This window comes from Roseovarius sp. TE539 (assembly GCF_003298505.1).
In the GTDB taxonomy this organism is placed as follows: domain Bacteria; phylum Pseudomonadota; class Alphaproteobacteria; order Rhodobacterales; family Rhodobacteraceae; genus Roseovarius.
Genome location: NZ_QNGB01000024.1, coordinates 1 through 53,198, shown reverse-complemented (window position 1 = coordinate 53,198; position 53,198 = coordinate 1). Strand labels below are relative to the sequence as shown.

The 53,198-nt window shown below is 62.6% G+C and carries 41 protein-coding genes, 1 pseudogene and 1 riboswitch; of the genes and pseudogenes, 23 read left to right on the top strand and 19 right to left on the bottom strand.

Features of this window, described 5'->3' with window-relative positions; genetic code table 11:
• Positions 1 to 104 precede the first annotated feature (104 nt).
• Both DQW77_RS13995 and DQW77_RS13990 read right to left on the bottom strand, forming a co-directional pair.
• The gene (locus tag DQW77_RS13995; protein ID WP_147094978.1) at positions 105 to 1,079 is read right to left on the bottom strand and encodes a hypothetical protein; all 975 of its coding nucleotides are present in this window, start codon (positions 1,077 to 1,079) and stop codon (positions 105 to 107) included.
• A gap of 987 nt (positions 1,080 to 2,066) precedes the next feature.
• Positions 2,067 to 3,086: a phosphotransferase gene (locus DQW77_RS13990; RefSeq protein WP_113258852.1), complete on the bottom strand. Its 1,020-nt coding sequence runs from the start codon at positions 3,084 to 3,086 to the stop codon at positions 2,067 to 2,069.
• A 263-nt stretch (positions 3,087 to 3,349) separates the two neighbouring features.
• Between DQW77_RS13990 and DQW77_RS13985 the strand changes: the two genes are divergently transcribed.
• Both DQW77_RS13985 and DQW77_RS18760 read left to right on the top strand, forming a co-directional pair.
• Entirely contained in the window at positions 3,350 to 6,058 is a 2,709-nt protein-coding gene (locus tag DQW77_RS13985) for a Hint domain-containing protein (RefSeq protein WP_113258851.1), read from the top strand.
• Between the two features lie 295 nt (positions 6,059 to 6,353).
• Positions 6,354 to 8,666 carry a Hint domain-containing protein gene (locus tag DQW77_RS18760; RefSeq protein ID WP_113258850.1) on the top strand — a complete coding sequence of 771 codons (2,313 nt, stop codon included), beginning with the start codon at positions 6,354 to 6,356 and terminating at the stop codon, positions 8,664 to 8,666.
• A 19-nt stretch (positions 8,667 to 8,685) separates the two neighbouring features.
• On the opposite strand, the gene DQW77_RS13975 is transcribed toward DQW77_RS18760, so the two are convergent.
• The 4 genes from DQW77_RS13975 to irrA all read right to left on the bottom strand — a co-directional run bounded on the left by DQW77_RS13975 (position 8,686) and on the right by irrA (position 13,574).
• Complete coding sequence (locus DQW77_RS13975) at positions 8,686 to 9,285, bottom strand: NTP transferase domain-containing protein (RefSeq protein WP_113258849.1); 600 nt, start codon at positions 9,283 to 9,285, stop codon at positions 8,686 to 8,688.
• Positions 9,286 to 9,459: 174 nt separating this feature from the next.
• On the bottom strand, positions 9,460 to 11,877 hold the full coding sequence (locus DQW77_RS13970; RefSeq protein ID WP_113258848.1) for an FAD-dependent oxidoreductase: 2,418 nt from the start codon (positions 11,875 to 11,877) through the stop codon (positions 9,460 to 9,462).
• 249 nt (positions 11,878 to 12,126) lie between these two features.
• Positions 12,127 to 13,116 carry an NADPH:quinone reductase gene (locus DQW77_RS13965; protein ID WP_113258847.1) on the bottom strand — a complete coding sequence of 330 codons (990 nt, stop codon included), beginning with the start codon at positions 13,114 to 13,116 and terminating at the stop codon, positions 12,127 to 12,129.
• A 41-nt stretch (positions 13,117 to 13,157) separates the two neighbouring features.
• A complete protein-coding gene (irrA, locus tag DQW77_RS13960) occupies positions 13,158 to 13,574 on the bottom strand; it encodes an iron response transcriptional regulator IrrA (RefSeq protein WP_113258846.1) in 417 nt (138 codons plus the stop codon).
• A gap of 173 nt (positions 13,575 to 13,747) precedes the next feature.
• Between irrA and fabA the strand changes: the two genes are divergently transcribed.
• From fabA to DQW77_RS13940, 4 genes are all read left to right on the top strand, one after another.
• Positions 13,748 to 14,257: a bifunctional 3-hydroxydecanoyl-ACP dehydratase/trans-2-decenoyl-ACP isomerase gene (fabA, locus tag DQW77_RS13955; protein WP_113258845.1), complete on the top strand. Its 510-nt coding sequence runs from the start codon at positions 13,748 to 13,750 to the stop codon at positions 14,255 to 14,257.
• A 25-nt stretch (positions 14,258 to 14,282) separates the two neighbouring features.
• Positions 14,283 to 15,512, top strand: coding sequence for a beta-ketoacyl-ACP synthase I (fabB, locus tag DQW77_RS13950; protein ID WP_113258844.1), 1,230 nt, complete (start codon positions 14,283 to 14,285; stop codon positions 15,510 to 15,512).
• Between the two features lie 6 nt (positions 15,513 to 15,518).
• Positions 15,519 to 16,310, top strand: coding sequence for an enoyl-ACP reductase (locus DQW77_RS13945; protein ID WP_113258843.1), 792 nt, complete (start codon positions 15,519 to 15,521; stop codon positions 16,308 to 16,310).
• 155 nt (positions 16,311 to 16,465) lie between these two features.
• A complete protein-coding gene (locus DQW77_RS13940; RefSeq protein ID WP_113258842.1) occupies positions 16,466 to 17,806 on the top strand; it encodes a glycine cleavage T C-terminal barrel domain-containing protein in 1,341 nt (446 codons plus the stop codon).
• A gap of 118 nt (positions 17,807 to 17,924) precedes the next feature.
• Here DQW77_RS13940 and DQW77_RS13935 read toward each other — a convergent pair whose 3' ends face one another.
• Positions 17,925 to 18,791: a hypothetical protein gene (locus tag DQW77_RS13935; RefSeq protein ID WP_113258841.1), complete on the bottom strand. Its 867-nt coding sequence runs from the start codon at positions 18,789 to 18,791 to the stop codon at positions 17,925 to 17,927.
• Positions 18,792 to 18,897: 106 nt separating this feature from the next.
• Between DQW77_RS13935 and miaB the strand changes: the two genes are divergently transcribed.
• The 9 genes from miaB (at position 18,898) to DQW77_RS13890 (ending at position 27,466) form a co-directional block, all read left to right on the top strand.
• Entirely contained in the window at positions 18,898 to 20,226 is a 1,329-nt protein-coding gene (miaB, locus tag DQW77_RS13930; RefSeq protein ID WP_113258840.1) for a tRNA (N6-isopentenyl adenosine(37)-C2)-methylthiotransferase MiaB, read from the top strand.
• Positions 20,227 to 20,478: 252 nt separating this feature from the next.
• The gene (locus DQW77_RS13925; RefSeq protein WP_258523866.1) at positions 20,479 to 21,000 is read left to right on the top strand and encodes an OmpA family protein; all 522 of its coding nucleotides are present in this window, start codon (positions 20,479 to 20,481) and stop codon (positions 20,998 to 21,000) included.
• 15 nt (positions 21,001 to 21,015) lie between these two features.
• Positions 21,016 to 21,315 carry a hypothetical protein gene (locus DQW77_RS13920; RefSeq protein ID WP_113258838.1) on the top strand — a complete coding sequence of 100 codons (300 nt, stop codon included), beginning with the start codon at positions 21,016 to 21,018 and terminating at the stop codon, positions 21,313 to 21,315.
• Positions 21,316 to 21,519: 204 nt separating this feature from the next.
• On the top strand, positions 21,520 to 22,482 hold the full coding sequence (locus DQW77_RS13915; protein WP_113258856.1) for a PhoH family protein: 963 nt from the start codon (positions 21,520 to 21,522) through the stop codon (positions 22,480 to 22,482).
• Between the two features lie 38 nt (positions 22,483 to 22,520).
• A complete protein-coding gene (ybeY, locus tag DQW77_RS13910; RefSeq protein ID WP_113258837.1) occupies positions 22,521 to 23,024 on the top strand; it encodes an rRNA maturation RNase YbeY in 504 nt (167 codons plus the stop codon).
• A gap of 23 nt (positions 23,025 to 23,047) precedes the next feature.
• Positions 23,048 to 23,938, top strand: a complete 891-nt coding sequence (locus DQW77_RS13905) for a hemolysin family protein (RefSeq protein WP_113258836.1) — start codon at positions 23,048 to 23,050, stop codon at positions 23,936 to 23,938.
• Positions 23,931 to 25,439, top strand: a complete 1,509-nt coding sequence (lnt, locus tag DQW77_RS13900; protein WP_113258835.1) for an apolipoprotein N-acyltransferase — start codon at positions 23,931 to 23,933, stop codon at positions 25,437 to 25,439. The genes DQW77_RS13905 and lnt overlap by 8 nt, the downstream gene beginning before the upstream one ends.
• Before the next feature lie 31 nt (positions 25,440 to 25,470).
• Positions 25,471 to 25,519, top strand: a riboswitch (SAM-SAH riboswitch).
• Positions 25,520 to 25,523: 4 nt separating this feature from the next.
• Complete coding sequence (gene metK, locus DQW77_RS13895) at positions 25,524 to 26,690, top strand: methionine adenosyltransferase (RefSeq protein ID WP_113258834.1); 1,167 nt, start codon at positions 25,524 to 25,526, stop codon at positions 26,688 to 26,690.
• A gap of 62 nt (positions 26,691 to 26,752) precedes the next feature.
• Positions 26,753 to 27,466, top strand: coding sequence for a tRNA (guanosine(46)-N(7))-methyltransferase TrmB (locus DQW77_RS13890; RefSeq protein ID WP_113258833.1), 714 nt, complete (start codon positions 26,753 to 26,755; stop codon positions 27,464 to 27,466).
• Positions 27,467 to 27,777: 311 nt separating this feature from the next.
• Here the strand turns inward: DQW77_RS13890 and argE are convergent, their stop codons facing one another.
• Positions 27,778 to 28,959 carry an acetylornithine deacetylase gene (gene argE, locus DQW77_RS13885; protein WP_113258855.1) on the bottom strand — a complete coding sequence of 394 codons (1,182 nt, stop codon included), beginning with the start codon at positions 28,957 to 28,959 and terminating at the stop codon, positions 27,778 to 27,780.
• A gap of 322 nt (positions 28,960 to 29,281) precedes the next feature.
• Between argE and DQW77_RS13880 the strand changes: the two genes are divergently transcribed.
• From DQW77_RS13880 to DQW77_RS13865, 4 genes are all read left to right on the top strand, one after another.
• A complete protein-coding gene (locus DQW77_RS13880) occupies positions 29,282 to 32,473 on the top strand; it encodes an Ig-like domain-containing protein (protein WP_113258832.1) in 3,192 nt (1,063 codons plus the stop codon).
• A gap of 82 nt (positions 32,474 to 32,555) precedes the next feature.
• Positions 32,556 to 33,845 (top strand): TolC family protein, encoded by a 1,290-nt coding sequence (locus tag DQW77_RS13875; RefSeq protein WP_113258831.1) that lies wholly within the window; start codon positions 32,556 to 32,558, stop codon positions 33,843 to 33,845.
• Entirely contained in the window at positions 33,842 to 36,073 is a 2,232-nt protein-coding gene (locus DQW77_RS13870; RefSeq protein ID WP_258523864.1) for an ATP-binding cassette domain-containing protein, read from the top strand. The genes DQW77_RS13875 and DQW77_RS13870 overlap by 4 nt, the downstream gene beginning before the upstream one ends.
• A gap of 1 nt (position 36,074) precedes the next feature.
• Positions 36,075 to 37,262: an HlyD family type I secretion periplasmic adaptor subunit gene (locus tag DQW77_RS13865; RefSeq protein WP_113258830.1), complete on the top strand. Its 1,188-nt coding sequence runs from the start codon at positions 36,075 to 36,077 to the stop codon at positions 37,260 to 37,262.
• Positions 37,263 to 37,342: 80 nt separating this feature from the next.
• Here the strand turns inward: DQW77_RS13865 and dtd are convergent, their stop codons facing one another.
• Positions 37,343 to 37,780 carry a D-aminoacyl-tRNA deacylase gene (dtd, locus tag DQW77_RS13860; RefSeq protein WP_113258829.1) on the bottom strand — a complete coding sequence of 146 codons (438 nt, stop codon included), beginning with the start codon at positions 37,778 to 37,780 and terminating at the stop codon, positions 37,343 to 37,345.
• A gap of 198 nt (positions 37,781 to 37,978) precedes the next feature.
• Between dtd and DQW77_RS13855 the strand changes: the two genes are divergently transcribed.
• A complete protein-coding gene (locus DQW77_RS13855; RefSeq protein ID WP_113258828.1) occupies positions 37,979 to 38,395 on the top strand; it encodes an Hsp20/alpha crystallin family protein in 417 nt (138 codons plus the stop codon).
• Positions 38,396 to 38,452: 57 nt separating this feature from the next.
• Here the strand turns inward: DQW77_RS13855 and DQW77_RS13850 are convergent, their stop codons facing one another.
• From DQW77_RS13850 to DQW77_RS13820, 7 genes are all read right to left on the bottom strand, one after another.
• Positions 38,453 to 39,580, bottom strand: coding sequence for a TFIIB-type zinc finger domain-containing protein (locus tag DQW77_RS13850; RefSeq protein ID WP_113258827.1), 1,128 nt, complete (start codon positions 39,578 to 39,580; stop codon positions 38,453 to 38,455).
• A 13-nt stretch (positions 39,581 to 39,593) separates the two neighbouring features.
• Positions 39,594 to 40,715: an SPFH domain-containing protein gene (locus DQW77_RS13845; protein ID WP_113258826.1), complete on the bottom strand. Its 1,122-nt coding sequence runs from the start codon at positions 40,713 to 40,715 to the stop codon at positions 39,594 to 39,596.
• Between the two features lie 21 nt (positions 40,716 to 40,736).
• Positions 40,737 to 41,690: a DUF2927 domain-containing protein gene (locus DQW77_RS13840; RefSeq protein ID WP_113258825.1), complete on the bottom strand. Its 954-nt coding sequence runs from the start codon at positions 41,688 to 41,690 to the stop codon at positions 40,737 to 40,739.
• A gap of 6 nt (positions 41,691 to 41,696) precedes the next feature.
• A complete protein-coding gene (locus DQW77_RS13835; protein WP_113258824.1) occupies positions 41,697 to 42,896 on the bottom strand; it encodes a toxic anion resistance protein in 1,200 nt (399 codons plus the stop codon).
• Positions 42,897 to 42,916: 20 nt separating this feature from the next.
• Entirely contained in the window at positions 42,917 to 43,804 is an 888-nt protein-coding gene (locus DQW77_RS13830) for a 5-bromo-4-chloroindolyl phosphate hydrolysis family protein (RefSeq protein ID WP_113258823.1), read from the bottom strand.
• A 200-nt stretch (positions 43,805 to 44,004) separates the two neighbouring features.
• On the bottom strand, positions 44,005 to 44,823 hold the full coding sequence (locus DQW77_RS13825; protein WP_113258822.1) for a TerC family protein: 819 nt from the start codon (positions 44,821 to 44,823) through the stop codon (positions 44,005 to 44,007).
• 93 nt (positions 44,824 to 44,916) lie between these two features.
• Positions 44,917 to 45,714 (bottom strand): pseudouridine synthase, encoded by a 798-nt coding sequence (locus tag DQW77_RS13820; protein ID WP_113258821.1) that lies wholly within the window; start codon positions 45,712 to 45,714, stop codon positions 44,917 to 44,919.
• Between the two features lie 51 nt (positions 45,715 to 45,765).
• Between DQW77_RS13820 and DQW77_RS13815 the strand changes: the two genes are divergently transcribed.
• Together DQW77_RS13815 and DQW77_RS13810 are read left to right on the top strand one after the other, a co-directional pair.
• Positions 45,766 to 46,218: a nucleoside deaminase gene (locus DQW77_RS13815; protein ID WP_113258820.1), complete on the top strand. Its 453-nt coding sequence runs from the start codon at positions 45,766 to 45,768 to the stop codon at positions 46,216 to 46,218.
• 334 nt (positions 46,219 to 46,552) lie between these two features.
• Positions 46,553 to 47,377 carry a response regulator transcription factor gene (locus DQW77_RS13810; protein WP_113258819.1) on the top strand — a complete coding sequence of 275 codons (825 nt, stop codon included), beginning with the start codon at positions 46,553 to 46,555 and terminating at the stop codon, positions 47,375 to 47,377.
• Positions 47,378 to 47,508: 131 nt separating this feature from the next.
• On the opposite strand, the gene DQW77_RS13805 is transcribed toward DQW77_RS13810, so the two are convergent.
• From DQW77_RS13805 to DQW77_RS13795, 3 genes are all read right to left on the bottom strand, one after another.
• The gene (locus DQW77_RS13805; RefSeq protein ID WP_113258818.1) at positions 47,509 to 50,514 is read right to left on the bottom strand and encodes a PAS domain S-box protein; all 3,006 of its coding nucleotides are present in this window, start codon (positions 50,512 to 50,514) and stop codon (positions 47,509 to 47,511) included.
• On the bottom strand, positions 50,511 to 51,602 hold the full coding sequence (locus DQW77_RS13800; protein ID WP_181711276.1) for an ABC transporter substrate-binding protein: 1,092 nt from the start codon (positions 51,600 to 51,602) through the stop codon (positions 50,511 to 50,513). The genes DQW77_RS13805 and DQW77_RS13800 overlap by 4 nt, the downstream gene beginning before the upstream one ends.
• A gap of 196 nt (positions 51,603 to 51,798) precedes the next feature.
• Positions 51,799 to 52,560: a winged helix-turn-helix domain-containing protein gene (locus DQW77_RS13795; protein ID WP_113258816.1), complete on the bottom strand. Its 762-nt coding sequence runs from the start codon at positions 52,558 to 52,560 to the stop codon at positions 51,799 to 51,801.
• 390 nt (positions 52,561 to 52,950) lie between these two features.
• On the opposite strand from DQW77_RS13795, the pseudogene DQW77_RS13790 reads away from it, so the two are divergent.
• A pseudogene (locus DQW77_RS13790) lies at positions 52,951 to 53,198 on the top strand (hypothetical protein); the annotation flags it as partial.

Genomic DNA, 53,198 nt, shown 5'->3' with positions numbered 1-53,198 from the left:
CAAAGGTTCGATGATCGCCCACTGCCTGTCTGTCAAAGTCCGTCTGCTCAAGATCGCCTCCCGTTTTTGATCTTGAATCAAACGAGAACCGATTTGGGAATCCCCTAAATGCAGACGCCGCCTAGTCTGCAGCTTGCTAAAATTGCGGCGCTAAAGTCACCACGTGCGAAGTTGGCGAAACTCAGGTCGGTGCCTCTGAGGTCCAATCGGTACCTTTTTGCCCTTTCTACAGATTTTTGGCTCTCGTATCTACGACCTATCACGTCGATAGCTGCTTGAAGGTCGACACGAAGCGATCCACGCTCAAAAGGTAGTTCTTTAGGCGTTAGATCACTTGTTTTGGCATTTTCCCGGATATAGGCGCAGAGGATTTCCATGATCTGCACATGGTCGCGGTCGCTGTCCTGCGTGATCCTCTCCAGCGCGTAGATCGCCCCGATGCGGACTTCGAGGTTGGGTATTGTGACAGCAATGTTTTCCCATTTTTCGTTTTTGCCACGCGTTGCACCGGGCGGAAGCTGTAATGGCTCGTCCTTCCATTCAAACTCGATAGAAACAGCCTCGGCTTCTTTAAATAGCAACGTCACTTGTCGACCGAGCCGGTTCACCTCCTTCTCCGCGCCCAGCCCCTGCACGGCGGTGTTGATCCGGTCGTTGATGTGGCCCTGTTCGGCGGTCTCGGTCTGGCGGCGGTTGAGCGCCATGCGGATCAGCGTGAAGGGCAGGGAGATCACCGCGCCCAGTGCGGCCGTGAGGGCCGTGAGGGTCAGCAGTGACCAGCGCAGGTCCAGGCCCTCCGCCTGCGTCGGTGCGGCGGTTCTGTCCATGATCCCGAAGATCACCCAGAAGACACCCCAGAGCAGGGTCAGCAGGAGCGCCGCCCATATGACCGTCAGGATCAGCACGACAAAATGGGGCAGGCCCTCCAGCCCCATCCGTTCGCGCCCGAGATCGAGCCGGCCCTTGCCCGTGGCAAGCAAGACGAAGGCGGACAGAACCACGACTGCGAGCACCGTCATCGCGGTTCCGAACACCTGCCATGTCAGTGTCAATGTGATGGTGTTGCCGCCGTCGCCCAATGCCCCGTCCCTTCACCGCGTCGCGCCACCCTAACCGGGCGAGGGCCGGGCGGGCAATGCGGGGCAAGGCCAGGGTGCGTGGCGATTCGAGCCGGGGACGTTTCCGGATGATCGTGAAAAGGCCGCGTGCGCGTGGATTGACCTTGAAGCGGAAACAAAACGTTCCGCGGACGCTTGGCCCGTGCGGCAATGCCGGGTGATGGCGCGGACTCGGGGTGCTCGTCGCGAAGATGGAAACAGTTCCCCGAAGCGATCCCGGTTGATCCGGCCGCCGCACCGTCCCGGGCCCTTTGTTTCAAGGCTCTGGACGGGTGGACCGTCAATGCGGGGCTGGAAACAATCGCTGCCCGTCAGGGCTGTTCCGTGTCCGGTTTCGTCATGTTGAGGACCCAATTGTGGCGGATTGCGGTCACGTTGCCGTCAGATTTGCCTTTGTGGTCGCGCCGGTACGGGGTAAGAATGCGTTTGCCTAGCTGGGGGGCGAGGTCTGTTGGTCGTGGGGGCGACTGCGCGTGAAATGCATCGACGGGATGTTGTTCGTGCGTTCGCCGTGCTGAGGCAAAGCATGGTCTGGAAACCGGGACGCAGGCGCCAGCGCGGCGCGGCGCCCGGCTGCCGGTGGCGAACCCGAACATCCCGCCCGGTGCCGGGCACGCGGCGGTCGCGCCGGCCTGTCGGGGGGGCAGGAGTTTTGTTCGCCACGAGGCGGAAGGCCGGGCACCCGCCCGCGGTAAGGAGAAGACGATGGCAAAGCTACCGACCACGACTGTGATGCCGGGCCATCGCATCTCATGCTTGCGGTTACGACGGTCGCCTCGAAGCCCGTGGAATCATCATCGGTCCCGGGCAGATGAGTCGAATGTCCGAGAAGCGGTTGAGACGACCGTATCGCACAATGGGAGTGGAAAGATGTCAGTGAGGGGGATCGATGGCGACATCGATAACAGTCTGCTCGATGACTCGTTCCTCGGCATTCCCGCGCGATCGTCACCGCTGCCAGACGGCGCGCACGGCGTGCGCGGCGGCGGTGAACACGGTTTCCGCGCCATGACAGAGCGGACAGTCCGCAGCCAGTCGCGCCGCCCGGTCGGCGAGAGCGGCAGCCATCGCCGGATGCGCGCCCAGCCGGTCGCGTCGCAGGATTTCCGCGCGGATCTGCCAACCCTCGCGATGGGCGCGGCGCAGGATCCGTCCCAGGCGACCGCCCGCATGCAAGACGGCGCGGGCGCGCAGATCGGCCAGATACGCCTCCGGGTCGTCAGTGTCCCGCGGGTCGAGACGCGCGCCGATGATCTCCAGCATCGCCTCGGGCGACAGCGGCCATGTCTCGTCGTTCATAAGGCGGACAAAATCCTCGGCGCCCGGTCCGCGGCCGGCATCCTCGAAATCGAACCAGCGCACCATGCCCGCAGAGTCCAGCACGGCATTGCCCGCACGGCAGTCGCCCCGCACGAAGCCGACGGGCGCAACAGCCATCGCGTCGGTCACGAGGGCGCGGTCAAGGGTCGGCGGTTCCGCCCCGAGCGCCTGTGCCAGCGCCGTGATCGCGTCCAGACGGCGGCTGGTGATCCCGGCATCGCGACCAACCGCAGGCAGCGTCGGCTCCTCGGCCAGCCCGGCTGTGACCGCCGCGCGCTGTATCGCCAGGATCGAGTCAACGGTGTCCCGCGCCAGCTTGTGGCGCTGCCCGGCGTCGGCGCGATTTGCCGCAACGCTCAGGCGGTCGCGGCCAAGATCGGACTGGATTGTCAGTTCTTCCTCGGCGGCCAGAAGGCGCGGAACCGCGTCGGTCAGCGGGGCCAGCCGGGACAGAACCATCCGTTCGCGCGCAGCTCGCTCAGGGTCCGTGCGGCGGGTGACGATCATCGTGTCGTCGGACAGATGTATTCGCCAGCTCGCCTGTTCGCGCCCGGCCGGTGCGGTGATGCGCTCCACCCGCCGACCCAGAAGCGCGGCGGCCCGCCGGGCGATCTCGCCAGCCTCGGCTGCGGCTTCGCTGTCAGTCATGGCACTCTCCCTCAGCTAGTATCGTGCCCGTCCGGCCGGGCGGACTCACGTCGCCGCTCATGGCGTGGCCGAAACGCGTCGCGCGCACATGCCCCGGCCTTGTCCGGAAGCCTTAGTCGCTTTTCGCATCGTCCGGAAGGGATGTGTCGGGAACAGGTATTGCCGGGGAAAAGGGATGCGCGCAACCGAAAGTTGTCGGCACGCATGACGTTACACGGGTCGCAGGACGACCTTGGGGAATTGAAAACAGAAGGATTGTGCAAATGAGTGGATCAAGCTCAGGCTCCGGATCGGGGATAGGCCCGAACGGAATTGTCGACGGAACGACCGGCAGTGATCTGATCCTGCCGTTCTTCATCGATGCCGATGGTGACCAGGTCGACGGCTTCGACGGCGATGATGATACCATCTTCGCCTTCGAGGGCGACGATACCGTCGTTGCCGGGGCTGGCAACGACAGCGTCAAGGGTGGAACCGGCGACGACCTGATTTACGGCGACAGCGATCTTTCCGACGAACAGTTCGACGGCATCGTGCGCGAGAGCTTCGAATGGGACAAGGCGCCCGATCCAAATGGACCGAACCCGATCGAAGACGAAGATCCGTTGTCCCACTTTACCCAGAACACGGGCAACGTCGATGTGACCTTCACGGTTACCGACCAATCCAGCTCGCGTGTCGACCATGAATTCTCGGACGAGCACCAGTTCGTCGGGGGAATCGATGACGGCAGCGAGTCGATCGACGCCGGGAGCGGTCTGGTAAGTGATCTGACGGGCGACGGGGACGGCAGCGCCAATTTCGAACTCGGGTTTTCGACGCCGGTCGAGAATGCGGATTTCCGTATCAACGATATCGACGGGTCCGGCATGGTGACCGTCACCGCCGAGCTGGATGGCGTGCCGGTCACGGTTAACCTGACGGGTGGCAGCAAACTCGATGTTTCCGGGAACACAGCGCGCACCGACAACCCCGGTCCGGATGAATACGCGCAGCCAAACGAGGATGATTTCTCGGCGCGAGTGCAAATCGACGGCCCGTTCGACAAGATCAAGATCGAGCACAGCGAAGGCGACTTCAACTCGGGTATCTGGGTCACGGACGTCTATTACGACGCGCCGGTGGCGGATCCCGGCACGGGGGGGGACGACACCCTGCTGGGCGGCGCGGGCGCCGACGAGATCTACGGCGAAGGCGGCGATGACAGCATTGAGGGCGGTGCCGGGGCAGACCTGCTTTCGGGCGGCGACGGCACCAATATCCTGCGCGGCGGGGACGAGGACGACACCTTTGTCGGCGGCGACGGCGCCGACAGCTTCGACGGCGGTCGTGACGAGGACGTGATCGACTACTCCACCTCTGGCGCGGCCGTGACTGTCAACCTCTCAACCTCCAGCCTCTCGGGCGGTGACGCCGATAACGACACGATCATCAATGGCATCGACGGTGCGATCGGCTCGAATCATGACGATCTTCTCGTCGGCTTCAACCAGCAGGGCACCTCGGACCCGAATGTGTTCAGCAACTTCTTCGACGGGGGCGCCGGCAACGACACGATCGACGGGCGCGGTGGCGATGACGTGCTGATCGGCGGAGACGGCAGCGATTCCGTGATCGGCGGCTCGGGCGACGATACCATCGACACGTCGGGAAGTGACCCGCTTCCCGATGACGGCTTCGGAAGTGTCGTGGATGAAGACCCCAACCAATTGAACGACCGCGATACGGTTGATGGCGGCGGCGGTGACGACTCGATCAACACCGGCGACGATGCCGACTGGATCAGTGGCGGCGCCGGTGATGATACCATCGACGGCGGGCTGGACGACGACGAAATCTACGGCGCTGACGGCGATGATGAAATCACTGCCGGTGAAGGCAGCGACACCGTATTCGGTGGTCGTGGCGACGACACGATCTATGGTGGCATCGACGATCCCGCCGTCAACATTCCCGATCCCATCGACCCCGAGTTGGACAATGGCGACGATTCGCTTCTCGGCGGGGGTGGCGATGACCTCATCTTCGGTGAGGACGACAACGACACGCTGGAAGGCGGTGCCGGTGAAGATACCCTGCACGGCGGGGTCGATGATGACACGATCATAGGCGGGGCCGGCGCCGACACCATGACCGGCGGTGCTGATCGCGACACGTTCATCATCACCTCTGTCTCTGACGCGGATGGCGACGACGTCGATGGCGGCACCCTTGGCGATGATTTCGACACGCTGGACCTGACTGGCCTTGGACCGTTCGAAAGGGTCGGTGAGACCACCGATCCCGATGGCGACTCCACCAGCGGCACGATCAACTTCCTCGACAGCCCGGGTGGCAGCGTCACCGGTTCGATGACCTATTCCGAGATCGAGCGGATCGTGCCCTGCTTCACGCCGGGGACGGTTATCGCCACACCTTACGGCGAACGCCCGGTCGAGGATCTGAGGCCCGGGGACCGTGTGATCACCCGCGACAATGGCCTGCAGGAAATCCGCTGGGCCGGCCGTCGCGATCTTGGCACCGCGGAACTTGGTGCCGCGCCGCACATGCGCCCGGTGCTCATCCGTGCCGGCGCCCTCGGCCGCGGCCTGCCCGAGCGTGACATGCTGGTCAGTCCGCAGCACAGGGTGCTGATGAACAACGACAAGACCGCGCTCTATTTCGAGGATCGCGAGGTGCTTGCCGCGGCTAAGCACCTGACCGGACTCGAAGGCGTGGACGAGGTCCGCGAGGCAAGTGGCGTCAGCTATATTCACTTCATGTTCGACCAGCACGAGGTGGTTCTGTCGAACGGGGCCTGGACCGAGAGCTTCCAGCCCGGTGAACAGACCCTTGACGGCATGGGAGAGGAAAGCAGGGCGGAAATCCTCGAACTCTTCCCGGAACTGGCCGAGGCCGAGGGGATCAGGGCCTACCAATCCGCCCGCCGGTCGCTCAAAAAGCACGAGGCGGGCCTGCTGGTCGCGGAATAAGGCATTTGCAGCCGACCGGCGCGGGAAACTGCGCCGGTGCCGGGCGCGATTCCGGGGGCGTTTCGGGTCCGAAAGGGACAATCCCGGCTTTTGTCCGGGATTGTTTCGTTGGTGACGTACAATCACACGGTTTCTGTTGCGGTCGCGCATCTCCCATGGGTGGCTTTTTCGCCGTCCATGGCAATTTTTGCGCCCTGCGCCATACTTGCGCCATGAGTAAACGGTAAGCCGCGGAAGCGGGGGCGCCCTTCGTGAAGGGTCAACCGCGGCGTGATACAGGCAAGGAGACCTCCGCATGGCCGATATCGACGGCACGGGCAGCAACGACACGATTCCCGGAACCAACGAAGATGACACCATCGAGGCTCTTGCAGGGGCCGACCGGGTGTCCGGAGAGGGTGGAAGCGACAGCATCCTCGGCGGTGATGGCGACGACACGATCTTCGGTGATGCCGGCGATGGCACCTCGCTTGGCAACGACGCGACTCCGCTTGAGCTGAGCATTTCGAACCTCGTGTCGGACACCTCTCACGGAAACAACAATGCGGATGTCGGCGATACGGCGGTCTATTCCGATGTCGCTCAGCTTGAAGATGGCACTTCGATCTCCGCACGCATCGTCCTGACCGGCACCAGCGATGATCATCTGGACGTTGACCTGAGCGGCGGCGACGGATTCGAAATCCTGCTCAACGGCAGCTCGGACGAGTCCATGGGCGGCAAAACGGCCAGCTTCCGGATGGAATTCTTCGATCCGGCCACCGGTGATCCGGTGGCCCTCAACTCCACCGCCACCATAAACGACCTCGACCGCAACAGCCCCGGCGACCGTGAGTCCGTGACCATCGACGCGGACAGCTTCATCAGTTTCTCGACCACATCGGAGACGTCTCTCGAAACCACCACCGGCTCCGGCACCGTGACCGCCTCGGGCACCGAACAGAATGATCCGTCCGATCCGGATGCATGGTTCTCGGCGGAATTCGAAAACCGGGAGTTCATCGAGTTCACGCTCGAAACACGGTCCACGAATTCCGGGTTCAGCTTCAGCGGTGACCTGATCGAGGATCCCGTGGTCACGCCCTTCGAGGATGGCGACGACACGATCCTCGGAGGCGCCGGCAACGACGAAGCCTTCGGGCAAGGCGGCGATGACAGCCTCGATGGCGGCCTTGGCGACGACACGCTCTCGGGCGGTGAAGGATCCGATACCCTGGCGGGCGGTGGCGCCGGTGATCAGGCCACGACGCTGGATTTCGAGGGTCTCGCGACCGGCGACATCGTTTCGGGACAGTTTCAAGGCCACGGAGTCACGATTGCCAGTGAGGATTCCGACCACCCGCCGATGATCTTCGACACCGAAAACCCGACCGGTGGCGATGGCGATCTCGGCTCGGCGACCCTCGGCAAGGTTCTGATCCTGTCACAGGATGGTGACACGTCCGATCCCGATGACAATGGCAGCGGCGGCACCTTCCAGTTCACTTTCGACGATCCGGTGACGATGAACTCGATGACCTTCAAGGACATCGAGGAAGGGGCAAAGATCGACCTGCTTGACGACGAGGGCGCGCTGATCCAGTCCATCCCGGTTTCCGCAACCGGCGATGGCGGTGAACGGCTGGAAACGATCGACAACGACAACGTGGCGCGCATGGATGTCACCCTCCACGGCAGCGGTGCGATCGACAACGTGTCCTTCACCCGTTTCGAACCCGGTGATGACCTCCTCAAGGGGGGCGCGGGCGGTGACACGCTCTTCGCCGGTGCCGGCGACGACACGTTGGAGGGTGATACAGGGTCCGATACCTTTTCGGTCACGGAGGCCGGAGATCACAGGATCGTCGGTGGCGAAGACAGTGATGACTCGGATATCGACGTGCTCGACCTGTCGGGACTCTCGACCTCGGTCACCCATACGGGACCCGAATCCGGCACCGTGGATTTCCTCGACGGGTCGGGCGGAGTGACGCACACGGCCCACTTCTCCGAGATCGAGCGCGTGATTTGCTTTACCCCGGGCACGGGCATCGCCACGCCGCGCGGCATCAAGATGATCACGGATCTGCGCCCCGGCGATCGCGTCATCACCCGGGACAACGGCCTTCGCGAAATCTGCTGGACCGGCCGCCGGAGGCTCGATGCCGCCCGTCTGATGGTCGCGCCGCATCTCTGTCCGGTCCTGATCCGGCGCGATGCGCTCGGTACCGGGATGCCGGATCGTGACATGCTGGTAAGCCCCAATCACCGGATGCTGATCGCCAATGAACTGGCGGAAATGCTCTTCGGGGAACGCGAGGTTCTCGTCGCCGCCAAACACCTGACCGGCCTGCCCGGCATCGAGCAGGCCGGCGCGGCGAAAGGCGTGAGCTACATTCACGTGATGTGTGAACACCATGAGGTCCTGCTGGCCGATTCCGCCTGGTCCGAGAGTTTCCAGCCCGGTGATGACGCGCTACGTGGTATCGAGGCGGAGCAACGCGACGAAATCCTGACGCTGTTTCCGGATCTCGCCAGTGCCCGCGGTCTCGGCGCCTACAGGGCGGCACGGCCGTCTCTCAAGGCGCATGAGGCCAAGGCACTGGTCGCGCGCGGCCGGCCACAGTAGAGGGCGCGCGCCGACGGGGTCAGCGCCCGGTCCGTTGCCGCCACGCCGCCCAGTCCGCCGGCGTGTCCAGATCCGTGGTGGCCCGATGCCCGGGCAGGGGCACCTTCACCACGGTTTCGCCTGTGAACACCTGCTGCGCGCCGGCATCGCCCTCAAGCGCGCCGAGCATCGGGAAAAGGCGCCTCGGCAGAACAACGGGATGGCCTTTGCGGCCCGCGCTATCCATCCCGCGATGAACCAGCCGCGGCCGGGCAATGAAACTCCGCGCCACCGCGGCGATATCGTCCGTCCCGAGTTCGGGAAGATCGGCCAACAGCACCAGCAATCCATCGGCTTCCCGGGCTTCGGCCCACAGGGCACCGGCCCGGATCGACGCCGCCATGCCTTGTGCCGCATCCGTCACATCCCGCAGGCAGGCGCCGCCGATCCCGTCGAGGGCGGTGCGTCGCGCCGCCGCTCCGGGCGGCAGCGTGATCAGAACCTCCCACCCCGTGGCCAGCGCCGCCCGGGCCTGCCGCGCCAAAAGCGGCTCGCCGTCCACCGGCTCCAGAAGCTTGTCGCGCCCGTCCATGCGTTCCGAGCGACCCGCGGCGGGAATCAGGATCGCAAGCCCGGTCATGCCTCGGCCCCCTCTCGAAGACGGGGGCGGCGCCCCTTCTGCTTCCGGGCCAGCCGGCAAGGTTCCCTCCGCAGTATTCCCGCCGGGAAACAGTCACCTGATGCCACTGTGTTCATCTTTCCCCAAATACTCCCGCCGGAGGCGCCGGACATCGCCCCGACACCCCGGAAGGCGTCAGCAGCGTAACCGTACCCCCTCGGGATCGAACAGCGGTTCCGTGATCAGCCGCGCCGGGCGCATCTCGCCCAGGATCTCGATTTCCGCCGCCAGACCCGGCACCGCCCTCGCCGCCGGCACCAACGCCAGGGCCACGGATTTCTCGGCATGGTGCGAGTACCCGCCCGAGGTGCAGAATCCCTCAACCGCGCCTTCGATCCAGACCGGCTCGTAGGCGTTCACGTCCGCGTCCAGCGCCTCCACTTCGAACGCCACCAGTTTGCGTCCGGGCCCGGCTGCGCGCTCGGCCTCCGCCGCGGCGCGGCCGACGAAATCGACGTTTTTCGTGAAGCTGATGAAGCGGTCGAGCCCGGTTTCAGCGGCGGTGTAATCGGGTGAGAATTCGCGCATCCAGCCACCGAAGAACCGATCGAGCCTGAGCGACATCATCGCGCGCATCCCGAAGGGCTTCATTCCGTGCCTTTGCCCTTCCGACCACAGAACCGCCCAGAGCGCGCGTTGTGCCATCGGATCGCAGTAGATCTCGTAGCCGAGATCGCCGGTGAAACTGACCCGCTGGATCAGCGCATCCACCATCCCGACGGTGGCGTGGCGCAGATCCATGAACTTCATGTCCGCCACCCGGTCGCGGGTGCAGGCGACCAGAACGTCGCGCGCGCTGGGGCCCGCGATCTGGAACCCGTTGAGCCGGTCCGAGATGTTCTCGACATGCACGCCCACCGTCTCGTTCTGGCCGAACCAGCGCATGTGCCATGCCTGCGCCCCGTAGGACGCGGTCAGCTGGAATGTCTCGTCATTGAGGCACGAGACGGTGAAATCGCCCCAAAGCCGACCCGCCGGGCTCAACATCGGCGTCAGCGAGACGCGCCCGGGCTTGGGAATGCGCCCGGCCATGATCCGGTCGAGCCAGGCGCGCGCCTTCTCTCCGGTCACAAGGTACTTGCCGAAATTGTGCACCTCGTTGATGCCCACGCCCTCGCGCACCGCCTGCACTTCGCGTTTCGTGGCCTCCCAGGCATTCGAGCGCCGGAAGGAGGGTGTTTCGAAGCGCGGTTCGCCCTCTTGTGCAAAGTAATTCACCACCTCGAGCCCGTATTGGTGGCCCCAGACGGCGCCCATGCTCTCGAAGATGTCGTACATCGGCGTGGTCATGAAGGGGCGCGCGGCGGGAAGTTCCTCGTTCGGATAGGCAACGCTGAACCGTTTCTGGTAGTTCTCGATCACCTTGGGCCGGGTATAGCCGGGCGTGATCCAGTCGCCGTACCGGGCCACGTCCATCGCCGAGACATCGCGCTCGCACTCGCCGTCAACCATCCACTGCGCCAGCATCAGCCCCACGCCGCCGCCCTGGCTGAATCCGGCCATCACGCCGCAGGCGGACCAGTAGCCGGCGATGCCCGGCACCGGCCCGACCAGAGGATTGCCGTCCGGTGCGAAGGTGAAGGGCCCATGTATCACCGATTTCACGCCCGCCCGCTCCAGTGCCGGAAAGCGGCGGTAGGCGAAATCGATCGACTCCTCGATCTTGTCGAAATCGTCGGGCAGCAATTCATGCCCGAAGCTCCAGGGGGTGCCATCCACGGCCCAGGGCCGGCAGGTCTGTTCGTAGAACCCGATGCACAGGCCGCGCCCCTCCTGCCGCAGGTAGCTTTCACCGGCCGGATCCATGACATGCGGATGCTCGCCACCCGTGTCGAGTATCTCGACGATTTCGGGAACCTCTCCTGTCACGAGATACTGGTGTTCCATCGGGTGCAGCGGAAGGTAGACCCCGGCCATCGCCCCCACCTCGCGCGCCCAGAGGCCGGCCGCGTTGACCACGTGCTCGGCATGGATGGTGCCCTTTTCGGTCACCACGTCCCAGGTCCCGTCGGGCCGCGGATTGGTCTCGCGCACATGGCAATGGGTTTCGATTATGGCCCCGCCCATCCGTGCCGCCTTGGCATAGGCATGGGTGGTGCCCGAGGGATCGAGATGCCCGTCAAGCGGATCGTAAAGCGCCCCGAGTACGCCCTCGGTATCGGTCACCGGCGCGATCTTGCGGATCTCCTCCGGACCTACGATATGCGTGTCCAGTCCCATGTAACGGTGCTTGGCGCGTTCGGCCAGCAGCATGTCGAACCGGTCGCGGTTGTCGGCAAGCGTCACGCCCCCCACATGATGCAGCCCGCAGGAGAGGCCGGTGATTTCTTCCAGTTCACGGTAAAGCTTGATGGTGTAGCCCTGCAGTGCGGCCATGTTCGTGTCACCGTTGAGGGTGTGAAACCCCCCCGCCGCGTGCCAGGTGCTGCCGCTTGTCAGATCGGAACGTTCGATGAGCATCACGTCCGACCAGCCCAGCTTGGTGAGATGGTAAAGAACGCTGCATCCGACGACACCGCCGCCGATCACGACCACGCGGGTGGTGGTTTGCATGGAGCCCTCCCTGTTCTGTTGCCGCAACACTGCCTGGCCTGACCCGGCCCGCATGCCAATCCGCGACAATTCCTGTCGCAAGCGATCATCCCGAAAGGCGGGGGGTGACGACGCCTCCGCTCATGTCATCGGTTTGCGCCCGTTTCCCGCGGCGCCTCCGGCGGGAGTATTTGGGGAAAGATGAAGAGTTTCGACCGTCTTCATCTTTCCTGAAATACTCATTTGAACAGGTCGGGAGAAGGCCCGGCTTCAGACGATTTCGAGCAGGACCGCGCCGGCACGTCCCGACGCCAGCACGGCATCCTGTGCGGCGGCACAGTTCACGAGCGGGAAACGTGCGTGGATTTCAGGCCGCAGCTCCCCGGCCGAGAGCGCGCTGTGCAATCGCTCGATGGCGGCGCGGCGCGGGGTGCCGGGCAGAATGTAGACGAGCGGCATCTCAAGCGTGATGGACTTGAAAAGAAAGGCCCCGAACGGCAGTCGCGGTGACATGTCCCGGCCCGAGCCATAGGCGATGACGCGGCCCAGCGGCGCCATGACCTCGGCCAGTAGCGCGGCGTTCTGCCCGAATTCGACCTCGATGGCCCGGTCGATGCCGCCCGCCGGTGCCGCGTCGCGGATCCGGGCGGCGAGATCGGGATCGTCATAGGCAAGAACGTGGTCGGCCCCTGCCGCCGCCACCCGGTCCGCAGCGGACTCTGCGCAGGTGGCGATCACCGTCGCGCCGCCCCATCGCGCCAGTTGCACAGCGTCGTGGCCCACCGCGCCCGCGCCTCCACTGACCAGCACGGTTTGCCCGCTCACCTCGCCGTCGCCGAAGACCGCATGCGCCGCCGTCAGGCCGGGGATCCCGAGGGTGGCCCCGACTTCCGCGGGAATGTCCTCGGGGAGGGGCACCGCCTGCGCTGCCGGCAGGGCGATGTATTCGGCCGCGGTTCCGAAGGGGCGTTGCCATTGACCGTTCCAGATCCAGACCTTTTCGCCGATGCGTGCGCTGTCGATGCCCTTGCCGACCGCTTCGATCTCGCCTGCGCCGTCCGAATGCGGCACGATCCTGTCGAACGCGGGCCTGGTAACGCCGGGGCGCGCCCCGGCCCGCGCCTTGGCGTCGGAGGGGTTGACCCCGGAATGACTGAGCCGGACCAGAACCTCGCCCGGACCGGGGAGGGGTTTGGCGATCTCCACGAGGTCAAGGACCTCGGCGGCCGGTCCGAAACGTGAATAGCTGATGGCACGCATGCGGCTCTCCGTGGGGTGTCGGGGGAGGGTGGACGGGGTGGTCAGGTCCGGCGCAGCCGGATCACCACATCGACCGAGGTTATGGCAGCTCCGTCCGGGGCATCGGGCAGACGCGCGATCTCCAGCTCTTCGGCGGGCGCGTCGCTGAGCCGGTTCTCGTCTTCCCAGAAGAAATGAGGATGGTCATGGGTGTTGGTGTCGAAATAGCTCTTTGATCCGTCGACCATGATTTCCTGAATCAGCCCGGCGTCACAGAAGGCGCGAAGCGTGTTGTAGACAGTGGCCAGGGACACGCTTTCCCCCAGCCTCCGGACTTCGGAAAACAGGCTTTCGGCAGTCACATGCCGGTGCTGCCCGTCACCCACCAGCAGCGCGGCCAGCGCCACGCGCTGACGGGTGGGCCGCACGCCTCCGCGCTCGAGCCACTCGTTTCCGGTTTTCGTCGCCTGCGGTGTCATGCCGGCCTTCTTTGCATTTCAACCCTATATAGGGGCGCGGGGCGGCGGATTTCAAACAAATTTCATCGCCTTCGCGGCAGTTGCCACTGTCTCCCACAGGCTTGCAAGCGCCGCTGGCAGGGTGATAGAGGGTTCGGGCACAGTTTAGTCTTATCGCGAAAGGGCCGCCTCACATGGCCGAGTATCCGAGCAGCTTCGACAAGGAAGACCTGCTGAAATGTGCCCGTGGCGAGCTTTTCGGCCCCGGCAACGCGCAGCTGCCCGAACCGCCGATGCTGATGATGGACCGCATTACCGAGGTCAGTGCCGATGGTGGCTCGCATGGCAAGGGGCATGTGGTGGCCGAGTTCGACATTCACCCTGACCTGTGGTTCTTCAAGTGCCATTTCCCCGGCAACCCGATCATGCCGGGCTGTCTCGGGCTCGATGGTCTCTGGCAGTTGACCGGCTTCAACCTTGGCTGGCGCGGCTGGCAGGGGCGCGGCTATGCTCTGGGCGTCGGCGAAGTGAAGCTGACGGGCATGGTGCGCCCCGATCGCGGGATGCTCACGTATCATGTCGATTTCACAAAGGCGGTGCAGACCCGCCGCCTGACAATGGGCGTGGCCGACGGCATCGTGAAGGCCGACGGCGACGTCATCTACGAGGTCAGGGACATGAAGGTCGCCCTTTCCGAAAGCTGAGGCCCCGTTGCATAGGAGTGCTCGAATGCGCCGCGTCGTCGTCACAGGACTTGGTATCGTCTCGTCCATCGGAAACAATGCCGCCGAGGTTCTGGCGTCCCTGCGGGACGGCCGTTCGGGGATAACCGCCAACCCGGTCATGGCGGAACACGGCTTCCGCAGTCAGATCGCGGGAGCCGTGGATATAGACGTGGCCGAGCATGTGGACAAGCGCACCCTGCGTTTCATGGGACCGGGTGCGGCCTATGCCCATATAGCGATGAGCCAGGCAATCGCGGATGCGGGACTGGAGGAGGATGACATCGTCAATCCCCGAACCGGTCTTGTCGCCGGGTCGGGCGGGCCGTCCACCTCGGCCATGCTGTCGGCGCATCAGACCGTCCTCGAAAAGGGCAGCCCCAAGCGGATCGGCCCTTTTGCGGTTCCGAAATGCATGTCTTCGACCATATCAGCCAACTTATCCACAGCATTTGCCATCAAGGGTATCAATTACTCGATCACCTCGGCCTGTTCCACTTCGTTGCACTGTATCGGCAACGCGGCCGAGCAGATCATGATGGGCAAGCAGGACGTGATGTTTGCCGGCGGCGGCGAGGAGCTGGACTGGACCCTTTCGTGCCTCTTTGACGCCATGGGTGCGATGTCTTCGCGGTTCAACGACGCGCCCCAGAAGGCCAGCCGCGCCTTTGACGCCGACCGGGACGGGTTCGTGATTTCCGGCGGTGGCGGCATGCTGGTTCTGGAAGAACTCGAGCATGCCCTGGCGCGCGGGGCACGCATCCATGCCGAGATCACCGGCTACGCCGCCACCTCCGACGGGCACGACATGGTCGCTCCCTCGGGCGAGGGCGGCGAGCGGGCTATGCGCCTGGCCCTCGAAACCCTGCCCGCGGGACGCAAGGTCAGCTACATCAATGCGCATGGCACCTCGACCCCGGTGGGCGACGTGGGCGAGGTGGAGGCGGTGCGCCGCGTCTTCGGCGAGGGCGCCACCCCGCCGATCAGTTCCACCAAGTCCATGACCGGGCACAGCCAGGGTGCCACCGGCGCGCAGGAGGCGATTTATTGCCTGCTGGCCCTGCGCGAGGATTTCATCATTCCGTCGATCAACGTGGAAACGCTCGATCCGGCGCTCGACCCGTCCGAGATCGCGACAAGCCGCGTCGACAAAGCCGGGCTCGACACGGTGATGACCAATTCCTTCGGCTTCGGCGGCACCAACGGCTCCATGCTTATGAGCAGATATGAGGGATGACATGACATGAGGAATTCGATGGAGGGCAAGCGTGGCCTTGTCATGGGCGTGGCCAACGACCGCTCGATCGCGTGGGGCATCGCACGGGCGATGCACGGCGCCGGGGCCGAGCTTGCCTTCACCTACCAGGGCGAGGCTTTCGGTAAACGTGTGGCGCCGCTGGCCGCGGAGGTGGGATCGGACTTCCTGGTCGACGTGGATGTGACGGATGACGCGTCTCTTGATGCCGCCTTCGCCGCGTTGGCCGAGCGCTGGCCGAGCATCGACTTTCTTGTTCACGCCATTGCCTATTCCGACAAGTCCGAGTTGACGGGGCGGTTTCTCAACACAAGCCGGGACAATTTCCGCGCGTCGCTGGAAATTTCGGCTTATTCCTTCATCGAAGTGGCGCGCCGCGCCTACCCGCTCATGAAGGACGGTGGCGGCACTCTGTTGACGCTGACCTATCAGGGCTCCAACCGCGTGGTCCCGAATTACAACGTGATGGGCGTGGCCAAGGCCGCGCTTGAATCGACCACCCGCTACCTCGCCAACGATCTGGGGCCGGACGGAATCAGGGTGAACGCCATCTCGCCCGGCCCGATGAAGACACTGGCCGGCGCCGCCATCGGGGGCGCGCGCCGCACCTTCAAGCATACCGACGAGAATGCCCCGCTCCGGGCCAATGCCACGCTCGATGCCGTGGGCGGAACCGCCGTCTACCTTGCTTCGGATGCCGGCGCCTTCACCACCGGCGAGATCGTCCGCGTGGATGGCGGGTTTCATGTCCTCGGAATGCCACAGGCGGAAAACCTGTGAATAATCCCATCACAATATCAATATAATATCGTGCATATATCATGTAAAACATGAGGTGACCCGCGGCAAATTTGCGCGCCCTCGCGTGAATGCGTGAATGGTCGTGACCGTCGCGGGGGTTGAAAGCCGCCGGTCGCAATGCCCATTTTCTAGGCATGGAACAGGTCACCAAACTCAGCCAGCAACAAAAACGCGAGCACCCCAATGTGCCCGGCGTGGATCAATCCGACCGTACGGTGCCCGTCAACCTGCGGCAATCCGGCCCCACGCCCGTCGAGATGCTGATCTCGACACGGGTGCGCAAATCCCCCTTCTGGCATCTGTCGGTCGAGGCGGGGATGTGGCGCGCGACCGTCTACAACCGCATGTATCACCCGCGTGGCTACATCCGGCCAGAGGATGGCGGCGCGATGGCCGAATACCGGGCGTTGCGCAACGGGGTGACGTTATGGAACGTTGCCGTGGAACGGCAGATCAGGGTGAAGGGTCCGGACGCCGAAGCGTTCGTGAACACGATCATCACCCGCGATGCCACCCGGATCGAGCCGATGCACGGCAAGTACTGCATCTTGTGCAACCAGGCAGGGGGTATCCTGAACGATCCCGTGCTCTTGCGCCCGGCCGCGGATGAATTCTGGTTCTCGCTGTCCGACAGCGACCTGATGCTGTGGATGCAGGGGGTGAACACGCCGCGCCGCTGGGATGTCGATATCCGCGAGATCGACGTGGCGCCGGTTCAGGTTCAGGGGCCGCTTTCAGAGGATATGATGGCGGACGTTGTCGGCGATTCGGTGCGCGGGATTCCCTATTACGGCCTCATGGAGGCCGAGATCGAGGGGTGTCCGGTTCTGATCAGCCAGACCGGCTTTTCCGGTGAGAAGGGCTACGAGGTCTATGTTCGCAATGCCTCCGAAACCGCGGAACAGGTCTGGTACGCGCTGCGGGGCGTCGGCGCCCGCTATGGCCTGCGTGTCATCGCGCCAGCACATCACCGTCGTATCGCCGCGGGCATCCTGTCCTGGGGTCAGGACATGGACGCCGAGACGTCGCCCTTTCAGGTCAACCTGTCCTATCAGGTGCCGCGCTCGAAAGCCGCGGATTACATCGGCCGTGAGGCCCTCGAGGCACAACGCGCGCGAATCGAAGCAGGTGAATACCCCTTTGCGCTGAAACTCGTCGGGCTGAAAATGGGCGGCAAGCCGATCACGGATTACGCACCGGATTTCTGGCTGATCACCGATTCGGAAGGGACACGCTGCGGCTACGTGACCTCGCCCTGGTGGTCGCCGGAACTTGAAACCAATATCGCCCTCGGGTTCGTGCCCTGGACGCAGAGCGGGATCGGCACCCGCCTCGGTGTGGAACTGCCCGAGACGTATGCCGAAACCAGCGGCGCGCCCGTGAATGCGATTGTCTCCGAGGTTCCGTTCGTGCCGTCAGAACATCCCAGTGCCCGCGAACAGGCCCGCGACCGCGGCCGCGACAGCGCCGAGTGAGACGCGCCGCGGCCGCGGTGCGTTCACCACGGACACGACGTCGCGAAAGTCGCCTGAAGACCGTTCAACAACCCCCTGCAAGGTCTTCAGAATGTTGATGTAAACCGGGCCTGCCGGATCAGAACCACTGTCCGGGCTCCATCAGCCCCAGATCCAGAAACTGCCGCGAATGCCACTCGAAGCGCACCGAATTGTGCCACCTGAAACTGTCGATCTCGTAGCGTGATCCGGGGTTGCGCCTGAGCGCCTTGGCGGTGCGGAACGACGCGATCGCGGCAGTCAGGTTGTTGTGCCAGGGGCAGGCGTAGGTGTTGTATTCCTCATCGTTGAAGAGATGACGGAAATCCACCTTCAGTCCTTGTTTTGCCTTGAAAATCGCGATCCTGTCGATCTTTCGTCGGGCCTCGGGAATATGCTCTTCGTAGCGCCATCTGAGCCCGCCGTGGAAATCCAGCTGCCGATCCATGGGATGATCGTGCGCGCCGCCCGTCCGCGCCAGCGCATAGTACCCCGAGCGATCCAGATGCGCGTCCTCCAGCGCCACGGCATCGGGATGACGGTTCAGATCCCCCGCATAGAGATCAACCACGTAGGCCAGCATGGCGTCCCGGCGCTCTTCGGTATGAAAGGCCAGCATCTCCCCGACTGTCCGAGTTTCGCAAAACGGGTAAAAAAGATACTCCGTGTTGAAGCAGTAAAACATCCACAGTCCCGGCGCGGCGGCGATGATCTTGTTCACAGTGTCTTGAAATTGCTGGGTTTCCGGCAAGGTGTGGCCGATCCTTTCGACCCGCGGGGCCACGTCTTCGGCCAGACTGAATGCATCCGGCATGAGGGCCAGAACGGATTTGAACCCGCAGTCGAGATGGTGCCGCAATGTCGAATCGACCTCTGTTTCGTCCTCGACGAAGATCATCGCGATCGGCCCTTTCGCCAGTGCCGAACTGCCCCTTGCCAGAAAATCGTCCAGATCCGAATACTGCATTCGCGCCCTCTTTTTACGGGCAGGGTCCGTCAATTCGCGGTCCATTGCAAGTCGCCCCCGGAATGATGTAATCAGGCCCCTCGTGACCGCGACGGGAGCCCCGGGAATGGCGCAGCAAAAGAAGCTCTACATAAAGACTTACGGCTGTCAGATGAACGTCTACGACAGTGAGCGAATGGCCGAGGCCATGGGTGGATCCGGCTATGTGCAGACCGACACACCCGAGGATGCGGACATGATCCTGCTCAACACTTGTCACATCCGTGAAAAGGCGGCTGAAAAGGTCTACTCGGAACTTGGCCGCCTGCGCCCGCTCAAGGAGGAGAACCCGGAACTGAAAATCGGCGTGGCCGGCTGTGTGGCGCAGGCCGAGGGCGAGGAAATCATGCGTCGTCAGCCACTTGTGGACCTTGTCGTGGGTCCGCAAAGCTATCACCGGTTGCCGGGCATGGAATCGCGCGCGCGTAACGGGAGCAAGGTTCTTGATACCGATTTTCCCGCCGATGACAAGTTCGACGCTCTCAAGCAACGCCCGCGGGCGCAACGCGGCCCGACGGCCTTTCTCACGGTGCAGGAGGGGTGTGACAAGTTCTGTGCCTTCTGCGTCGTCCCCTATACGCGCGGCGCCGAGGTCAGCCGCCCCGCAGGCCGTATCCTCGAAGAGGCGCGCGACCTGGTGTCGCGCGGCGTGCGCGAAATCACACTGCTGGGCCAGAACGTGAACGCCTATCACGGAGAGGGGCCGGACGGGTCGGACTGGTCACTGGCGCGTTTGATCCGGGCGCTTGACGGAATCGACGGTCTGGCGCGCATCCGCTTCACCACCTCGCATCCGAATGACATGACCGACGATCTGATCGCGGCACACGCAGAGTGCGAGAAACTGATGCCATATCTGCACTTGCCGGTGCAGTCGGGCAGTGATCGCATCCTCAAGAGGATGAACCGCAGTCACACGGCCGAAAGTTACCTGCGGCTCATTGACCGCATTCGCGCGGCCCGTCCGGACATTCTGATGTCGGGTGATTTCATTGTCGGCTTTCCCGAGGAAACCGAGGAGGATTTCCGCGCCACGCTGGATCTCGTCGAGGCGGTAGAATACGGTTACGCGTTTTCCTTCAAGTACTCCACTCGCCCCGGAACGCCGGCCGCGGAACGTCCGCAGGTTCCCGAGGACATCAAGTCCGAGCGGCTGCAGCGCCTTCAGGCGCTGATCTCGCGTCAACAGAATGAGGTGCAGCGCGCGATGGTCGGCAAGCGGGTGAACGTTCTTTTCGAAAAGCCGGGCCGCGAAGCGGGGCAGATGGTTGGCAAGTCCGAGTATCTGCATGCCGTCCATGTTGGCGGGGCGCAGCTGGAGCGGGGAACCATCGCACCTGTGCGTATCGTGGACGCGCTGCCGAATTCGTTGGCCGGTGAACTGCTGCCTGCCTGACTGCATCCGCCTGTTGGGCGCCGGGTTTTCCACAGCGCGACGTTGCATTGTTTCCTCATACCAAACAATCACATGTGAATAATGCTTCACATATCAGGTAAAGCTGTTACGCTCGACCGTGGTTTATAGCCGCGGCACCGGCGCTACTGCGTGTCAGTGCCGCCTGGGGGAACAGAAAAAAGGAACAGGATTGTGACGGGGGGACTCTCAAAATTCGCTCGTGCGCTTCCCGGTCGGATGGCTGCCGCCGTAATGGGACTTGCACTCGCCATTTCCGCAGCAGGGGCCGCGGCCGCACAGCAGACAACCGTTATCGGAGAACGCTATGCACCCACGATCTGGGTTGATCCCGACGGGTGTGAACATTGGGTTATGGATGATGGCTGGGAAGGCTACATGTCTCCCCATGTGAATCGTCAGGGCATTCCGGTCTGTCGTCGTGGCAATGTTTGCGGTGTCATGAACACCGATCAGCTTTTCCGGACCGACAGCGCCCATATCAGCAGCGCCGGACGCGCCCGGCTGGTGAATTTCTTCCATCAAGCCAACGCCGTCTCGTATATCATCACGGGGCACACGGACAGCCGGGCATCGGACCAGTACAACATGGGACTGTCGCTGCGGCGGGCCAATGCCGTGGCGCGTGTCGCGGCCGGGGCCGGGGCCCGCATCGCCGACGTCCGCGGTTACGGCGAACGGATGCCCAAGGCATCCAACAACACAGCTGCAGGCATGGCGCAGAACCGCCGTGTCGAGATTATCTGCATTCGCTAAAGGGGGCGTCGGCAAATGAAATTCCTCAAACCCGCACTCGTTCTCTGCGCGGCCTCGCTGGTTGCCGGATGCGTGGACAACAAACGCAACAAGACCGTCGACAGAGGGATCGATTCCAAACATCTCAGCCAGCTGCAGGCCGGGATCTGGATCGACCCGAACGGCTGTGATCACTGGATCATCGACGATGGTGCCGAGGGATATCTGTCCCAGCGGCTGGACAAGTATGGCAAGCCCGTATGTTCGGGAACGGCCCCGCCCAACACGGCGACGGGCGCCTTCAAGTCCGGTTCGACGGTTTCCGACCCGATCTGATCTTTCCGTCTCTGTCCGAAGTGAGACGCCGAGGGCGATGACCGTCCTCGGGCAGGGCCATCGGTGTTTCATGTCACAAGCGTGATATTTGTCGTGATTTGCTTGCACAGGCCAGCGCATCTTGGCACGGTCTACTCGTAACAGCGCGCCCGGGAGAGCCGATTGTCCATTCCTGCCTTGCCGTCCTCGACCGATCAGGCCGACATGCATGAGGAGATCGTGGAGTTTCTGGACAACCGATTGCTGATCGACCTTTGCGGTGAATACGACAAGAACCTGGCCGAGATCGAACAAAGCATCGGCATCCACATCCTGAGGCGTGGCAATCAACTGGCAGTGGTCGGGGAGCCTGGCCAGACCGCCGAGGCGGTGAATGTCCTCAACACCCTTTACGAACGTCTCGAGGCCGGCAAGCCTGTCGAAAGCGGTGATGTGGACCGCGAGCTTCGCATGGGCGACGAGCCGCAAGAGGGAACCCGCGACGGTGATCAGCTTGAGATGTTCCGGGGCGGCCCGATCGAGATCAAGACCAGGAAAAAACTGATCGAGCCGCGGACGGATGCGCAGAGGGCTTACGTCCGGTCGCTCTTCGCACATTCACTTGCATTCGGGATCGGACCCGCCGGAACTGGCAAGACCTATCTTGCCGTGGCGGTCGGGGTGTCCATGTTCATCGAGGGGCATGTTGACAGGATCATACTGTCGCGCCCGGCGGTCGAGGCCGGCGAGAAGCTGGGCTATCTGCCCGGCGACATGAAGGACAAGGTCGATCCCTACATGCAGCCGCTTTATGATGCGCTCAACGACTTTCTCCCCGGCAAGCAGCTCGCCAAGCTGGTCGAGGAAAAGAAGATTGAAATCGCCCCCCTGGCGTTCATGCGCGGCAGGACGTTGAACAATGCCTTTGTCGTGCTGGACGAGGCGCAGAATGCAACCTCGATGCAGATGAAGATGTTCCTGACCCGGCTGGGCGAAGGCAGCCGCATGGTGGTCACGGGGGACCGCAGCCAGGTCGACCTGCCGCGCGGTGTGCCCTCAGGGTTGCACGAGGCCGAACGGCTGCTGAATTCCATTCCCGACATCAGCTTCAATTACTTCAGTGCCCGTGACGTCGTGCGCCATCCGCTTGTGGCCGCGATCATCGAGGCCTATGACGCCGACAGCTGAAGTTCGGAGAACGGGCTGATTCGGGGCGCGGAACGCGGATGCTCACTGAAACCTTGATCGAAGATGAAAGATGGCGCGAGTTGCGCCTCGACTCTCTTGCAGAGGCGGCGGGGCAGGCGACCTTTGAACATCTCGGACTGGATCCTGATGCCTTCGTCATCAGTGTCCTGGGATGTGACGATGCGCGGATTGCGTCGCTCAACGCGATGTTCCGCGACAGGCCCAAGGCCACCGACGTGTTGTCGTGGCCAAGTGCGGAACGCGGCGCGCCTGTGGCCGGGGCGGCGCCCGAAGCCCCGGAAACCGGGATGGACGGCGAGCTTGGTGATGTTGCGATCGCATTCGACACATGCCTGGCGGATGCGGACGCCATTGGCCGCCCACCGGCAGACCACATCACACATCTGCTGGTTCACGCGGTGCTTCACCTTCTGGGATTCGACCACCTGCGTGACGAAGATGCCACTTTGATGGAAGCGATGGAGGTGGCGATACTTGGCAAAATGGGCATTGATACCCCATATTGCGACGACAGGGGCTGAGGCCCCGGCACTGGAAAGAGAAGATGGGCGACAGTTTGGACGAGTCCTCTAACGCGGCGCAACGCGCGCAGCCCGAGAGGCAAGACGAAGACGACGAACCGGAAAGTTTTTTCCGGCGTATCATCGGGGTTCTCAGCCCCACCGAAACAGACGACCCGGAAGCCGAGCCCCCGTCGGATGGGACCGGAACGGAATTGCCCGGTATGGTCAACCTTCGCCGCATGGTGGTTGAGGATGTTTCCGTGCCGAAGGCCGATATCGTGTCGGTTCCCCTGAACATCACCAAGGACGAGTTGGTGCGGGTATTCCGCGACAGCGGGATGACCCGCCTGCCGGTTTATCAGGGCACGCTGGACTCGCCGGTGGGGCTTGCACATCTCAAGGATTTCGCTCTCAAGCATGGATTCAACGGGTCCGGGGGGCGCTTTTCCCTCAAGGAGATGCTTCGCCCGCTGCTCTATGTGCCGCCCTCGATGCCCATCGGCGTTCTGCTTCAGAAAATGCAGAGTGATCGCCGCCACATGGCCCTTGTCATCGATGAATATGGCGGGGTCGATGGCCTGGTGACCATCGAGGACGTGATCGAGCAGGTGGTGGGTGAAATCGAAGACGAACACGATGTCGACGAGGGCCGGTTCTGGACCCTGGAGGCGCCGGGGTGCTTCCTGGCCAAGGCCAAGACTCCGCTTGAGGACTTCGAGGCAGAGATCGGCACATCCCTGACGGATTCCGAAGACGTCGACGAAGAAGAGATCGACACCCTTGGCGGTCTTGTCTTCATGTTGCTGGGCCGCGTGCCCGTGCGTGGCGAGGTCGTGGAACATCCAAGTGGGGTGATGATCGAGGTGGTCGAGGCAGATCCACGACGGATCAAGCGTCTCAGGGTGCGCCTTCCGGGCAATCAGGATGACTGAAACCGGGCCGCGCCGGTGCGGGATCGACCGCGCCGGGGGATGGCGCATCGGTGCAGCGGCGGCAAGTCTTGGTGCTGTCTCGGCGCTTGGACAGGCGCCTGTGGATCTCTGGCCTCTGACGCTGATCGCTCTTGGCGGCCTGTTTGCATTGTTCCGCAAGGCGGCCCGGATGAAATCGGCGGCCCTGATCGGCTTCGCCGCGGGAACCGGTTATTTCCTGCTCGCGCTCAGCTGGATCGTCGAACCCTTCCTGGTGGATGTTGCGCGGCACGGTTGGATGGCGCCTTTCGCCCTTGCCTTCATGGCCGCGGGGCTGGGGCTGTTCTGGTCCGCCGGTTTTGCCGTCGCGCGTCTGGCCGGTGGCGGGGTCGTGGCATGGGTCGCCGCGCTGACGCTTGCCGAAGCCGCGCGGGCCGTCCTGTTCACCGGGTTTCCCTGGGCGCAGGTGGGGCATATCTGGATCGATACTCCTGTCCTTGCCTGGTCTGCGATCATCGGGCCGCTCGGACTCAGCGCGGTGGCACTCGCCGCCGGCGCCGGTCTGTTTCTGGCGTTACGGGCCCGGCTGAAAGGGATGCTGGTGGTGGCGGTGGTCGCAGCCCTCTATCTTGCCGCCCCCTTGCTGGACCGCGCCGTGCCGGTTTCCGAAGACGCGCCGCTGGTCCGTCTGGTTCAGCCCAATGCCCCACAGGATCGAAAATGGGATCCTGACTGGATGGGCGTTTTCTTCAACCGGCAGATCGCGTTCACGGCAGACGGTGCGGACCGTCCGGATCTGATCGTCTGGCCGGAAACGTCTGTTCCGGTGCCGCTGCATCGAGCTGGTACGGCACTCGGGCAGGTTTCCGAGGCTGCGGGTGATGTGCCGGTGGTTCTGGGCGTTCAGCGCAGGGAGGGCGCGCGCCTCTACAATTCCATGGTTCTTCTCGGGCCCGGCGGCGACGTCAGGGCGCAGTATGACAAGCATCATCTCGTCCCCTTCGGAGAGTACCTGCCGTTCGGAAGGCACCTGCGGCGCTTCGGTCTGCGCGGGCTTGCCGCGGAGGATGGCAACGGCTTTTCGGCCGGCCCCGGTCCACGTGTCATCGACGTTGGCGGCATCGGGTCGGCGCTTCCACTGATCTGTTACGAGGGCGTCTTTGCCCGCAATGTGGCCATGGCGCCCCGGCGTCCGGATTTCCTGCTTCTGATAACCAATGACGCTTGGTTCGGAGACATATCCGGCCCTCATCAGCATCTGGCCCAGGCCCGTTTGCGCAGCGCCGAGCGCGGATTGCCGATGATCCGGGTGGCCAACACCGGAATTTCCGCGGTGATCGACGCGCAGGGGCGGATTACCGGTGCCATCGAATTGGGTGAATCGGGCTGGACCGACCTGCCCCTGCCACCGCCGTCATCGCCGACGATCTATTCGCGCACGGGGGATTGGCCATTGATCCTGCTGCTGCTTGCGGGGCTTGGCGCCACGGGGGCAGGACGCCGCGGCACAAATATCAATTGACGCGCTCGCGGCGCAGGCTTAGTCAGTCGCGACCCCGTCACAACGGCTTCCTGGCGTGGCGGTTGAAAATCAATGGAGCGTCCCATGTCACGAAAGAACTACACACTCACCTCCGAGTCCGTCTCGGAAGGTCATCCCGACAAGGTTTGCGACAGGATTTCGGATGCGATCCTCGACGCTTTCCTTCAGGAAGAGCCCGATGCACGGGTCGCCTGCGAGACCTTCGCCACCAGCGGCATGGTGGTCATCGGCGGAGAGGTCGGGCTTTCGGATCAGGAACGGCTCAAGAACTACATGGGTCGTATTGGCCAGATCGCCCGCGACTGCATAAAGGACATCGGCTACGAGCAGGAAAAATTCCACTGGAACACCTGCCATGTCCTGAATTTCCTGCATGAACAATCCGCCCATATCGCGCAGGGCGTGGACAAGGACGGCGCCGGTGATCAGGGCATCATGTTCGGCTACGCCACCAATGAGACCGATGCGCTCATGCCGGCGCCCATCCAGTTTTCGCATGCCATTTTGCGGCGCCTGGCCGAGGTGCGCAAGGATGGCACCGAACCCGCCCTCCGGCCCGACGCCAAGAGCCAGGTATCCCTGCGTTACGAGGACGGCAAGCCCGTGGAGGTGACCTCGATCGTCCTGTCCACCCAGCACGAGAGCGAGGACCAGACCAGCGATGACATCCGCGCCATCGTCGAACCCTATATTCGCGAGATCCTGCCCTCCGGCCTCATCACCGACGCCACGGAATGGTGGGTCAACCCGACCGGCACCTTCGTCATCGGGGGGCCGGACGGGGATGCGGGACTGACCGGGCGCAAGATCATCGTCGACACCTATGGCGGTGCAGCGCCTCACGGAGGCGGGGCGTTTTCCGGCAAGGATCCAACCAAGGTGGACCGCTCGGCCGCCTATGCGGCGCGCTATCTGGCCAAGAACGTGGTTGCGGCCGGGATCGCCGAGAAATGCACGCTTCAACTGAGCTATGCCATCGGGGTGGCCAAACCGCTGTCGATCTTTGCCGATACTCACGGCACCAGCGAGGTGCCGCCGGAAGCCATCGAGAAGGCGGTCGCGAAATGCATGGATCTCAGCCCGCGGGGTATACGCGAGCACTTGCAGCTCAACCGTCCGATTTACCAGCGTACCGCCGCCTACGGCCATTTCGGCCGTAAGCCCGAAGCGGATGGCGGCTTCAGCTGGGAGCGCACGGATCTGGCTGACACGCTGGCAAAGGAGATCTGAGCCGCGAAGAGCGCCTCCTTCGCGGGCGAGGTGAAACCGGATCGGCTTGAAAGACGCCTGTCATGAGTAGCGACAAGCATCCCTCCGGCGCACCGTGGCGCAATTTCTACGGCCGGATCAAGGGCAAGGGGCTGCGCAGGGCGCAGGAGGCCTACCTGGACGAGGATCTGGAGCGTCTGTCGCCCGGGCCGGTAAGCTGGGCGGAGAACCCCGAACGCCGCCCGCTCGCGCTGGAGCCATTGTTCGGCGACCGCCCGGTATGGCTGGAAATCGGCTTTGGCGGCGGGGAGCACATGGTCCATCAGGCCGCCCGCAACCCGGATATCGGCATTGTCGGATGCGAGCCATACATTAATGGTGTGGCGATGCTTCTGGGCAAGATCCGGCAGGCGGGTGTCGCCAACCTGTCCGTGCATCCGGGGGATGTGCGCGATCTGTTCGATGTCCTGCCGGCCCGGAGCATCGCGCGCGCTTTCCTGCTCTATCCCGATCCGTGGCCCAAGAAACGCCATCACCGGCGCCGCTTCGTCACGCCGGAATATCTTGAACCGTTATCGCGGGTCATGGCGCCGGGGTCCGTCCTGCGCGTGGCCACGGATATACCCGACTACGTGCGGCAGACATTGCAGCAGGTTCCCCGCCACGGGTTCGAATGGCTGGCCGAGCGCCCCTCTGACTGGCGGGAGCCTTGGGACGACTGGATATCGACACGTTACGAGAACAAGGCGCTGCGCGAAGGCCGCGTGCCGTATTACCTGACATTCCGCAAAAACTGAGCGTGGTGCGGTTGCACGGCCCCCCGGCTGCGGGCGGGCAGGGGCGGCGGCGGGAAAGTTCACTGCCGCGATGCGCCCGGAACTCGTCGCGTGGGTTGCTGGGTGGAAAACCTCGTCGGGAACCGGCGAACCCGGATACGCGCCAAGCGCCTGCCCCCCAGCCACGTCAAGGATCAAGCGCCGGTCTTGCGGGGTTGTCGCGCGGAGCTTGCGATTTTCGCCGGTCCGGTTTGACGTCGGTCCGCAATGGGCGGGATCGTGGCGCTTGGGCGCGCAGGTTTGAAATCTGCTCACGCGTCCCGCGCCTGCCGTCATGCGGCCAGTTTGCGGCCCAGCCGGCCAAGCATGTCGAGGCATTGCTGCAACTGGTCGATCGACACGTATTCATCCGGCTTGTGGGCCTGTTCAATGGAGCCCGGTCCGCAGACCACCGCCGACATGCCAAAGCTCTGGAAAATGCCGGCTTCGGTGCCGAAGGGAACCACGTCGGCGGAGTTGGAGCCGGTAAGTTCCATGACGATATTGCGTGCTTCGTTGCTGTCGGCGGGTTCAAGCCCCTCGACCTCGCCGATCACCTCGGTGGCAATTTCGGCGTCGGGGCATATTGCGCGCATCGCCGGAAGCAGTTCTTCTTCGCAGAAGCTGTGCAAGTCGTGCTTTACAAACTCGGCATCCGAGGCCTGTACAGGACGCATTTCCCACTCGACCTGAGCATGGCTGGCGATCACGTTGTGCGCCACGCCGCCGATCAGGCTGCCGGTGTTGATCGTGCTCCAGGGGGGGGCGAAACGGCTGCTTTCCGGGCTGCGCTTGCGCAGTTCCTCCTTGAGGGACAGAAGGCGCGTGACGTAACGCACCGCATATTCCACGGCATTCACCCCCCGATCGGGACTCGAGCCATGGCCGGCAAGGCCGCTGAAGCGCGTGGTATATTCGTAACAGCCCTTGTGGCCCTCGATGATGCGCATGCTGGTCGGTTCGCCAATGATCGCAACCCCGGGCGTGATGCCCTTTTCCCTGAGGCTTTCGACAAGGGCGCGTGCGCCGAAACAGCCGACTTCCTCGTCGTAGGTGAACGCGAAATGCACGGGCCTGTCGCGAACGATCTGGTTGAAATAGGGCGCCATCGACACGGCTGCGGCAATGAATCCCTTCATGTCGCAAGTGCCGCGCCCGTAGAGACGCCCGTCGTGTTCGATCATTTCGAAGGGCGGGCTGCTCCAGTCCTGTTCGGCAACCGGCACCACGTCGGAATGACCCGAAAGAACGATGCCACCGTCCTTTTGCGGCCCGATCGTCGCAAAAAGGTTTGCCTTGTGGCCGATGTCGTCATGATAGATGTCGACTTGGGCGCCGGACTGCTCAAGCAGATGGGCAAGATAGGCAATCATGTCCAGATTGCTCAACTCCGACACGGTGGGAAAGGCGATCAGATCGCCCAGCAATGCAACCGTATCCGACAACTGCGTCGTCACGTCCGGCTCCTCCAGCATATCCAGCAACCCGGCGACAGTGTTGATCTGCCGCGCCGCCGTCAACCCCTTGTGACAGGGGATTTGCCGGTCAAGCGGGGTGGCGGCCGGGCCGCAACGGCACGTGTTGCAGAATTGACTCTGATGTGGCGACGGTGGCGGGTTGTGGCGGCACTCGAAGGTGGGCCGGATGCACTTTGGCCCACAATATACTGTAATTTCGTGAAAAGATTTATTGAGCGGGAAAAACTTCTGGTCGGAAAGTGCAAAAAGCGGTATTTTGGTGACCAAATTAAGAAAGCGGTGCGCCAAGCACCGCATGTTGAGGTAGAGTGGTGGTGACATGAAGACGATTGATTTCGTCGTCCGTGAGCATGCGGGCGAGTCGAGTACGGGTATGATTGCCGCAGGTGAGCCGGTAACGTCCTTGGAGGCCGGAGGCGGCCGGGAAATATCCCTGAATCTCAGGCAGTTCGACATAAGCGGGTATGCCCGCAGTGGCAGCAACCTGGAGATCACGCTTGCGGATGGCCGGATCGTGGTTCTTCAGGATTACTATGCGGATGACGGAAATCCGGGCAGCCGCCTTTTCGTCAGTGCGGATGGTTATCTCAACGAGGTTACGCTGGTCGAAGGCAATGATGGCGTTCTTTATGCGCAGTACGGCCCGACATCCGCCTGGGGCAAATGGACCCCTTCGGAGGAGCTCATTTTCCTGTCCGAAGCCGAGGTGATCGCGCCCGAAGAGGAAGACGAGGAAACCGTTGCCATGCTGGGTGCGGGGATTTTCGGCGGATCCGGGCTGCTGGGGGCTGCCGGGGCTGGCGCGGCCGCAGTTGCCGCGTCCTCTGTCGTGGCGGGCGATGACGGCAAGGCCACGATCCAACCGGAGGTGACCCAGAAGGGAGATATCGTCATCGGGGGCGATGATGCAGGCCCGGACGCGACGCCGATCCTGATTTCAGGGCAGGCACAACCGGGTTCGACCGTGAATGTCACCATCGGGATTCAGGTCGTCGAGGCCACCGTGCAACAGGACGGCACGTGGGAAGCGGTGTTCGAAGGCGCGGAATTTCCCGCGGACGGGCAGTATGTGGTCGATGTCGTGGTGATCAACCCGGCCGGAAACGAGACACAGATTTCCGGCCCGAACGTGGTCATCGACCTCACGCCACCGCAGATCACTGTTGACGGCGGCCAGTTCGGGCAGGGTGTTTTCGTCAATGCCGAGGCCGCTGCACAAGGGTTCGAGATCACCGGCACCGGCGAGGCGGGCACCAGCATCGCCGTTTCCGTGGCCGGCATGACACATCAGACAGTCGTGGACGAAAACGGCAGCTGGAGCATCGGCTTCGACCCTGGCGAGTTGCCGGAGGGGGATTACCAGAGCACGGTCACGATAATCGGAACCGATCCTGCGGGCAACACGACGACGATCACCCGGACCCTCGATGTCGATACGGTGGCCCATCCCCTGGAGATTGCAACTTCCTTGATCGAGGGGGACGGCGTTGTCAACGCGGACGAGATGGCGGACGGTCTTTCGATCACCGGACAATCGGAACCGGGCGCGACTGTCACGATCGAGATCGAGGGCGTCAGCCAGAGCGCCGTGACCGATGCAACAGGAAGCTGGACCGCGGTTTTCGCGCCCGGTGATCTGCCGGCCGGGGAATACGACACCACAGTGACCGCAACCACTGTCGATCTTGCGGGCAACAGCACAACGGCCACCGGGACGTTGCGGATCGACACGGAACTTCGCGACTTTGCCGTCACCTCCCAGCCGGGCGGAACCGATGGTGTGCTGAACTTCACCGAGCTTGACTCCGGGTTCATCCTGACAGGCACCGTTGAACCGGGGTCGGCTGTGACGGTTCAGATGGCCGGTACAACTGTCCCTGCCACGGTGCGCGCCGATGGCAGCTGGAGCGCCGGCTTCAGGGAGGATCAGATACCGGAGGGCACCTATACGGCCACCATGCTGGTTACGGCGACGGACGCCGCGGGGAATGTAAGGGTGATCAGTGATACCGTGAATGTCGACACGGACGCCGGCCTTCTGGCGATCAATACCGGCGAGATCGGTGGCGACGGGACCGTCAATGCCGATGAGGCGGCCGAGGGCGTGACGATCTCGGGGGTCGCGGACGAACCCGGGGCCATTGTCACCGTCAGTTTCGGCGGTGTCGTGCGAAGCGCGGTGGTCGATGCGTCGGGAAACTGGGAAGCCACATATACCGCCTCGGACATACAATCGGGAGTTTACGATGCCGAAGTGACGGCGCGGTTGACGGACGCGGCTGGAAATTCGACCGACGTGGCCGCGTCCGTCCACGTGGACACGCGGGTGGACAACCTCAACCTTTCGGATATCGATATCGCCACCTCTGCCGATGGCACCGACCTGATCAACAACCAGGTCGCCGCGGATGGTTTCGTGGTGACGGGGACTGTCGAACCGGGGTCGACCGTCTTTGTGACCCTCGGGGGTGCCACCCGGCAGGCCGTCGTGGACGATGCCGGGAACTGGTCGGTGCAGTTCCTTCCCGGTGATGTCGCGCCGGGCGAATACGAGGCCACCATGACAGTCGATGTGACGGACCCGTCCGGCAACGCGTCCACGCTGACGGATACGGTGACTGTTGACACGCTGGTCAACGAGCTTCGGATTTCGGACGAGCCGGTGGAAACGGACAATGTCGTCAACGCCGCCGAGGCCGCGGACGGGTTCACCCTGACGGGCCGGGTGGAACCGGGATCGGCTGTTACAGTCGAGTTGCTGGGCAAGAATTACAGCGCCACTGTGGATGCGAACGGAAACTGGACCCTTGATGTGCCCGCCGGGGATATTCCCGCGCAGGAGCTGAACATCGACTACACCGTGAACGCGACCGACGCCGCCGGCAACAGTTCCTCGGTGACTGAACCGCTCGAGATCGACCTGGTTCCGCCGGATGCTCCCGCTACGGTGGGATATTTCCGCGAAGGCGGTGGCTATCGTAGTGCTACCCTGGAAACGACCGGGGACGAGGTGACCATTCACCAGGTTGACGCGGCCGGCGGGGTGGCCCAACTCGCCCTGCATGCCTCGGAAGACGCATTCCTGGGCGAGACGGATTATCATTTTCTCGACGGCTCGGGGGCGCCGACCACCATACCGGATGGCTCCGAGTTGATCGTGACCAGCGCCGATGCGGCCGGAAACACGTCCAGCAGTTACGTTGTTCTGGACGAGACGGACACGTCGGTCGTTGACCTGTCAAACCCGAACCTGGCCGGTTTCCAGATCGACTCCGTCGACCTGCGGTTCGGGGACCAGAGTGAAATGACGATCGACGAGGCGCAGCTCGCCGCTTTGTCCGACAGCACCGGTTCCCTTGTGGTGCGCGGCGGTGCCGATGATGCTGTCACGGTGGCCGGCGGGGTCGCGGCCGGACAGACACAGGTGAACGGTGAGCAGCACGACATCTACACGCTTGGCGACAGCGGGGCGGCCGTCATCGTCGAAGACGATATAAACGTGATCACCTGATATAATGAATGTTCGCCCGGTGACCGCGAGGTGGCCGCCGGGCGAACGCCACGGCAGTGAATGACCGGGACAGGCGGGATTGATGGGGCAGGTTGACGGATCGAAGCCATGGGTGCTTGTGGCGCTTTCGGCCATGATCCTGAGCGGGTGCCTTGGCACGCAGGAAGACGGCGGTTTCGTGTCGCGCTTCGGGGCTGCGGATGCATCACGCCCCGAAGCGGAGTCGCGCATTATCACGGACCTGCAGACCCGTAGCACGGTTTTGCCCCCCGACAGCGCCTTTGCACAGGTCGCACGACGGACCCTCGCTGCCTACAGCCGCACCGGCGAAGCCGATCTTCGTGCCGCGCGTTTGCGGTCCGAAGCGGCCTCGAAGAACTGGCTTCCGCGCGTCGGGCCGGATATCAGCCTGACCAGCCTCGATGATTTCGTGGCCAACCTGATCGTCGAGCAGGTGATATTCGACAATGGCCGCCTCAAGGCTGAAAGGGCGTTTGCCAAGGCCGATGTCGAGGTGGTGGCGGTGGAACTGGCTGCGGACACCAACGCGAGGGTCTTTGACGCGCTATCGCTTTATCTGGACGCTGCGGAGGGTCGCGAACGGGCCCGTCTTGATCGCCGGACCCTCGACGACATGGCGCGGTTCGAGTGGGTTATGCAAGAGCGGGTCAAGGGGGGCATTTCGGACCGTTCGGATCTTAATGTTCTGCGCCAGAAACTGGGAGAGATCCGGGCCTCGCTGGTAGCCAATGACGAGGCGGCAGAGACCGCCCTGGCCGAACTCAATGCGATGTCCACAGCTCCCCTGGACGATGTTCGGGGTCTGGCGGATATCCCTGTCGCGATCAACGCGGCCAAACCATTGGACGTCCTGCGGGCAGAGGCCGAAAAGGAGCGTGACATCGCGCAGGCCAGGATCGACCGCGCCGGGCGGCTTCCCGGGGTGACGGCGGGCGGTACGGCCGGTGAAGAAACCGATCTTGGCGTCACTCTGCGCGCGGATCAGCTCCTGGGGCTCGGCACCGGCGATGAACTCAAGGCGATCGAAACCCAGAAGGAGGCCGCGGCGCGGCGCGTCTTGCAGGCAAAAGAGGATTCGAACCGCACGCTCAAGCGGCTTGAGCAGCGGCTCGCGGCCTTGTCGCGTCAGGTCGGTGAGGCCAGCGCCCTGACCGCGCAGGCCCGCGCCAATCTCGACCTCTTTCAGGAGCAGTATGATGCGGGGCAACGGCAGGTGATGGACGTGGTCAGCGTTTATGAAACCTTTGCCGATCGCGAGGAACAGAGCGTCGGACTGAAATACGAACTGGCGCTGACCCGTCTCGAGATCGCGCGGCATCTGGGGCTCTTGGCAGACGGGAGCGAGGTTTGACCGACAAGGCCCCACCCTCATCGAAAGGTTTTTCGCCCGCCCGCGTGCCCCTTCAGGCGGTAGAGAATTCCGACGTCTCCGCCACCGCCGCCACCGGGTCCGGGCGCGAAGGGAAATTTGATTCCCGCGCGCGAGCCCGGGCGGATCTCCTGACCGCATATGCCATGCTTCTGGGGGCGGATGTCCTGCATCGCGATATTCTGGAAGGAATGCTTGCGGATGGCGGCGAAGGCGCGGCGTTGGAGGAAATGCAGCGCGGGCTTCAGGCGGCCGGGTTGACCGTCGAAAGCCCCGAGATCGACGATCTGACTGCCGAATTGCCGCTCCTGGCGGAGATGACAAATGGTCAGGTGGTTCTGGTGCTGGAAACCACCGAGGACGGCCTTGCGATCCGGGATACCACCTGCGCCGATAACCGGACTAACGTGACGCTGGCCGAATTCATGCCCTTCTTCACGGGGCGCGCGCTGCGGGCATCGGTGCCTTCGGCGGCAAACGGTCTTGTGCCCGGGGCGGAAACACCACATTGGTTCTGGAAACATTTTTCCGATTTCCGCCGGCCGTTTGCCGAAGTCGCGCTGGGCTCGTTCGTTGCCAACCTGCTGGCGGTCTCGGTGGCTTTGTTCGCGCTGCAGGTTTACGACCGCGTCATCCCGCACCAGAGTGAGGCGACGCTCTGGGTGCTGGCTGCCGGCGCAGCGATGGCGCTTCTCATGGAGGCGATGCTTAAAATCGCGCGTGCCCAGCTCATGGATGGGGCGGGACGGCAGATCGAGGTCCGTGTTCAGCGCCTGTTGATGGATCGGTTGCTTGGCATGAAGGCGCAACTTGCCGGGCGCTCTCCGGCATCACTGTTCAGCGCCATGCGCGAATTCGGATCGGTGCGTGAATTCTTTACCGCCACGACGATCGGCACGCTTGCCGACATTCCGTTCATCTTCGTTTTTCTCGCGCTCGTGGCCTCCATTGCCGGTAACGTCGTCTGGGTTCTGGTCGTGGGCGCGATCCTCATGGTTCTTCCCGGTTACTTTCTCCAGAAACGGATGATGCGGCTTACGCGTGAAACCCAGGGGGCCGGGGCAAGATCCTCGCGCCTGCTTCACGAGGCGATATTCGAGTTGGACACCGTCAAGACACAGCGGGCGGAAGGACGGTTTCGCCGCCAGTGGGACGAGTTGACAGGCCTGGGAGCGTTGAAATCCAGCGAACAACGCAAGATCGCCTCGGTTCTGACCTTCTGGAGCCAGGGGGTGCAACAGGCCACTTATGTGGCCGCGATCATCACCTGCACCTACCTGGTTTTCGCGGGGCAGTTCACGGTCGGGTCGATCATCGCGGTCAGCATTCTCACCAGCCGGACCCTGGCACCGCTGACGCAGCTTGCCGGCACGATGGCCCGCTGGAGCAATGTCAGGTCGGCCCTCGAGGGCCTCGATTCGATCGCCCTTGCGGAACAGGATCACGCCCCGGGACGAAGCTATCTGCGCCGGTCGCGCGTGGAAGGCCGGTTCGAGATCCGCGAAGTCCAATTCCGGTATGACGATGATGGTGCACCGACGATCGACATCTCGGCCCTGGCGATTCAGGCCGGTCAGCATGTGGCGGTTCTGGGTGCGAACGGATCCGGGAAATCCACCTTCCTGAGGTTGTTGTCCGGGCTCTACACGCCCGAACGGGGCCGGATCCTGATCGACGGGACCGACATGGGCCAGATCGACCCGCGTGACCTGCGCCGGGCGATTGGATATCTTGGCCAGGACATTCGGCTCTTTGCCGGAACGTTGCGCGAAAATCTTGATCTGACGCTGCTGGAACGCGACGATGACCGGTTGTTCCGGGCGCTGGATTTCGCAGGTCTGGGGCCATTCGTGAACAACCATCCCAAGGGCCTGGACCTGGAAATCCTCGATGGCGGGCGGGGGCTCAGCCAGGGGCAGCGGCAATCCATCGGTTGGGCGCGCCTGTGGTTGCAGGATCCGGCAGTTTGCCTTCTGGATGAACCGACAGCGGCTCTGGACCAGACACTTGAAAAGACGCTGGTGAGCCGGCTGGAATCGTGGCTTGAAGGGCGTACCGCGATCATCGCGACGCATCGCGTGCCGATTCTTTCACTGGCCGACCGGACCATGATCCTGCAGAGCGGCCGCATGGCGGTGGACGGGCCGCGCGATCAGGTGCTGGCCCATCTGGCACAGGCCGGCAACGCCAGCGCGGCGGGAGGTGCCTGACATGGCCGGTATGACCACCTCTGCCCGGGGCGCCCTTCAGGCGCGTATGCGCGGCCCGAGCCTGACGATATGGCTGTGTGCAGCGACGGTGTGGTTCTTCCTGGTCTGGGCCGCGTTTGCATGGCTGGACGAGATCGTGCGCGCCGAAGGGGAATTCATTTCCTCGTCGCGGCCGCAGATCATCCAGAATCTCGAAGGCGGCATTCTTGCGCAGCTGATGGTTCAGGAAGGCGATATCGTCGACCGCGGGGATGTGCTGGCACGCCTGCATGGCACGCAGTTCCGCAGTTCGGTCGCCGAAATCGAGGACCAGATCACGGCTCTGGAGATACGCAAGCTGCGGCTTGAAGCGGAACTGGCCGGGCAGTTCGATTTCTCGGTGCCGGAGCGCATGGCGTCGCGCGCCCCGGGCATCGTTTCATCCGAAAGGGCGCTCCTGAAAGCGCGGCAGGCCGATTACGTCAAACGCAGCGAGGGGGCGCAGCGTGTTCTGGAGCAGGCCGCGGACGAATTGCGGCTCCTCGAGAACATGCTGGAAAAGAAGATTGTCGCCCTGATCGAAGTCACCCGGGCCCGCAAGGCCCACGCCGACGCGCGCAAACGCTACGACGAGATCGTCACGCAGGCGGAACTGGAACGTGCAGAGGCCTATTCGGACACTCTGAAGGAACTGGCGACGCTGCGCCAGAATCTCAAGGCTAGCCGGGATCAACTGGACCGCACGATCCTGAAGAGCCCGATGCGGGGAATTGTCAACAACCTGGAGGTGACAACGATTGGCGGGGTGGTGCGGCCCGGTCAGGAAATCCTGGAGATCATACCGCTCGATGAGGAATTGTTCGTGGAGGCGCGTGTGGCCCCGGAGGACATCGCCAATATCCGGCCGGGACAGGAGGCGACGATCAAGCTGACCGCGTATGATTACACGATCTTCGGAACGCTGAAGGGCAGGGTGGACTTCATCTCGGCAGATACATTCAAGGATGAGAACGCCCGCGCCGCGGATGGCAACCCGCATTACAAGGCAACACTGGGCGTTGACATGAGCGCCCTGACCGATCGTCAACAACGCATCGAGATCAGGCCCGGCATGCAGGCGCAGGTGGAGTTGCACACTGGCGAAAAGACGGTGCTTCAATACCTCTTGAAGCCGCTCTACAAATCCCGCGAGGCGTTTCACGAGCCCTGAATCCGGATCCTGGCCGCGCGCGTGGCGAGAGGGGGCGCGTAGCTTTTCTTTCAAACGGAGTGGACCGTGGTAAGGGCCGGTCAGCTTTCAAGCCAGATTGTAACAGGCCCGTCATTGAGCAGTTCGACCTTCATGTCGGCACCGAAGCGTCCGGTTTCCACCGGCACGCCCTGATCCGCCAGGCAGCTTGAAAAATACTCGTAGAGGCGGGCGCCCTCCTCGGGTGCGGCAGCAGCCGAGAAGCCGGGACGGTTGCCGCGCGAGGTGTCGGCGGCGAGAGTGAACTGGCTGACAACCAAGGCCGAACCGCCGGTGTCTCGCAACGAAAGGTTCATTCTGCCGTTCGGGTCCGTGAAGATGCGCAGCTTGGCCACCCGCGCGGCCAACTTTTCCGCCTCGGCATCGGTATCGCCGCGCATGGCACATACAAGGATGAGTAGTCCGGGACCGGTCCGGCCGACGGTGGTGCCGTCCACGGTGACACATGCATGGGTGACACGTTGCAAAAGCGCGCGCATCTGCGTCTCCTGTCAAATAATCGGGCGCCTGCTGCCAGCATTCCCGCTGCCGGGTCGAGGCCGGACGCGCAAGGGGTTCAAAGCACCGGGTTGATGCCTACATCATCACTGCAGAATTGACGCGCATCAAGGCACGAGATCGAAAGGACGGGTATGCACCGTTCATTCGGAAACATCGGACAAAGAGGAGTTCACGACATGGTTGAGAAATCTCACACTGCAGGACTGTGGCCTTCGATCTACGAGCCGTTCCGCAGCATGGGCCACCGCATGGCCGAATGGCTTGCACCGGCGTCGGACGCATCATCGAACGACGATAATTATCGCATCTCGATGGAGCTTCCTGGCGTCTCCGAAAAGGATATAGACCTGTCGGTGCATGACGGCGTGGTGACCGTCAAGGGAGAGAAATCGGACACGCGCGAAGAGAAGGGCGACACCTGGTATTTCACCGAGCGTCAATACGGGGCATTCAGCCGATCCTTTCGCCTGCCCGTGGATGCCGACGGTGACAATGTACAGGCAGAGTTGAGAGACGGCGTTCTGGAAATCTCGGTTCCCAAGCGCGGGCCGGACAATCCCGAAGCCCGGAAAATCGAGATTAGCAAGGGCTGAGGCCGGGGCGTCGACAGACAGGTCCGGAAAACGGGTTCTCTGGTGTGGATGCAGTCCTCAGAGAGCGCCTTGATTCATCGCCACCAGATACCCGACCGCACCGGCCAGGAGCAAGCCAAGCACGACGGCGAAGGCAATTTTCCATGCTGACCATGGCCTTTCGCCCTGCACCAGGCCGGTGCGGCCATTGACCACGAAACGATAGGTTTCACCGCGATACCTGTAGGCGGCCAGCCAGACCGGCAACAGCACATGCTTGAACGTCGGCGAGGATACACGCGTGGTCACGTTGTGGATGCGCTGCCGGTCGCCGCCGATATCAAACCGCACATCCCGCGCGATCACCCGGTCCATGAGAGTTCGGGCTTGTGAAAACCCGTCTTCCAGCGACACTTGGTACGCCTCGGCGCGGAACCCGGCGAGGTATTCCGGCTTGTAGGGTTCAAGGGCCGAGAGATCCCACGGTTCGAGCGCGTCCGTGTAACGCTTGGGCAGCGAACGGGAGGCCAGCACGAGCACGTCATCGAAGAACCGCGTGACGGTTCCGGTAACGGATCGCCAGCGCACCTTGGCCTGACGCACGGTTTCACGCTTGCCGTTGCGGGTGACCGTGCGGGTTACATAGTAGACGGTGCCGCGCTGACCGGCATAATCAGAGGTCGTATCTGCATCGAAAGTCCAGTAAGGGACATATATCCCCTGCATCCTGCGCCCTTTCCGGGCATATTCCTGCAGTCCGTTCGGCGCGAACCAAAGACCGCCCAGCCAATCCGTCATTGCAGCGCGCGCCTCGCCTTCGTCCAGTGCGAACGGCAGAAGGCCTCTTGGCTTGATATGGCGGTGGGTGCCGGTGCCGGTCACGACCGGTGTCGCGCAAAAGGCGCAGTCCCGGGCGTGCAGGGTTTCATCGAATTCCACCTGCGCGCCACAGTTGGGGCAGTTCAGAACGCGGGTTTCCTCGAGTTCCTGATCGGGCAGCGCCTGAGCGAGCGCGGTCTGGAAATCCAGTTCTCGAATACCCCCTTCCCAAGGGCCGGGCGGGGCGATTTCCTCGGTGTGGCCACAGTGATCGCATGTCAATTGCCCGCTTTCGGGTGCGAAGCGGTAATCGGCGCCGCACTGGTCACAGGGAAAGCGGTGCTCCTGCGTCGGTGGCGGGGCATCGGGCGCGGCGGCTTCGGTCATGGGATGCCGATCATCAGGCGCCGGGCGGGGGCGGTGGCAGGACGGTGAAAAGCTGTGCCAGTTCCGTGACGTCCTCGGCCCGCATCCAGCCATCCTGCCCGGCGGTCCAGACATGGGTGTCGCGGGTCACCTTGCCTTCGGTTGCCATGCGCCCCATCGCGGCCTTGGAATAGGGGCCGTGCGTCTTTCCGTCCTCGGCGATGTGCCAGACATGTTCAACCGGGGGCGGCGGCGGTGGCGCCTGGGCGCTTTGCCGGGTGTCCTGCCGCGCGCCCCACGGTCCCTCGGGTGCCATTTGCTGGGCCATTGCCATCCCCATCCCCATGCCCAGCCCGGCGCCGATTCCGCCACCACCGGACGGATTTTTCGACGCCGCGGTCATCGCCTCGGCCGCTGAATACTGGGTGAACTTACCCAGATCCCCGGCGAGGCCCATCGAGGTGCGTTTGTCCAGCGCGTCCTCCACCGCGGGCGGCAGAGAGATATTCTCGATGTAGAGTTCCGGGATCGAGAGCCCGTAATCGGCCACGGTATCCGAGATCGCCCCGGCCACCAGCTTGCCAAGATCGGTCGTATTGGCAGCCATGTCCAGAACCGGGATGCCCGACCCCGCGATCACGCGCGAAAACTCCTGCACGATTATGTTGCGGATCTGATAGCTGATCTCGTCCATGGTGAATTCGCCGTCCGTACCGACGATTTCGGACAGGAATCGCGCCGGCTGGGTGACGCGCACGGAATATGTGCCATAGGCGCGGACGCGGGTGGGCCCGAATTCCGGGTCGCGCAGCATGATCGGATTCTTGGTGCCCCATTTCAGATCGTTGAAACGGGTTGTGTTGACGAAATAGATCTCGGACTTGAAGGGGGAGCGAAAGCCGTGATCCCAATGCTGGAGCGTGGTCATCACCGGCATGTTGTTGGTTTCCAGCATGTAAAGGCCCGGGGTGAAGACATCCGCGAGCTGCCCTTCATGCACGAAGACCGCAGCCTGCCCCTCGCGCACCGTGAGCTTGGCGCCGTACTTGATCTCGTGGCCCTCGCGCTGAAAGCGCCACACCATGGTGTCGCGCGTGTCGTCCGTCCAGTGGATGACGTCGATGAACTCCCCGGTGAGAAAATCGAAAATACCCATGTTTCAGGCCTCCTTGGATCATCAGAATGGCCCGATCCGGCTGGCCAGCAGGCGCCGGAGGATCGGGCGGGCCTCGGCGACGGTCATGCCGGGGCTCAGAGCGGGGTTATAGAGCAGCCGCAGAAGTTCCTCGTCATGCGTCGTCAGCAATGCGAATTCGTCGTCGTCGTTGAAGATCGACGGGCGCGCGCGGGGGCTGTCATTGGCCAGCCCGAGGCCCTGCGCCAACTCCTCGTGAATGCAGGAGCGGCGAAGCAAGTCAGGATGCTCGGCGCGAATGAAGGCGATCGCGCGTTTGTAGACGTAATCCGATCCGCCGCTCGAAAACGCCACGACAAGGCAATGGATGGAACGCGGGAGACCGCGGAATAGGTCGATCGAGTTGGGGCTGATCCCGGGCACGATCTGGCGGATCCGGGCAATGGCCCGGTCCCGGTCGTCCTCGCCCATGATCAGCACGTTGAAATTGGGCCGGGCGGCACCCGCGCGGATCGGATGACCGGTTATCCGGCTCAACCGCGCGGAATAGGCGGCCACGGCCTGCCGGTCTTCTTCGCGCTGTTCTTTGGGAACGGAGTCACCGAACTCCACCGCGATGCGGACAGGTTCGGCCCATTTTCGCAACCCGCCGGCCTGACCGTCAGAGTGCCTGAGCCCGCCGTCGCGTGCATACTCGTCGTAGAATGCGATGCGCTCGAAATTGCGCAGCAGATCATCGGCGTCGTAAGGCGTGTCGACGCCGCCGCCATCGGTTCGCAGAAGCCCGCGGGCCAGCAGGCTGCGTTGCACATTGGCATAATGGCGTGCGAGTGCGCGGCTGCGCGGCGATGGCCCCGCCTCCGCATCCGGTGCGGGCAACGCCGCGTCCTGCGGGGGCGGTTCGGTCGCCGGCCGGTCATTGACGTCCATGCAGGCGGCAAGCGTCATCAGCCCGAAACCGGTCAGCAGGTGCAATATGATCCGGCCGGCCCGCATGTTGCCTCAGGACTTCGGAACCGCGGTGGCGGCGGTGTCACCCGTGCCGTCCCCGCGGGCCTTGGCAGCGGCGAGCGTGTCGCGCAATTCGGTTTCCATCTTCTGAAGTTCGGTCTCGGCCTCTGCGCGGCGCGCCTTGCCCTCGTCGGCGATCTGCAGGCTTTCCTCGATCGTGCCTATGAGATCGGCATTGGCCTTCTTGACTGCCTCGATGTCGAAGACCCCGCGCTCCATCTCCTTGCGGATTTTCTTGTTACTTTCTCGCAGGTTGGCGGCGTTGGCGGTGAGAAGCTCATTGGTCAGGTCATTGGCGTCGCCGACGGCCTGCGCGGCCTCGGCAGAGCGTTGGATGGTGACCGCCTGTGCAAGCTGCGTTTCCCATAGCGGAACGGTGTTGACGAGAGTCGAGTTGATCTTGGTCACCAGGCTCTTGTCGTTTTCCTGAACCAGACGGATCGAGGGCAGGGATTGCATCGTCACCTGCCGGGTCAGCTTCAGGTCGTGCACCCGGCGTTCCAGATCATCTCGTGCGGCGCGCAGATCACGCAACTCCTGCGCTTTCATCACCTGTTCGGCTTCGGGTGCGGCCTCTACCGCGGCCTCCCTTTCCGGTATGTCTGTCGTGTCCAGCTGATTGAGCTTCTCCTCGCCGGCGGCGATGTAAAGCGCCAGCTCATCATAGAAAGCCAGCGTTTTCTCGTAGAGAAGATCGAGTGATTTTATGTCCTTGAGAAGCGCGTGCTCATGGTGCAGCAGATCCTCGGTGATCCTGTCGATCTGGCTTTGCACCTCTTCGAAGCGGGCCGTGAACTTGGCAATCGGTGCGGCGCGGCCAAGCAGCTTCTCCCACCAGCTGCGGTCACGGCGGACATCAAGCTCATCCACGGAAAAGCCGCGTATGGTGGTCACGATGCCGCGCAGGCTGTCGCCTGCCGGGCCGACATCCTTGTTGCGCACACCCGAGAGCATGGATTGCGAGATTTCCTGCAAGCCGGACTGGGCCGCGGACCCGAAGGCGACGATCGAGTTGGTATCGCCCATGTCGATTTCGGCCATGCGCTTGGTGATCTCTGCGCTTGACGGCTCATCGGCCTTGTCCAGCGAAATTATGTCTCCGGCATCGGCGGGTTTCGGCAAGAGCTGTGCGCTGACCTTTTCGACATCGGCGATCGCCTGTTCGGCCTCCCGGCGGACTTTTTCGGACATTCGTTAACCTTTCTTCTCGTTCAATCGGGGCGCACGCCCTCGCGTTTCAACCTGTCGCGCAGCACGCTGATCTCGATATCCAGATCGCTCCGGTCGTCGTTCAGGAGTTTCTCCGTGCGGGCCGCGAAATTTCCTTCGAGATCGTCAAGCAACGCCTCGTAATCGGCGCGGGCCTGCGGATCGGGCCTGCGGTTGTAGATTTCCGCAAAGCGGACCGTGGCATCGCGCGCGCCCAGAAGATATACGCTGAGATACTTGCGTGCGGCCGTCAGATCGCGGGGATCTTCCTCGACTGTTCGGAAAAGATCACGCGCGGTGCCGCAAAACCGCTCGACTCGCCGTTCCAGCGCCCGGTCGCCGGCACCGCGGATGGCGCTGGTCATTTCGCGCAGCCGCTCCTCGGCCTGATCCACCGCGCGCGCGACGCGCTCGGTCTGGAACATGTCGACACCTTCCACCCCCTTGTCCTTCATGGGGTCGATACCGAAGGCAAGCCCGTGCAGCACCATGCCCGCCAAGGCGTAGATCACTGGCGCCGCAAGGCCGCCAGACGCCGCATACCCTGCCAGCCCGAGGCCCAAACCGATCGACAGCGATCCGGCCATCTTGCGCGGAACCGCGGGGCGGCGGGCGATCTTGCGACTTTCGTACGCCTCCTGCGCCACAATGCCCTCACGGGTGAGCCATGCGGCAAGAAGCATCAGCCCGAGCGCGGCAAGATTCATCGCAAGCCCCGCCGGACCGGTGGTGAAAGCCCCGTATACCAGTGGCAGCGGCGCGATGAACAGCAGGTTCACCCGCCCCCCGGCGCGGGTGCGCCGAGCGCCGCGATAGGTGCCGCGGTCCTGAACGCGGGAGGCATCCGTGCCGCCCTCCGGGCTGAATTTTCCGCCAAACTTCTGCGCCATCACACCCCTCCTGCGATGGACACGTAGAGGATCAGTATGACAAGCAGGAAAAACGCCAGTTTCTGCAGACCCGTCTGGGACATCGGCACCTTCACAACGAAAACACTCCGTCAAACTTAGGCGATGCGCACGAGGCTTGCCAGTGCGAACTGCGAGTGCGGATGCATATCAGGCCATGCACGTTCCTGCCGCGCGCCGTTTCAATGCCGCGACGCGGTGCGCCGTTCGGCGTTGAGCTTGCGGGTATAGCCCGACTGGATCACCTCGACCGCGACCAGCACGATGACCGAGAAATAGAACGTGGTCTTGGACATCGGCACCACCTCGTAGCCGAAGAACCTGAGGGCAAGACTGTCATCATGCATCGCGTGGGCCGCGGCCTGTCCGGACTCGCCCAGAAGCACCACACCCACGATCAGCAGGATGAAGAGACCCAGAACCTCGTACATGCGGTTCTTTTCCAAAAATTTCGTCACACCGTCGGCCAGCAGCAGCATCGCCAGACCCGACAGCAGGATTGCCGTGGCAAGGATCACGAAGACATCCGTGATCGCCAGTGCCGATAGCACCGAGTCGAACGAGAAGATCAGGTTGACGGTCACGATCATCATGATCACCTGAACCGCCGATTTGCCCGGCTTGCCGCTCACGTCGGTGTCCAGATGCTCGATGGTCAGCATGTGACCGATCTCCTTCACGGCGGTGTAGATGATGAAGATGCCGCCGATGACGAAGACACAGGTGGCGAAATTCACGCCGCCCTCGATGACACCACGCCAGTCGAAGACGTAGAAAGGCTCGGCCAGCGCGTCGATCAGCTGCACCATCACGAACAGAAGAACAACCCGCAACACCACCGCGAGGATGATGCCCCAGAACCGCACCGCGCGTTGATGGGCCACCGGGGCACGCTGCGACTCAATGGAAATGTAAAGAAGATTGTCGAAACCCAGGACCGCCTGCAAAAAGCACAGCATCAGCAGGTTGCCCAGGTTTTCCACGGTCAGTAGATCGGCCATCGGTGATCCGCCCCTCGGTTTGAATGAAATCCGCCACCGCTTTAGCGCAGGCCAGTGACGAAAACAAAACCAATCGGGTGCTTTCGCGCCGGCTCAGCGCCGGCGGCTGCGCTTGGGCCGCGGCTTGGGCGGCCTGGCCGCTCCGGAGCCGGTTTCATCCACTGACGTTCCGGTTTGGTCGCGCAGGATCCGGGGGCGTATTTCCTCGACCGCGCCGGGCCTGAGTTGCCCGAGCTGGAATGGCCCGTAGGAAATGCGGATCAGGCGGTTCACCTCGAGTCCCAGATCCGCCATGGCACGGCGGACCTCTCGGTTGCGCCCCTCGCGAAGACCCACTGTAATCCAGGCATTGGCGCCCTGCTGACGGTCAAGTGTCACGCTCATCGGCTGGAAAGTCTCGTTGTCGACCGTCAGGCCGCGGCGCAGGGGCTCGAACGTGTCGTCTGACGGGCGGCCCTTGACCCGGACCCGGTATTTGCGAAGCCAGCCGGTGCTCGGCAGTTCCAGGCGACGCTTGAGCGCGCCATCATTCGTCAGAAGCAGCAGCCCCTCGGAATTCAGGTCCAGCCTTCCGATGCTCATCACCCTGGGCAGGTCGGTGGGCAGGTCGTCGAAGATGGTCGGGCGCCCCTGTTCGTCGCGTGTGGTCGTAACAAGGCCACCGGGTTTGTGATAGAGCCACAGGCGCGACGGTTCGGGTGCGGCGAGATCGCGACCGTCCACTCGGATCCTGTCCTGATCGGTCACGTTGAGGGCCGCACGGTCGATCACCTTGCCATTCACCGAGACACGGCCGGCCATGATCATGCGCTCGGCCTCGCGTCGGCTGGCAAGGCCGGCACGGGCTATGACCTTGGCGATGCGCTCGCCTTTCGGAGACTTGTCGTTCATGGCCCGGGCCTAGCGGTTTGACAGCCGCTTGGAAAGCGGCAAAGGAGAGGCATGAGCGGCTTTCGCAGCCATATGGACCTTGCCTTGGAGGAAGCGCGCGCCGCCGCGCGGGCGGGCGAAGTGCCGGTCGGTGCGGTCGTGGTGGAGCCTTCAGGGCGGGTGCTGGCGCGCGCCCGCAATAAGATGCGCGAATTGCGCGATCCGACTGCCCACGCCGAGATGCTGGCCATTCGCGCGGCCTGTGCGGCGCTCGGATCGGAACGGCTGACGGGGTGCGATCTTTACGTGACCCTCGAGCCATGTCCGGCCTGCGCCGGCGCGATCGGCGCGGCACGCATCGCGCGCCTCTACTACGGTGCTTCCGATCCCAAGTCGGGCGGCGTGGCACAGGGGCCGCGGGTGTTCGCGCATCCGCAGTGCCACCACGTGCCGGAAGTCTATGACGGCATTGCCGCGCAGGAGTCCGAGACGCTGCTCCGGTCGTTCTTCGCCGCACGCCGCTAGTGTTCCCCGCCTGACATAGGATGCCCGTATGAACGCAGGCCTGAGGTCTGGTCGTCGGGAGGGGGCATCCATGCCATCAACAAAGCCCCTCTTGTGCCAAAACCTCAAATCTGTCGCAAAACGCTGACGTCAGACACCGGCCTCCGAGGAAGTGACGCGTCTTCGAGCGATCGCGTTTCCTCTGGCATGAGCGACAACAGCGGTGACACAGCCACCGCACATTTTTGCACATGCCTGGAACGTTTTCTGAGATCCGGACCAAAAGAAGGCGAAAGTCAGGCCTCATGTAGGTGTCGTCGGCAAATGGGCCGGCAGACATACCGGGGGTAGGAAAATGACCAGAACGATGCTCGTTGGTGCCGACCGGGCACTTCTCAATGAAACCGCGGATTTTCTGCGCAAGGCCGGGAATAGGGCAATGGTTGTTGCCGATTTCGGACGCGCCGAAAAGGAATTCTCGAGGTTCCGGCCCGAAATGATCGTGGTCTCGCTCGACGATCCCGAGGCCAACGGCTGGAAGTTCATGTTCCAGCACGGATTCAATGGCGCTGCCGAGGTCATCGCGACGACGGCCAATGGTGACGCGTCTCAGGAGCTGAAACTCCTGCGCCTTGGCGCACAAGACTACATCCGCTTGCCGGTGTCGCCAGAGGTACTCTTCGCCCGGATCACGTCCCGCGCGCGGCCGGTCGACAAGAAGAGCGAGCAAATCGCGGAACACAGCCTAGAGGTGCCGTGCAAGCGTGGTAGGCTTGTCATGGACAAAAGCCGGTTTCAGTCGTTCTGGCTGGAGCGCGAACTGTCCCTGACCAAGAAGGAGTTTGATCTGCTCAACGCGCTTGCCCGCCATTATGGACTGGTCAAGTCGCGCGAACAGCTGATTGAAACCATCTACGAGTATGGCCATCAGGACGGGATCAACGACCGCAATATCGACAGCCACATAAAGCGGGTGCGCAACAAGCTTCGCAAGCTCGATCCTTTGTTCGACGGCATCGAAACGATCTACGGGATCGGCTACAAGCTGAATCTTGACCGTACACGCCGCACAAAGCACAGCGCGCAGCCGTTTCAAAACACCCAGCCCTTTGGGTATCCCTCGCGCAAAGGGGAGTCACGGCTCGTTCCCGTGTCGCAGTTGGTCATGCAAACGGCCTGAATGCGGTACCAGATGGATCGCCAGGGTGCCTTGGGGCGCGCGGGTCGGCCAAACGGCCTCAAGCGCACCTGGTCCAGCCGATAACCGCTGCTTCAGTCCGCGATGGCTCACCCTCGGGGCGGGGTGGCATGTTACGCAAATTCGCCGCGGTCCTCGTCGAGAACGCGGCGCACCTTGGTTGCCAGTTCGAGGCGGGTATAGGGTTTGCTCAACAGGGCGACTCCCGGGTCGAGGCGTCCCTGGTGGACAATCGCGTTCTCGGTGTAGCCCGAGGTGAACAAGATTTTCAGGGACGGTTGAGCCAACTGAGCCTTTTCAGCAAGTTCGCGCCCGTTCATCCCCCCGGGCATGACGATGTCGGTCAGCAAGAGGGCGATATCGTCGTGCGCTTTCATAACATCAAGCGCCTCTGGACCCGACATTGCCGAACTCACGCGGTAACCCAGCGAAACAAGCTGGTTCTTGAGGTGTTCGAGCACGAGGTCATCATCCTCGGCAATCAGAATATGTTCGCTTCCGCCTTTCAGCGGAGCCTCGAGCGTCGGTTTGACATCCGTTTCTTGCTCTGTCGACAGGCGTGGGAAATAAAGCTTAACCGACGTGCCCTCATTGGGTTCAGAGTATATCTTTATGTGTCCGCCCGATTGCTTGGTGAATCCGAAAACCATGCTCAACCCGAGGCCACTTCCCTTGCCCACGTCCTTGGTGGTGAAAAACGGCTCGAATACTTGTCGAAGTGTCTCCGGATCCATCCCTTTGCCAGTGTCGGACACGCACATCATGACATGCTCGCCCGGCTCGACCTCGATGTGGCGGGCGGCGTAATCGTCGTCCAGCACCACATTGGCGGTCTCGATGGTAAGTTTTCCACCGTCCTCCATGGCGTCGCGTGCGTTGACAAGGAGGTTCAGCAGGGCCGAATCCAGTTCCCCGGTATCGATTTCCGCGATACCAAGGTCCGGGTCGAGTATGAATTCGATGTCAATACTCTCGGGTAGCGTGCGCCGAATAAGTGGCTGCATTGCCTCCAGCACTTGGTTCATATTCGTTGGCTTCGGATTCAGCGGCTTGCGACGTGCAAACGCCAGAAGGCGCCCCGTCATCTCGGCCCCACGCTCGGCCGCGGACAGTGTGACTTCCGCCATTTCACGAAGTTTCGGATCGCTTGCGCGCTCTGAAATCAGCTCGGCATTGCCCAGAATGACAGTCAGCAGATTGTTGAAATCATGTGCGACGCCGCCAGTCAGATGACCGACGGCTTCCATCTTTTGGGCTTCACGCAGCTGGCGTTCGATATCCTTGCGTTCGGTGATGTCGCGTTCGACGGCGATCCAGTGAGTGTACCAGCCGGTTTCTTCGGCGACAGGCGAGATATCGAGTTCGAGCCAGAACGGCTCGCCTGATTTCGTGTAGTTGATCAGTTCGGCGCGCACCGGCTTCCAGGCCTTCAGAGCGGCCCGGATGCGATCAAGCTCCGCGCGCTCGGTCTCGGGGCCCTGGAGAATCCGCGGCGTACCCGCCAGTGCTTCCTCGCGCGTGTAGCCCGTGCGTCGTTCGAAGGCCGCATTCGCATAAACGATGCGCGGATGGTCGGGGCCGTCGATCGGTTCCGCCTCGGTGATCAGGATGATATCGTTGATCCGGTCAGTTGCGGCTTGAAGCAGACGCAACTGTCTTTGCCGTTCGTATTCCTCCGTGTAATCACGGAAGTACACGGCAAGCCCCTCGCGGGTGGCATGCGCGCTGACCTCGAACCACCTTTCCAGCGGCGCGAGATACGCCACGAAGGACTGGCTTTGCCCGGTTTCCAGGACCGAATTACAGTAATGTTCGAAATCTGTCCCCACCGCCTGTGGTAACTCTTCCCATATGTTCAGACCGACCACATCCCTTCCGGAGCGTCCCATCAAGCGTAATGCAGTGGTGTTGGCATAGCGGAAATGCCACTCCCGGTCGAGAATCATGAAGCCATCGCCGATCGAGCTGATGACATCCTGCAATTCCGCATCGCGCTGTTCTGCCTCACTGCGGGCTTCCATGATGTCAGACACGTCCTGGAAAGCACCATGAGCGCCAGCGATGGTGCCGTCGCCGCTATCGATTGGTTCGCCAGCGGAGCGAATCCACACAATGTCTCCGTTGGCTTTGCGGATGCGGAAGATAGCGTCGAAAGGCTTGCCTTCTTCGATACAGTCGCCGAACAGTTTTGCGATGCGGGGACGGTATTCCTCGACGTAGTAGTTCAACGTGTCTTCCAGAGACGGCTGGATGCCCGGTGGCTCTCCGAGGATAATCGCGGTTTCGTCGCTCCATTCGACTTTCTCGGTGATCGCATCATAGCGCCAGCCTCCGAACCGGGCCATCTGGCCGGCAATACGCAAAAGCGAAGCGGAACGTTCCAGTTCCTCCTCTGCGGCATGGCGACGTTCGATAAGCGCGTTGAAGGCGCGGCCAACCTCTCCGATCTCGTCATTGGAACTGTCTGGAGCACGCGCATCCGGTTTCCCCTGGTCAACCGCCTTGATCGCCCGGGCGAACGCGCGTAGCGGTCCCCCGATGCGCTGGTAGATCAACACAAAGCTGCCGACTGCGGCGAAGAGGAACAGCGATGCCACCGACGCGAAAGATGCAGCGACCCAGAATGCCCGGTCCGCGATTTGCTGTTGCCTCTGTTTCAACGCCTCGCTGACAGCGGCATCCAGTGCGACGCCGTGGCTTGCGATATTGGAGGCTGCAAGGTTCGCGAACTCGTCGTCTGCATCTGCACCCGTGAGGCGATCAAGGTATTCTTCACGGCTCAGAGACGCCAGCGGGCCGAGGTCCGCCAGTATCATGTCGATAGCCTTGATGGCATTTCGGGCATCCGGAAACTCGTTGGCAAGCGATTGCAAATCCATCTGTACATCACGCGCCTTGGCGACGAATGCGTCGTAGAGCTTCTGATCGGCCCCGGAGAACGCGATTGCGTCGGCTCCAACCGATATCGCGCCAACCTCGCGTTGGATCTTCAAAAGAAACGCAAGCTGCTCCTGCTCCTTGTGAAGACGGTCCAGAAAGTAAAATGACACACCAGACAATGTGAGAAAGCTGAACAGGCAGAGGGCGAGGCAAATCTGCGAGAGGCGCACGAGGTTCATTTGTCTTGCCTGCCGCTGTCTTCGGGGAGATATGGAATGGTGATCGCGCCCGGCGCAACAGTGGCCAGCGGGCCGGGAGCAACCATGTCCATGACACTGGGCATTTCCCCGTCGCTGACATTCATACTCCTGATGGCCCAGGCCAGTTGTTGCCGGAAACTGACGATCATGGACCAGTCCAGTGTCACATCGAACAGAAGATCGACGTCTCTGCTTCTCGGTATCGCTCTCAGGTCGGAAATACGCATTTCATGTGCAGCAAGCGCCGCCTCCGGGTTTGCCTGGATCCAGTCAACGGCGTCGCGATACGCATGAAGAATGGCGCGGGTATGGCCAGTATCGGTCTCGGCGACTTCCTTTCGCGTGACGAGCAACCAGCGCGAGACGTAGTTGCCGGTATCCGGCTCTTCTCTCAGACGGTCGCCGAATCGGTTACGGAGCCGGAACGCCCAAGGATCCCATACGCTGACGGCGTCGACCCGACCGGCAGCCAGCGCGTCGCTCATTTCCTCAGGGTCCATATCCAGCAAGGTGTAGTCGCCTTCGGAGAGGCCTGCGATCCTGGCGGTCACATGAAGAACGTAATCCGCATTGGTGCCGCGCGGCACTCCCACGGTCCGCCCGCGCAGCGCGTCTTTCAAAGGGACGTCACCGGCATCGAGCAGCATCAAATGAATCACTGGACGTACATGCGAAAGATTGGCCAGAATCACCGGGGTGTCCGGTCCGTCACGCGCGGGATTGGCCAACGCATCGAAAACCAGTGGGGTCATGGCCATAAGCGCGAAATCGATCTCTCCGGCCCGCAACTGTCCGAGAGTCTCGCGTCCCGAACCGCTGGTTATGACTTCGACATCCGCGTGATGTCGTGCGAAATGCCCGTCACGTTCCGCGATGAAAGTGGGCAAGTCGCCAAGATACTCAACGCCACCGATCCGGAACGGGTCAGAAAGTGCCGGCAGGCTGGTGAATGCTACCGTCGATGCGAAAAGGCATGACAAAAGGCAAAGCGATGCAGATGATCGCCAGAACCAGGCACCTCTTGCGTCGCTCTTCGAGGCACGGTCGCAACCCTTGTATTCTTTCATTTCAAAGCCTGTCTGCGGCGGCCTCCGTGATACGAACCACCGAAGAAAGTCATGCATTTCTGCGCGCTCGGCCAACCACATCGCTTCAGGTAAATCTGTGGAGCATCGTGAAACACGCCCCCCCGCAAAACAAGTTGGGGCTTGTCAACGGCGCCTCATTCTCCGGATGGGATGAAATGTTGAATATCTCATACATTCAGGACTCATGATTGCGGGTGGAATCCTTGGCGGATAACGAGAATGCGTATCCAACCCCGTGAACCGTTCGTATATAATGAGAGCGATCTCTCGGAGCAGGTATCTTTTGTCTCAACCGGCTCACGAGGCTATCAATCGCGCGGTCATAGCTTTCCCAATCGCGTCCCTTGACGGCGTTCATCAACTGGTCCCGGCTGAGGACCTGCCCGCGACGGTTCAGCAATGCGGCAAGCAGGTTGAACTCTGCGGTGGTCAGCTCGATTTCGCCGCCATCGGGCGCGAACAGAAGCCGGGCACCAAGGTCAAGTCTGTAATCATCGAACTGAATGGCGCTTGTTGTCCCAGTCGTACTATTCATGTCCCGTGCGACTTCTTGCTGCGCAATCGGTTGCTTTTGCGTTCTGCGCAAGACAGCGTGGACACGGGCCACCAACTCGCGCAATTTAAACGGCTTGGTGATATAATCATCCGCGCCAATCTCAAGACCAACGATACGATCCGTGTCCGCCTCACGTCCGCTCAGAATGATGACGCCGCAAGCCGGATTACGAGAGAGCTCCTGGATCAAGGACAACCCGTTGCCATCGGGAAGACCAAGATCAATGATGTAAATGTCGAAATCCTGCTCAGCCTGCTTTTCCCGAAAGTCAGAGATTTTGCCGACCGTGCACACGTCACACCCGTCCTCGGACAGGGCCGTATCAACAAGCTTTGCAATCTGGTCCTCATCATCCAGAACCAGCACACTTGGACGAGTCATGATAAAATCCTTCTGTCACGTCAGCCTTGTGCGCTGATCTGAGAATATCATGAATTTTAAATTTGATAAAAACATAATGCAAAAGACTGCTTTTAAAGTCACCTTTCGGTCCGCTCACTTATTCCTCTGCGGGGCGATTGTCCGGTAGCACAGATGTTTAGGCGAAAGATACTCGCCATCACGACCAAACCGCCTCTGGAAAGCTGAATGGTAGCACGCCAGCCAGTATCGGTAAAGTTGATTCCATTCGCCGGATTCGTGTCGACATGCCAGGTCCAACATCTGCGGTGAATCCCTGTCGCGCCCCCGGACATCAGGGGTCCTGCTGGTGACCTCTGCCTCGGCCTGCCGGACCTGCATCCGGACCTGAGTACTCCGAGAATACTGGCGATGTCGTTTGTCAGGGGCCAGTCGATGGACGCGCAAACCGCCCCCCGGCACCAGGCCATCATTCAAACGATGTTCGAGACGGCCATGGCCCCGCTGCGCCGATCCGACCCGTTCGATTTCGGCACCGCCGATCTTCCGGAGCGCCTGCGTGATATCGGCATGGCGCTGGGAGCGGAGCGTGATCTGACCCATGTACCGCCGGCGGAAACCCTCTTTCTGCACCGCAAGATCGGGGGGATTTACCTTCT

Excerpts from the sequence above, each read along its gene's own strand:
- DQW77_RS13990 (WP_113258852.1), bottom strand. The coding sequence starts at position 3,086 with ATGACTGACAGCGAAGCCGCAGCCGAGGCTGGCGAGATCGCCCGGCGG.
- DQW77_RS13985 (WP_113258851.1), top strand. The coding sequence starts at position 3,350 with ATGAGTGGATCAAGCTCAGGCTCCGGATCGGGGATAGGCCCGAACGGA.
- DQW77_RS18760 (WP_113258850.1), top strand. The coding sequence starts at position 6,354 with ATGGCCGATATCGACGGCACGGGCAGCAACGACACGATTCCCGGAACC.
- DQW77_RS13975 (WP_113258849.1), bottom strand. The coding sequence starts at position 9,285 with ATGACCGGGCTTGCGATCCTGATTCCCGCCGCGGGTCGCTCGGAACGC.
- DQW77_RS13970 (WP_113258848.1), bottom strand. The coding sequence starts at position 11,877 with ATGCAAACCACCACCCGCGTGGTCGTGATCGGCGGCGGTGTCGTCGGA.
- DQW77_RS13965 (WP_113258847.1), bottom strand. The coding sequence starts at position 13,116 with ATGCGTGCCATCAGCTATTCACGTTTCGGACCGGCCGCCGAGGTCCTT.
- irrA (WP_113258846.1), bottom strand. The coding sequence starts at position 13,574 with ATGACACCGCAGGCGACGAAAACCGGAAACGAGTGGCTCGAGCGCGGA.
- fabA (WP_113258845.1), top strand. The coding sequence starts at position 13,748 with ATGGCCGAGTATCCGAGCAGCTTCGACAAGGAAGACCTGCTGAAATGT.
- fabB (WP_113258844.1), top strand. The coding sequence starts at position 14,283 with ATGCGCCGCGTCGTCGTCACAGGACTTGGTATCGTCTCGTCCATCGGA.
- DQW77_RS13945 (WP_113258843.1), top strand. The coding sequence starts at position 15,519 with ATGAGGAATTCGATGGAGGGCAAGCGTGGCCTTGTCATGGGCGTGGCC.
- DQW77_RS13940 (WP_113258842.1), top strand. The coding sequence starts at position 16,466 with ATGGAACAGGTCACCAAACTCAGCCAGCAACAAAAACGCGAGCACCCC.
- DQW77_RS13935 (WP_113258841.1), bottom strand. The coding sequence starts at position 18,791 with ATGCAGTATTCGGATCTGGACGATTTTCTGGCAAGGGGCAGTTCGGCA.
- miaB (WP_113258840.1), top strand. The coding sequence starts at position 18,898 with ATGGCGCAGCAAAAGAAGCTCTACATAAAGACTTACGGCTGTCAGATG.
- DQW77_RS13925 (WP_258523866.1), top strand. The coding sequence starts at position 20,479 with ATGGGACTTGCACTCGCCATTTCCGCAGCAGGGGCCGCGGCCGCACAG.
- DQW77_RS13920 (WP_113258838.1), top strand. The coding sequence starts at position 21,016 with ATGAAATTCCTCAAACCCGCACTCGTTCTCTGCGCGGCCTCGCTGGTT.
- DQW77_RS13915 (WP_113258856.1), top strand. The coding sequence starts at position 21,520 with ATGCATGAGGAGATCGTGGAGTTTCTGGACAACCGATTGCTGATCGAC.
- ybeY (WP_113258837.1), top strand. The coding sequence starts at position 22,521 with ATGCTCACTGAAACCTTGATCGAAGATGAAAGATGGCGCGAGTTGCGC.
- DQW77_RS13905 (WP_113258836.1), top strand. The coding sequence starts at position 23,048 with ATGGGCGACAGTTTGGACGAGTCCTCTAACGCGGCGCAACGCGCGCAG.
- lnt (WP_113258835.1), top strand. The coding sequence starts at position 23,931 with ATGACTGAAACCGGGCCGCGCCGGTGCGGGATCGACCGCGCCGGGGGA.
- metK (WP_113258834.1), top strand. The coding sequence starts at position 25,524 with ATGTCACGAAAGAACTACACACTCACCTCCGAGTCCGTCTCGGAAGGT.
- DQW77_RS13890 (WP_113258833.1), top strand. The coding sequence starts at position 26,753 with ATGAGTAGCGACAAGCATCCCTCCGGCGCACCGTGGCGCAATTTCTAC.
- argE (WP_113258855.1), bottom strand. The coding sequence starts at position 28,959 with ATGCTGGAGGAGCCGGACGTGACGACGCAGTTGTCGGATACGGTTGCA.
- DQW77_RS13880 (WP_113258832.1), top strand. The coding sequence starts at position 29,282 with ATGAAGACGATTGATTTCGTCGTCCGTGAGCATGCGGGCGAGTCGAGT.
- DQW77_RS13875 (WP_113258831.1), top strand. The coding sequence starts at position 32,556 with ATGGGGCAGGTTGACGGATCGAAGCCATGGGTGCTTGTGGCGCTTTCG.
- DQW77_RS13865 (WP_113258830.1), top strand. The coding sequence starts at position 36,075 with ATGGCCGGTATGACCACCTCTGCCCGGGGCGCCCTTCAGGCGCGTATG.
- dtd (WP_113258829.1), bottom strand. The coding sequence starts at position 37,780 with ATGCGCGCGCTTTTGCAACGTGTCACCCATGCATGTGTCACCGTGGAC.
- DQW77_RS13855 (WP_113258828.1), top strand. The coding sequence starts at position 37,979 with ATGGTTGAGAAATCTCACACTGCAGGACTGTGGCCTTCGATCTACGAG.
- DQW77_RS13850 (WP_113258827.1), bottom strand. The coding sequence starts at position 39,580 with ATGACCGAAGCCGCCGCGCCCGATGCCCCGCCACCGACGCAGGAGCAC.
- DQW77_RS13845 (WP_113258826.1), bottom strand. The coding sequence starts at position 40,715 with ATGGGTATTTTCGATTTTCTCACCGGGGAGTTCATCGACGTCATCCAC.
- DQW77_RS13840 (WP_113258825.1), bottom strand. The coding sequence starts at position 41,690 with ATGCGGGCCGGCCGGATCATATTGCACCTGCTGACCGGTTTCGGGCTG.
- DQW77_RS13835 (WP_113258824.1), bottom strand. The coding sequence starts at position 42,896 with ATGTCCGAAAAAGTCCGCCGGGAGGCCGAACAGGCGATCGCCGATGTC.
- DQW77_RS13830 (WP_113258823.1), bottom strand. The coding sequence starts at position 43,804 with ATGGCGCAGAAGTTTGGCGGAAAATTCAGCCCGGAGGGCGGCACGGAT.
- DQW77_RS13825 (WP_113258822.1), bottom strand. The coding sequence starts at position 44,823 with ATGGCCGATCTACTGACCGTGGAAAACCTGGGCAACCTGCTGATGCTG.
- DQW77_RS13820 (WP_113258821.1), bottom strand. The coding sequence starts at position 45,714 with ATGAACGACAAGTCTCCGAAAGGCGAGCGCATCGCCAAGGTCATAGCC.
- DQW77_RS13815 (WP_113258820.1), top strand. The coding sequence starts at position 45,766 with ATGAGCGGCTTTCGCAGCCATATGGACCTTGCCTTGGAGGAAGCGCGC.
- DQW77_RS13810 (WP_113258819.1), top strand. The coding sequence starts at position 46,553 with ATGACCAGAACGATGCTCGTTGGTGCCGACCGGGCACTTCTCAATGAA.
- DQW77_RS13805 (WP_113258818.1), bottom strand. The coding sequence starts at position 50,514 with ATGAACCTCGTGCGCCTCTCGCAGATTTGCCTCGCCCTCTGCCTGTTC.
- DQW77_RS13800 (WP_181711276.1), bottom strand. The coding sequence starts at position 51,602 with ATGAAAGAATACAAGGGTTGCGACCGTGCCTCGAAGAGCGACGCAAGA.
- DQW77_RS13795 (WP_113258816.1), bottom strand. The coding sequence starts at position 52,560 with ATGACTCGTCCAAGTGTGCTGGTTCTGGATGATGAGGACCAGATTGCA.